The sequence below is a fragment of the Vibrio sp. IB15 genome (genome assembly GCF_016406055.1).
Taxonomy (GTDB): domain Bacteria; phylum Pseudomonadota; class Gammaproteobacteria; order Enterobacterales; family Vibrionaceae; genus Vibrio; species Vibrio chagasii.
In genome coordinates this window covers 1-45,386 of sequence record NZ_JAEFCE010000044.1, presented here as the reverse complement: position 1 = coordinate 45,386, position 45,386 = coordinate 1, and the positions used below count along the sequence as shown (strand labels likewise).

General features: G+C 44.6%; 37 protein-coding genes, 1 rRNA gene and 1 other annotated feature. Of the genes, 19 read left to right on the top strand and 19 right to left on the bottom strand.

Features of this window, described 5'->3' with window-relative positions; genetic code table 11:
- Positions 1-160: 160 nt before the first annotated feature.
- Positions 161-346 carry a hypothetical protein gene (locus JC606_RS16185; protein ID WP_198778970.1) on the bottom strand — a complete coding sequence of 62 codons (186 nt, stop codon included), beginning with the start codon at positions 344-346 and terminating at the stop codon, positions 161-163.
- 84 nt (positions 347-430) lie between these two features.
- A complete protein-coding gene (locus JC606_RS16180; protein WP_061033341.1) occupies positions 431-1,576 on the bottom strand; it encodes a Na/Pi symporter in 1,146 nt (381 codons plus the stop codon).
- A gap of 390 nt (positions 1,577-1,966) precedes the next feature.
- Here JC606_RS16180 and nhaR point away from each other — a divergent pair, with 390 nt between their 5' ends.
- Positions 1,967-2,857 carry a transcriptional activator NhaR gene (gene nhaR / locus JC606_RS16175; RefSeq protein WP_137408510.1) on the top strand — a complete coding sequence of 297 codons (891 nt, stop codon included), beginning with the start codon at positions 1,967-1,969 and terminating at the stop codon, positions 2,855-2,857.
- A gap of 100 nt (positions 2,858-2,957) precedes the next feature.
- Positions 2,958-3,251 (top strand): ArsR/SmtB family transcription factor, encoded by a 294-nt coding sequence (locus JC606_RS16170; protein ID WP_004739532.1) that lies wholly within the window; start codon positions 2,958-2,960, stop codon positions 3,249-3,251.
- Between the two features lie 279 nt (positions 3,252-3,530).
- On the opposite strand, the gene rpsT is transcribed toward JC606_RS16170, so the two are convergent.
- Positions 3,531-3,791, bottom strand: coding sequence for a 30S ribosomal protein S20 (gene rpsT, locus JC606_RS16165; RefSeq protein WP_004739529.1), 261 nt, complete (start codon positions 3,789-3,791; stop codon positions 3,531-3,533).
- 251 nt (positions 3,792-4,042) lie between these two features.
- Here rpsT and murJ point away from each other — a divergent pair, with 251 nt between their 5' ends.
- The 6 genes from murJ (at position 4,043) to ispH (ending at position 11,840) form a co-directional block, all read left to right on the top strand.
- Positions 4,043-5,605 carry a murein biosynthesis integral membrane protein MurJ gene (gene murJ / locus JC606_RS16160; RefSeq protein WP_137408511.1) on the top strand — a complete coding sequence of 521 codons (1,563 nt, stop codon included), beginning with the start codon at positions 4,043-4,045 and terminating at the stop codon, positions 5,603-5,605.
- 70 nt (positions 5,606-5,675) lie between these two features.
- Positions 5,676-6,611: a bifunctional riboflavin kinase/FAD synthetase gene (ribF, locus tag JC606_RS16155; RefSeq protein WP_137408512.1), complete on the top strand. Its 936-nt coding sequence runs from the start codon at positions 5,676-5,678 to the stop codon at positions 6,609-6,611.
- 63 nt (positions 6,612-6,674) lie between these two features.
- Positions 6,675-9,515 carry an isoleucine--tRNA ligase gene (ileS, locus tag JC606_RS16150; RefSeq protein WP_137408513.1) on the top strand — a complete coding sequence of 947 codons (2,841 nt, stop codon included), beginning with the start codon at positions 6,675-6,677 and terminating at the stop codon, positions 9,513-9,515.
- Positions 9,516-9,675: 160 nt separating this feature from the next.
- Positions 9,676-10,176: a signal peptidase II gene (gene lspA / locus JC606_RS16145; RefSeq protein WP_004739521.1), complete on the top strand. Its 501-nt coding sequence runs from the start codon at positions 9,676-9,678 to the stop codon at positions 10,174-10,176.
- Positions 10,177-10,335: 159 nt separating this feature from the next.
- Entirely contained in the window at positions 10,336-10,767 is a 432-nt protein-coding gene (gene fkpB / locus JC606_RS16140; RefSeq protein WP_004739519.1) for an FKBP-type peptidyl-prolyl cis-trans isomerase, read from the top strand.
- Between the two features lie 116 nt (positions 10,768-10,883).
- Entirely contained in the window at positions 10,884-11,840 is a 957-nt protein-coding gene (gene ispH / locus JC606_RS16135) for a 4-hydroxy-3-methylbut-2-enyl diphosphate reductase (protein ID WP_081090359.1), read from the top strand.
- 104 nt (positions 11,841-11,944) lie between these two features.
- Here the strand turns inward: ispH and btsR are convergent, their stop codons facing one another.
- The 3 genes from btsR to JC606_RS16120 all read right to left on the bottom strand — a co-directional run bounded on the left by btsR (position 11,945) and on the right by JC606_RS16120 (position 16,201).
- Positions 11,945-12,676, bottom strand: coding sequence for a two-component system response regulator BtsR (gene btsR / locus JC606_RS16130; RefSeq protein ID WP_116870034.1), 732 nt, complete (start codon positions 12,674-12,676; stop codon positions 11,945-11,947).
- A gap of 102 nt (positions 12,677-12,778) precedes the next feature.
- Positions 12,779-14,449, bottom strand: a complete 1,671-nt coding sequence (locus JC606_RS16125; RefSeq protein ID WP_198778968.1) for a sensor histidine kinase — start codon at positions 14,447-14,449, stop codon at positions 12,779-12,781.
- A 264-nt stretch (positions 14,450-14,713) separates the two neighbouring features.
- Positions 14,714-16,201: a carbon starvation CstA family protein gene (locus JC606_RS16120; protein ID WP_198778967.1), complete on the bottom strand. Its 1,488-nt coding sequence runs from the start codon at positions 16,199-16,201 to the stop codon at positions 14,714-14,716.
- 333 nt (positions 16,202-16,534) lie between these two features.
- Here JC606_RS16120 and JC606_RS16115 point away from each other — a divergent pair, with 333 nt between their 5' ends.
- Positions 16,535-16,885: a DUF2799 domain-containing protein gene (locus tag JC606_RS16115; RefSeq protein ID WP_102424021.1), complete on the top strand. Its 351-nt coding sequence runs from the start codon at positions 16,535-16,537 to the stop codon at positions 16,883-16,885.
- 114 nt (positions 16,886-16,999) lie between these two features.
- Here JC606_RS16115 and murQ read toward each other — a convergent pair whose 3' ends face one another.
- From murQ to JC606_RS16095, 4 genes are read right to left on the bottom strand one after another with little or no spacing between them, the layout of a single operon-like run.
- On the bottom strand, positions 17,000-17,932 hold the full coding sequence (murQ, locus tag JC606_RS16110) for an N-acetylmuramic acid 6-phosphate etherase (RefSeq protein WP_198778966.1): 933 nt from the start codon (positions 17,930-17,932) through the stop codon (positions 17,000-17,002).
- Positions 17,933-17,963: 31 nt separating this feature from the next.
- The gene (locus tag JC606_RS16105; protein WP_198778965.1) at positions 17,964-19,076 is read right to left on the bottom strand and encodes an anhydro-N-acetylmuramic acid kinase; all 1,113 of its coding nucleotides are present in this window, start codon (positions 19,074-19,076) and stop codon (positions 17,964-17,966) included.
- Positions 19,077-19,086: 10 nt separating this feature from the next.
- A complete protein-coding gene (locus tag JC606_RS16100) occupies positions 19,087-19,956 on the bottom strand; it encodes a BadF/BadG/BcrA/BcrD ATPase family protein (RefSeq protein ID WP_198778964.1) in 870 nt (289 codons plus the stop codon).
- A complete protein-coding gene (locus JC606_RS16095; protein ID WP_198778963.1) occupies positions 19,953-21,551 on the bottom strand; it encodes a sodium:solute symporter in 1,599 nt (532 codons plus the stop codon). The genes JC606_RS16100 and JC606_RS16095 overlap by 4 nt, the downstream gene beginning before the upstream one ends.
- A 238-nt stretch (positions 21,552-21,789) precedes the next feature.
- Between JC606_RS16095 and JC606_RS16090 the strand changes: the two genes are divergently transcribed.
- The 4 genes from JC606_RS16090 to tyrA all read left to right on the top strand — a co-directional run bounded on the left by JC606_RS16090 (position 21,790) and on the right by tyrA (position 26,188).
- Entirely contained in the window at positions 21,790-22,638 is an 849-nt protein-coding gene (locus JC606_RS16090) for a MurR/RpiR family transcriptional regulator (RefSeq protein WP_061033331.1), read from the top strand.
- Positions 22,639-22,649: 11 nt separating this feature from the next.
- Entirely contained in the window at positions 22,650-23,639 is a 990-nt protein-coding gene (gene nagZ, locus JC606_RS16085; protein ID WP_198778962.1) for a beta-N-acetylhexosaminidase, read from the top strand.
- 246 nt (positions 23,640-23,885) lie between these two features.
- A complete protein-coding gene (locus tag JC606_RS16080) occupies positions 23,886-24,959 on the top strand; it encodes a 3-deoxy-7-phosphoheptulonate synthase (protein WP_198778961.1) in 1,074 nt (357 codons plus the stop codon).
- Between the two features lie 101 nt (positions 24,960-25,060).
- Entirely contained in the window at positions 25,061-26,188 is a 1,128-nt protein-coding gene (tyrA, locus tag JC606_RS16075; RefSeq protein ID WP_137408519.1) for a bifunctional chorismate mutase/prephenate dehydrogenase, read from the top strand.
- Between the two features lie 129 nt (positions 26,189-26,317).
- On the opposite strand, the gene JC606_RS16070 is transcribed toward tyrA, so the two are convergent.
- The 3 genes from JC606_RS16070 to ettA all read right to left on the bottom strand — a co-directional run bounded on the left by JC606_RS16070 (position 26,318) and on the right by ettA (position 29,525).
- A complete protein-coding gene (locus tag JC606_RS16070) occupies positions 26,318-27,349 on the bottom strand; it encodes a M23 family metallopeptidase (protein WP_061033327.1) in 1,032 nt (343 codons plus the stop codon).
- 49 nt (positions 27,350-27,398) lie between these two features.
- Complete coding sequence (locus tag JC606_RS16065; RefSeq protein ID WP_137408521.1) at positions 27,399-27,767, bottom strand: PilZ domain-containing protein; 369 nt, start codon at positions 27,765-27,767, stop codon at positions 27,399-27,401.
- Positions 27,768-27,857: 90 nt separating this feature from the next.
- Positions 27,858-29,525 carry an energy-dependent translational throttle protein EttA gene (gene ettA / locus JC606_RS16060; RefSeq protein WP_004739497.1) on the bottom strand — a complete coding sequence of 556 codons (1,668 nt, stop codon included), beginning with the start codon at positions 29,523-29,525 and terminating at the stop codon, positions 27,858-27,860.
- Between the two features lie 263 nt (positions 29,526-29,788).
- Here ettA and sltY point away from each other — a divergent pair, with 263 nt between their 5' ends.
- The gene (gene sltY, locus JC606_RS16055) at positions 29,789-31,738 is read left to right on the top strand and encodes a murein transglycosylase (protein WP_198778960.1); all 1,950 of its coding nucleotides are present in this window, start codon (positions 29,789-29,791) and stop codon (positions 31,736-31,738) included.
- Between the two features lie 170 nt (positions 31,739-31,908).
- Positions 31,909-32,202: a trp operon repressor gene (trpR, locus tag JC606_RS16050; protein ID WP_008221633.1), complete on the top strand. Its 294-nt coding sequence runs from the start codon at positions 31,909-31,911 to the stop codon at positions 32,200-32,202.
- Positions 32,203-32,329: 127 nt separating this feature from the next.
- Here trpR and yjjX read toward each other — a convergent pair whose 3' ends face one another.
- The 6 genes from yjjX to JC606_RS16020 all read right to left on the bottom strand — a co-directional run bounded on the left by yjjX (position 32,330) and on the right by JC606_RS16020 (position 40,028).
- Positions 32,330-32,851 (bottom strand): inosine/xanthosine triphosphatase, encoded by a 522-nt coding sequence (gene yjjX, locus JC606_RS16045; protein WP_137408523.1) that lies wholly within the window; start codon positions 32,849-32,851, stop codon positions 32,330-32,332.
- 40 nt (positions 32,852-32,891) lie between these two features.
- Positions 32,892-35,228, bottom strand: a complete 2,337-nt coding sequence (locus JC606_RS16040) for a putative bifunctional diguanylate cyclase/phosphodiesterase (RefSeq protein WP_198778959.1) — start codon at positions 35,226-35,228, stop codon at positions 32,892-32,894.
- 331 nt (positions 35,229-35,559) lie between these two features.
- Positions 35,560-36,735: a prephenate dehydratase gene (gene pheA / locus JC606_RS16035; protein WP_004739491.1), complete on the bottom strand. Its 1,176-nt coding sequence runs from the start codon at positions 36,733-36,735 to the stop codon at positions 35,560-35,562.
- 12 nt (positions 36,736-36,747) lie between these two features.
- Positions 36,748-36,869 (bottom strand) — a sequence feature (Phe leader region).
- Positions 36,870-36,978: 109 nt separating this feature from the next.
- Complete coding sequence (gene hpf / locus JC606_RS16030) at positions 36,979-37,314, bottom strand: ribosome hibernation-promoting factor, HPF/YfiA family (protein WP_004739490.1); 336 nt, start codon at positions 37,312-37,314, stop codon at positions 36,979-36,981.
- Positions 37,315-37,736: 422 nt separating this feature from the next.
- Entirely contained in the window at positions 37,737-39,161 is a 1,425-nt protein-coding gene (locus tag JC606_RS16025; RefSeq protein ID WP_332873239.1) for a lytic transglycosylase F, read from the bottom strand.
- A gap of 138 nt (positions 39,162-39,299) precedes the next feature.
- A complete protein-coding gene (locus JC606_RS16020; RefSeq protein WP_008221648.1) occupies positions 39,300-40,028 on the bottom strand; it encodes an outer membrane protein assembly factor BamD in 729 nt (242 codons plus the stop codon).
- 137 nt (positions 40,029-40,165) lie between these two features.
- On the opposite strand from JC606_RS16020, the gene rluD reads away from it, so the two are divergent.
- The 4 genes from rluD to JC606_RS16000 all read left to right on the top strand — a co-directional run.
- On the top strand, positions 40,166-41,140 hold the full coding sequence (gene rluD, locus JC606_RS16015) for a 23S rRNA pseudouridine(1911/1915/1917) synthase RluD (RefSeq protein WP_004739484.1): 975 nt from the start codon (positions 40,166-40,168) through the stop codon (positions 41,138-41,140).
- A gap of 2 nt (positions 41,141-41,142) precedes the next feature.
- On the top strand, positions 41,143-41,883 hold the full coding sequence (gene pgeF / locus JC606_RS16010; RefSeq protein WP_198778958.1) for a peptidoglycan editing factor PgeF: 741 nt from the start codon (positions 41,143-41,145) through the stop codon (positions 41,881-41,883).
- Positions 41,884-42,025: 142 nt separating this feature from the next.
- On the top strand, positions 42,026-44,599 hold the full coding sequence (clpB, locus tag JC606_RS16005; RefSeq protein ID WP_198778957.1) for an ATP-dependent chaperone ClpB: 2,574 nt from the start codon (positions 42,026-42,028) through the stop codon (positions 44,597-44,599).
- Between the two features lie 539 nt (positions 44,600-45,138).
- Positions 45,139-45,386: ribosomal RNA gene (locus JC606_RS16000) — 16S ribosomal RNA — on the top strand; the annotation flags it as partial.

Below are 45,386 nucleotides of genomic sequence, written 5' to 3'. Positions count from 1 at the left end.
AGGGTATGAACTCGCCAAGTCTCTTGATTAACCAGACTTGTGATCAAGAGACAGGCCACTGTGCAGCCTTTTTTATTTAAGGGGCAGTGATGAGTAACCGGGTCTCGATATGCGAAGATCAGGAGCAGATACGAGTAAACGAGACTAGGGATACGAAGAGCTAAGAGTAGAAACGAGTAAATGAGATTAGGAATACGAAAAGCATACCTAGGTTTGAGTCGGCGATATACCAATTACGGCTATCACAGTTCGTGTTTTTCGTTACTTGCTTACCCGTATCTCTAATCTGCTTCTGGTTCTTCGCTCGCCACTCGCATTTGTTTTTATCTCTTCGCCACTCGTTCACTCGAATCTCACATCTGCTCTTAAAAAAAGAAAAAGCCCGCAACCTAGGTTGCGGGCTTTGATATAAGCGATGTGTATTTTGCTACTAAGCAGTCAGAGACAAGATTGTGCCTGGCAGTACAAGGAATACCGCAACAAGGTAACCGGCAACAACAGCTTTGTTCTTCACAGCCATGTCTGAAATCATGTCTGCCGCTTTAACTGGTAGCTCACGTAGGAACGGGATACCGAAGATGAATACCGTTGCCATGATGTTGAACACCAAGTGTACTAGAGCAATCTGTAGTGCGAATACTGCGAACTCACCAGATACTGCTGTTGCTGCTAGCAGAGCGGTAATACATGTACCGATGTTTGCGCCTAGAGTGAATGGGTAAACATCACGTACTTTAAGAACACCTGAGCCTACTAGTGGAACCATCAAGCTTGTCGTCGTTGAAGAAGACTGAACAAGGATAGTAACGATAGAGCCAGAAGCGATACCGTGGATTGGACCACGACCGATTGCGTTCTTCAGAATCTCACGAGCACGACCAACCATTAGGCTCTTCATCAGCTTACCCATAACTGTGATAGCTACGAAGATAGTTGCGATACCTAGAGCGATAAGCATGATGCCGCCAACCGTGTCGCCAAATGTTGATAGAGGCTCTTTAATTGCGCTCACTACTGGTTTAGTGATTGGTTTGATGAAGTTAAGACCCTTCATGCTCATATCACCTGTTGCTAGCATCGGAGATACCAACCAGTGAGAAATCTTCTCTAGAATACCAAACGCCATCTCTAGCGGTAGGAAGATAGCTACAGCCAATAGGTTAAAGAAGTCGTGAATCGTCGCACTTGCGAATGCGCGTTTGAACTCTTCTTTACAACGAACGTGACCAAGGCTAACTAGCGTATTGGTTACTGTCGTACCAATGTTTGCACCCATGATCATAGGGATTGCTAGCTCAACAGGTAAACCACCTGCCACAAGGCCAACGATAATTGAAGTAACTGTACTTGATGATTGAATAAGTGCGGTTGCAACTAAACCAATCATTAAGCCTGCAACTGGGTGTGAAGCAAATTCAAAAAGAACTTTTGCTTGTTCGCCTGTTGCCCATTTGAAGCCTGTACCAACCATTGAAACTGAAAGTAATAGTAGGTAAAGCATGAATGCCAAGTTAGCCCAGCGTAGCCAACGAGTTGTGCTCGAAATAGGCGCTGCTGCAGTAGTAGCTTGGTTCATAATGTTTTCTCCATAGGACCGTTTAAGTCTGTGTTTGGTCTGTTTGTTTAATCTGAGCGTGATGTTAGAGGTGAAATATTTCAGTAATATTACATTTTGATTGAGGCGAGACTTTTTTGTGATGATTTACTGTTTAAATATTCTGGCAGTAAATGTGGTTATTTTAAGTTATTGTTTTTGAATGTTTTTATTGCTGGTTTTGATGGGTGATATAGATCTTAAAAGTTAGAAAAAAATTGAGAAAATTCGTCCTAATATTACATTATGAAACCAAAAACTTCGAAAAAATTAGTGGTTAAATGGTTTTGTGATTGGTTTTTCCGAGTTTGTTGAGCGGAGGTGTCATATTTGATATAAAAAGGAATCGACTCTCTTATTTACGGCACACCTATGTCGCACCTCAACTATAACCATCTTTATTACTTCTGGATGGTCTGTAAGCAAGGCTCTGTTACTAAAGCAGCAGAAGCTCTATTTCTCACACCTCAAACGGTAACTGGCCAGATAAAAGCATTAGAAGAGCGAATGGACGGCAAGCTGACTAAGCGCAACGGTCGTAGTGTTGAGCCAACAGAGCTTGGGCAGTTGGTGTTCAAATACGCGGATCGTATGTTTGGTTTGAGCTACGAAATGCTCGACATCGTGAACTACAGTCAGCACTCAAATATTCTGTTTGATGTCGGTGTTGCGGATGCACTGTCAAAAAGGCTCGTTAGCAAGATCCTGATGTCGACAATTCCAGAAGACAACAGTATCCACCTTCGCTGTTTTGAATCGACTCACGAAATGCTGCTTGAACAGCTCTCTCAACATAAGCTCGATATGATCTTGTCTGACTGCCCCGTGGACTCTAGCCAGAGCCCTGGCTTATTCAGTAAGAAGTTGGGTGAGAGCGGTATGAGCTTTTTCAGCTCAGGTGAAGTGAAAGGGGGTAATTTCCCTGCTGTACTAGAACAAAGGAAGTTGCTGATCCCGGGCAGTCGAACCTCAATGGGGCGCAAGATACTGCAATGGTTTGACCGCCAAGGTCTTAAACCAGATATTTTGGGAGAGTTTGATGACGCGGCATTGATGAAAGCGTTCGCTCGCTATCACCATGACGCGATTTTCTTAGCGCCAACGCTTTATATGTCAGAAGTAGAACAAGACACTTCATTGCAGCTCTTAGGTGGTATTGAAGAGTTAAAAGAGGAGTACTACGTCATTTTTGCTGAGAGGATGATCCAGCATCCAGCAGTAAAAAATGTATGTGACGCAGATTTTAGCAAATTGTTCGAATGAGGTAGTTTGTTAATGAATTGATATCGACTATGATAACTCCGCAATATGCCGTAAATACTGATAGCCCGTAGTTGGCGTAAAGGTTGTAGGGAGCCAAACTATGAACTTAAAAGAGATGGAGAAGAACTCAGCACAAGCTGTGATTCTACTCAAAGCCATGGCCAACGAACGTCGCTTACAGATTTTGTGCCTTTTACATGGTACTGAGCTGTCGGTTGGGGAGTTGTGTGGCAAGTTGGAACTGAGTCAATCGGCTTTATCTCAACATCTTGCTTGGTTGAGAAGAGATGGTTTGGTCGATACTCGCAAAGAAGCTCAAACCGTGTATTACACATTGAGCAGTGAAGAAGTAAAAGCAATGATTAATCTACTGCATGGTCTATATTGCAAGTAGTTTTTTGTTGGTAAGAAAAGTAGTTTCTTATCAGGAATAAGGTCGACACAAGGAAGTGTCAGTATTTCACGTCGAACGTTTATCGCTGTCTATTCACTATCTATTTATCTACAACCTATCTATTTAACTCCTATCTGTTTTATTTCCTATTCGTAACTTGGTTTGTTAGTCACCTTTAACTACTGCCTGTCAGTCGTTTAATTGGGCTGCTCAAAATTTAGATATAAAAAAACCGGCCTAAGCCGGTTTTTTTCGTTTTGCGTTGTAATCAAATTTCTATTAAAGAGCTTTGATTGCAGCAGCGAAACGAGACTTATGACGTGCAGCTTTATTCTTATGAATAAGGCCTTTAGTCGCCATACGGTCAAGAAGTGGTGTAACTTCTACAAGAGCAGCAGTTGCAGCTTCTTTATCACCAGCTGCGATAGCTGCGATAGTCTTTTTCATGTAAGTGCGCATCATAGAACGACGGCTAGCGTTGTGCTGGCGACGTTTCTCAGCTTGGATAGCGCGCTTCTTAGCAGATTTACTGTTTGCCAAGGGTCTAACTCCCAAAAACTTAGTTCGGTGACAATTTAAGGGCGAGGACTATCCCTCATTAGCGCTTAATTGTCAAATGATTTGTGCAAAAACCAATCGTAGCCAAACAAACTTTGGTATGGAAAGGTCATCGCGGTTAAGATGGCGGGGATTCTAACAGCATTTTTAGACCAATGCTAATAAATATGCTTCTTAGGACAGGATAGTATTTATCCTCCCTTGAAAGTAATCAACCAGTGTCAGAGGTTTCTGTGAGTAAACGACTATTAAAGTCAGGCCTGATTGTCAGTGCAATGACTTTTGTTTCCCGTGTATTGGGGCTAGTACGTGATGTAGTAGTAGCAAATTTGATGGGAGCAGGAGCGAGTGCCGACGTATTTTTCTTCGCTAATAAAATCCCGAATTTCTTACGTCGACTGTTTGCAGAAGGTGCCTTTTCTCAAGCGTTTGTTCCAGTATTAACGGAATATCACGCGGCTGGTGATAAAGAGAAAACCCGAGATTTAATCGCTAAGGTGTCAGGTACGCTCGGGGTATTAGTGTCTATTGTTACCGTTATCGGTGTGCTGGGCTCTGGAGCAATTACCGCGCTGTTTGGTGCGGGTTGGTTTATCGACTGGCTAAATGATGGCCCAGCGGCGCCTAAGTTCGAACTCGCGAGCTTTATGCTCAAGATTACCTTCCCTTATTTATGGTTCATCACTTTTGTCGCGTTATCTGGTGCCATTCTCAATACACTGGGTAAGTTTGCGGTCTCCTCTTTTACCCCTGTGTTTTTGAATGTCATGATCATCGGTGCAGCGTGGTTTATCTCTCCGAACTTAGAACAGCCAGAAATCGGCTTGGCGATCGGTGTGTTTCTTGGTGGCTTAGTTCAGTTCCTTTTCCAGATGCCTTTCCTAATTAAAGCAGGTGTGTTGGTTAAGCCGAAGTGGGGCTGGAGAGATCCGGGCGTCGTTAAGATTCGCACATTAATGATTCCAGCTCTGTTTGGTGTGTCAGTTAGCCAAATCAACCTACTGTTTGATACCTTCATTGCCAGCTTCCTAGCGACAGGCTCTATTAGTTGGTTGTACTACTCAGATCGATTGCTTGAATTCCCACTGGGTCTATTTGGTATTGCGATTGCGACTGTGATTCTTCCTGCTTTGTCTCGTAAGCACGTTGATGCTCAAGGAGAAGGGTTTGCACACACCATGGACTGGGGCGTGCGTATGGTGCTACTGCTTGGCATTCCTGCGATGTTGGGCCTTATTGTTTTAGCGAAACCAATGCTAATGGTGCTATTCATGCGTGGTGAGTTCTCTCCACACGACGTGCAACAAGCATCAATGTCTTTAGTAGCGTACGCCTCTGGCTTGCTTAACTTCATGCTGATTAAAGTGTTAGCTCCGGGTTATTACTCTCGTCAAGACACTAAAACCCCAGTGAAGTACGGCATTATCGCGATGGTCACGAACATGGTATTTAACGCTATCTTTGCTTATTTCTATGGCTATATAGGTTTGGCAATTGCAACCGCTCTGTCAGCCTTTGTAAATATGGCCTTGTTATATCGCGGTTTACACCTTGCTGGTGTCTATAAGCTGACAAAGACCACTTTGCTGTTCTGCGCGAAGTTAATTGTCTCTGGTGGCGTGATGGTCGCGGCAATTCTGTGGCAGTTAGATAATATGCAACAATGGCTTGAATGGAGCTTTAGTCAGAGAGCGCTGATGCTAACAGGCTTGATTGGACTTGGTGGCTTTGTTTATATTGTTTCGGTACTGGTTTTCGGTATCCGAGTAAAACATTTAAAAGCAGCGACAGATTAATACTGATTAGTATATAATCCGTCGGTTTCACACAATGAATGATGCAAATAACAGGTTTTAGCTGATCATAATGGAACTGATCCGAGGTATACACAATATTAAAGCGCAGCATCACGGCTGTGTATTGACCATAGGTAACTTCGATGGTGTTCATCTAGGACATCAAGAGGTTCTTAGTCAGGTTTCTGAACAAGCGGCAGCATTAGGTTTACCTTCTGTTGTTATGACGTTTGAACCGCAGCCTATGGAGCTGTTTGCCCGAGATAAAGCGCCGGCACGTTTAACTCGCTTACGCGATAAGTACGTACAACTGAGCAAGCTAGATATCAGTCGTTTATTGTGTGTCAATTTTAATCAGTACTTTGCAAGTTTATCGGCGGAAGCATTCATTAAAGATCTTTTGGTTGATAAGCTTGGCGTGAAGTTTTTGGTGGTTGGTGATGATTTTTGTTTTGGCAAAGGCCGCACTGGCAATTTCGCTATGCTTAAAGAAGCGGGTGAAAAGTATGGCTTTGAGGTGGTAAGCACCCAAAGTTATTGCTTAAACCAATTACGAGTGAGCAGTACTGAGATACGAAATGCATTAGCGGTCGATGACTTGGCTGCAAGTGCTACCATGTTAGGACGTGATTACAGCATTAGTGGTCGTGTGTCCCATGGTCGAAAACTGGGGAGAACCATAGGTTTCCCTACCGCTAACATTCCATTAAAGCGTTGTGTGTCTCCTGTGTCGGGAGTGTACGTTGTTGAAGCATTGGATATCGACGGGGTTCCTGTCGGTGGCGTTGCTAATATTGGACAACGACCAACGGTGAATGGTGTAAGGCAGCAATTAGAAGTGCACTTTTTTGACTTTAAAGCCAATTTGTATGGTAAACAGTTAGAAGTACGACTTTTGCACAAACTGCGCGACGAGATAAAATTTGAATCGTTCGACGCATTAAAGAATCAAATAGAATTGGATGCTGAAGCCGCAAGGGTGTGGCTGCTTCAGCTAAAGAATTAATCGGATTATTCCACCGATTAACATAATGTCTAACTTCGCCCAATATAACGGAATTAAGAATCGATGAGTGATTATAAAGATACCCTGAACTTACCAGAAACAGGGTTCCCAATGCGCGGCAATCTGGCAAATCGTGAGCCAGAAATGCTTAAGCGTTGGTACAAAGAAGATCTTTACGGCGAAATCCGTAAGGCAAAGAAAGGTAAAAAATCTTTCGTACTGCATGATGGCCCTCCATACGCGAACGGCGACATTCACATTGGCCACGCGCTGAATAAGATTCTTAAAGACATTATTATTAAATCTAAGACCCTTTCTGGTTTTGATGCACCGTACATCCCTGGTTGGGACTGTCACGGTCTTCCAATCGAACTAATGGTTGAGAAGAAGAAAGGTAAGCCAGGTCAGAAGATTTCGGCTGCTGAATTCCGCGAAGAGTGTCGTAAGTACGCTGCGGGCCAAGTTGAAGGTCAAAAAGAGAGCTTCAAACGTCTTGGCATCATGGGCGAGTGGGGCAAACCTTACCGCACTATGGATTTCGGTACAGAAGCGAACATCATTCGTTCTCTAGGTAAAATCGCAGACAAAGGTCACCTACTGAAAGGTTTCAAACCTGTTCACTGGTGTACTGACTGTGGTTCTGCTCTGGCTGAAGCTGAAGTTGAATACAAAGATAAAGTATCTCCATCTATCGATGTGAAATTTACTGCAGCTGACGAAGCGGCGCTTCTAGATAAATTCTCTCTAGCTGACGGCCACGCTGGTCAAGGCGAAATCTCTATCGTTATCTGGACAACAACACCATGGACTCTGCCAGCTAACCGCGCAGTATGTCTACGTGATGATCTTGAATACGTACTTATCCAAGTTGAAGCGAATGGCGACCAGCCAGCTCAACGTATCGTTGTTGCTTCTGAACTAGCAAAAGACGTAATGGATCGTGCGGGTATCGAGCACTTCCATAACCTAGGTTTTGCAACTGGTGCTGATCTTGAGCTTTCTCAGTTCAACCACCCGTTCTACGACTTCACAGTTCCTGCGATCTTAGGTGATCACGTTACGACTGATTCAGGTACTGGTGTGGTTCACACTGCTCCTGGTCACGGTCAAGAGGATTTCGTGGTTGGTAAGAAATACAACCTAGAAATCGCTAACCCAGTAGGCTCTAACGGCGTTTACCTGCCAGATACCGAGCTATTTGCTGGTCAGCACGTATTCAAAGCGAACGACTCTGTTTTAGAAGTTCTAAAAGAGAAAGGTGCACTTCTGCATCACCACGCTTACGAGCACAGCTACCCACACTGTTGGAGACACAAAACTCCAATCATCTTCCGTGCAACGCCACAGTGGTTCATCTCTATGGATCAAGCTGGCCTACGTGCAAAAGCACTAGAGTCAACGAAGAATGTTGAGTGGATGCCTGAGTGGGGTCAAAGCCGTATCGAAGGTATGATCGAAGGTCGTCCTGAGTGGTGTATCTCTCGTCAACGTACTTGGGGTGTGCCAATTGCTCTGTTCGTTCATAAAGAAACGTCAGAACTTCACCCAGATAGCTCTGAGCTAATCGAAAAAGTAGCGAAGCTAGTTGAAGAGAAAGGCATTCAAGCTTGGTGGGATGTAGACGCAGCAGACCTAATGGGCGCTGAAGACGCAGACAAGTACGAAAAAGTGTTAGATACACTAGACGTATGGTTCGATTCAGGTGTTACGCACTTCTCTGTTGTTGATTCTCGTGAAGAGTACAACGGCAACAGTGCTGACCTTTACCTTGAAGGTTCTGACCAACACCGTGGTTGGTTCCAGTCTTCTCTAATTTCATCTATCGCGATGAAGGACGAAGCACCATACAAGCAAGTGCTAACGCACGGTTTCGTAGTAGATGGTAACGGCCGTAAGATGTCTAAATCTATCGGTAACGTTGTTGCTCCTAAAGATGTAACTAACAAACTAGGCGCAGATATCCTACGTCTATGGGTTGCTTCTACAGACTACACTGGTGAAGTTGCGGTTTCTGATGAAATCCTGAAGCGTTCTGCTGATGCTTACCGTCGTATTCGTAACACTGCTCGTTTCTTCCTAGCGAACCTAAGCGGTTTCAACCCTGAAACTGACCTAGTGCCTGCTGAAGAAATGGTTGCACTTGATCGCTGGGCTGTTGGCCGTGCACAAGCTGCACAAGAAGAGATCGTGAAAGCATACGGTGAGTACAACACTCACGGTGTAACTCAGCGTCTAATGCAGTTCTGTTCTATCGAAATGGGTTCTTTCTACCTAGACGTAATCAAAGACCGTCAGTACACTGCAAAACAGGGCAGCCATGCTCAACGTAGCTGTCAGACTGCGCTTTACTACATTGTAGAAGCTCTAGTTCGTTGGATGGCACCTATCATGTCGTTCACTGCAGATGAAATCTGGAACGAGATGCCTGGCGCTCGTGACAAGTTCGTGTTTACTGGCGAATGGTTCGAAGGCCTATTCGGTCTTGCTGAAGGCGAAGAGCTAAGCAACGAATTCTGGGCTGAAATCCAAACGGTTCGTGGTGCTGTGAACAAGCTTCTTGAAGACGCTCGTAAAGAGAAAACAATCGGTGGTGCACTGCAAGCTGAAGTAACTCTGTACGCTGACGACGCACTGGCGGCTAAGATCAACAAGCTAGAAGATGAGCTACGTTTCGTGCTTATCACTTCTGCTGCGGTTGTTAAGCCACTGAGCGAGAAGTCTGATGCAGCTCAAGCGACAGACGTTGAAGGTCTATTCGTTGAAGTTGCAGCAACAGAAGCTGAGAAGTGTGACCGTTGTTGGCACCACACACCAGACGTAGGCACAATTGAAGGACACGAGAAGATCTGTGGCCGTTGTGTATCAAACGTTGATGGTGAAGGCGAAGTGCGTAAGTTCGCATAACGACTCAGAGAAAGACTGAACTTTTTGTAAAAATCATAGCCCCAGTATCAACTGGGGTTATTTTTAGTTATAGGAAATGTGTTTAACCAAGCTGATTTTTAATGGCGACTCAAAGCGAGTATGCGAATGAGGAATCGCTTCGTAAATACTAGGAATAGAAATGAGTGAAGTTTCGTTAAAACAATCTGGTGTACGTTGGTTATGGTTAGCTCTGCTGGTTTTTCTTGCAGACATCGGCATCAAACTCTTTGTCATGGACAATATGGGTTATGGCTGGGCAAACCGTATTGAGGTGTTGCCGTTCTTTAACTTTTTGTACGTTCATAACTACGGCGCCGCATTCAGCTTCTTGAGTGATCAAAGTGGTTGGCAGCGTTGGTTATTTACCGGTATTGCCTTTGCTGTAACGGGCATGCTGACGTATTGGATGAGCAAACTACCAGCGACAGAAAAGTGGAACAACATCGCTTATGCCATCATCATTGGTGGTGCGGTAGGTAATGTATTTGACCGTGTCGTACATGGCTTTGTTGTCGATTACTTAGATTTCTACTGGGGCACTTACCACTGGCCAGCATTCAACTTAGCCGATATGGGTATTTGTATTGGTGCCGCGATGATCATCCTAGATGGTTTCCGTAAGAAAGACGAGAGCAAATAGCTTTTCAATAGATGCTCTAAAGTCAGTCTATGACTCACAGAATAGAATAGCCCTAAGCGCTGTCGGTTGATTCCGGTGGCGCTTTTTTTTATGCTTCAGTCAACAAGGAAGCAAAGCAAAATGCATCCTCAAATAATAAAGAAGTCTAAGGAAAGTAACGTGGCAGCAATTAAAAATGATTCAGCAGTAACCCTACATTTTACGATTAAGATGAAGGATGGTTCAGTTGCCGATAGTACCGAAAATATGGGCAAACCTGCGAAGTTCGTGATGGGCGATGGTAGCCTAAGCGAGAACTTTGAAGCGTGCTTACTTGGGCTTGAAGCAGGTACTGAAAAGTCTATCGACCTAAAAGCGGAAGATGCGTTTGGTATGCCTAACCCAGATCATATCCACCATATGGATCGTGCTAAATTTGTTGGTGACTCTGAGGTTGAAGTGGGCACTATCATGGCATTTTCTGGCCCTGACGGTATGGAAATCCCAGGTATTATCACTGAGATCGCTGGCGATTCAGTGACGGTTGATTTTAATCATCCACTTGCAGGCCAAGATGTTACGTTTGACGTCAATATCTTAGCTGTCGACTAACATCACCTTACAGCTGTGATGTCACCCAGAGCTTCACTGTCTAGGCGCTTCACTGTAGAATGCGAGCCTCGCTGACGGCGAACTCTATAGAAACAACCTTAGTACCGCGGTAAATGATGAGCAATGAAATGAAAATAATGTTAGCTAACCCTCGTGGCTTTTGTGCCGGTGTTGATCGTGCGATCAGCATTGTCGAGCGCGCACTCGAAATGTACCAGCCACCGATCTACGTTCGTCATGAAGTGGTACACAACCGCTTTGTTGTTGAGGGGCTAAAACAACGCGGTGCTATTTTTGTCGAAGAACTTAGCGAAGTGCCAGACGATAACATCGTGATCTTCTCTGCTCACGGCGTGTCTCAAGCGGTTCGTAAAGAAGCGAAAGAGCGCGAGCTAACGGTATTCGATGCAACGTGTCCTTTGGTGACTAAAGTCCATATGGAGGTTGCTCGTGCGAGCCGCAAACATATGGAAGTGGTACTGATTGGTCACGCAGGTCACCCTGAAGTTGAAGGTACTATGGGTCAATACGCGAGCCAAACGGGTGGTATGTACTTGGTTGAGAAACCAGAAGACGTGCAAAACCTAGTGGTAAACGATCCAACTAATCTGCATTACGTGAGCCAAACGACGCTATCTGTTGATGAGACAGCTGACGTAATCGAAGAGCTACGTCGTGTATTTCCTGAGATTCAAGGCCCTCGTAAAGATGACATCTGTTACGCGACTCAAAACCGTCAAGACGCTGTGCGTGAGATGGCAAACGACGTTGACGTTGTGATTGTCGTTGGTTCTAAGAACTCATCGAACTCAACACGCTTGAAAGAGCTGGCTGAAAAACTAGGCACACCTGGTTACCTAACGGATTGCCCTGAAGACATTCAAACAGAATGGGTTGAAGGCAAGAAGAAAATCGGTGTAACGGCTGGTGCATCTGCTCCTGAAGAGCTGGTAAATCAAATCTTAGATCGAATTCGCGAGCTTGGTGCTACTGACGTTGAAGAGATTCAAGGTCGTGAAGAGAATATGTTCTTCGAAGTACCAAAAGAGCTACAGATTAAACAAGTCGATTAATCTCTATCGATTTGTGACATTAACGATTCGTCATACCGTCGATTCGCAAGCAGTAAAAAGCCAACGTTGATACGTTGGCTTTTTTGATCGTGCGCTTTGATAAGCTATTGGATACCGAGTTGTTCTTTTAGTGTCTTGAGATAGCGACGACTCACAGGCACTTCAAAGCCGGTAAGCGTGACGATCTCCGCTAATCCATTTTCTAGCAACTTGATCTCTTGGATCGATTTTATGTTGATCAAATATTGTCGATGACAGCGGATCAAATCGGTCTTCTCTTCTAAGATCTTTAGCGTCAATTGTGAAGTGGCCGTTTGCGATGAACAGCGAACATGCACGCCGCTGATATCAGAATAGGCACACTCGACACTTTGGCTCGCCATGATCACAATGCGGTTGTGACCAATACAGGGAATCTGTTCTAAGCGTGAAGGAGCAATTGAAGCAACATCTTGCTCTGGTGCTTTTTGGTTCTGCTTGACGACTTTATTCAGTCGAGAAACACTTTTATTGAGTCGGCAGGGTTCAACGGGCTTAAGCAGGTAATCAAAAGCGTTGTCTTCAAAGGCTTGAATCGCGTATTGATCGTAAGCGGTCACAAACACCACGTAAGGCATGGTCTCTGGGTCAAGCATACTCAACAGCTCAATACCTGTAACTTGAGGCATCTGAATATCCAGATACACCACGTCGGGTTTAAGAAGGTTGATCTGCTTAAGTCCTTCGATCGCGTTGCTTGCTTGACCGATGACTTCCACTTCTCCCGTTTCAGTCAGTAACTCAATCAGCTCTTCGCGAGCAAAAAGCTCATCATCGATAACGAGTGCTTTTAACATCCTGCAATCTTCATTTTTGTTCTGTCCCTGCTTATTCCGCCTATCTTTTTTATGTCTGCTTCTAAATGTCGCTAATGAGAAGCGATTACCTACGAAACACCATTATTTTAGTATAGGTATGATAAAGCTCATTCGAGTAAATTGCTGTGGTTGAGATTCTATTTTTAGTGCTGAGTCTTGTCCAAAGAAATTAGTGAGTCGTTTATCAACAATTTCCATCCCTAATCCCACATGATCTTGAGATGGCTTCTGGTAGTTGCCAGCATTGTCTTCGACGATCAGTCTAAATCCACCTTGGAAAGCTTCGCTATAGATCTTCACTTTGCCGCCTTCCAGCATATTTGAAATCCCATGTTTAATGGCATTTTCAACCAGAGGTTGCAGGGTAAAGCTTGGCAGTTGTGACTCAAACAGTTGTGGGTCTATGCCCCATTCAATTTCTAAGCGGTCGGTAAAGCGTGCCTTTTCGATCGTCAGGTACGCATTAACGTGCGCGAGCTCGTCTTTAAGCTTAACGGTATTAATATTCTGTTTAAGGTTGCTTCTGAAGAAGTGAGACAGGTGCTGAATGAGCTCACGTGCTTTATCTGGATCACGACGTGTTACGGCACTGATGGTATTGAGTGCATTAAACAAGAAGTGGGGGTTGACCTGTGCGTGCAGCAGTTTGATTTCAGCTTGAGTGAGCAGGGTTTGCTGTTGCTGATAGTTGCTGAACAGGATTTGACTCGATAACAGCTGAGCAATACCTTCAGCCATCGACATGTTGATGGTTGAAAACAGCTTCAGTTTAGGCTCATACAGTTTAATGGTGCCGACGACTTCGTTACCGGCACGCAGTGGGATAATCAACGCTGACCCCAGCTTACAATCCTGTGAGAGAGAGCATTGGTATGGGTTCTCTTTACCATCGAGGTAGATGATGTCGTTCTGTTCCATCGAAGTCAGTGTGCTTTGCGATGAAATAGGGGTGTTAGGGATATGGTGCTCATCGCCAATGCCAACGAAAGCGAGAATTTTTTCTCGGTCAGTGATTGCCACAGCGCCTACGTTGGTCTCTTCGTAGATAATACGCACGATTTTCTGCGCGTTATCAGACGTGAAACCACCATGAAGAATACCCACCGAACGCTCGGCAATGGTCAGTGCGCGGCGCGAGAAGGTCGCTGAGTATTTCTCAAAGATGGTTTTACGGTCTTGGATGATACTCATGAACAGTGCTGCACCCACGGAGTTGGCAATGATCATCGGTGCTGCAATGTCGGAAACCAGCGCATAAGATTGTTCAAACGGTTTGGCGACCGCAAGCAGAATCAACATCTGAATGATCTCTGCAAATAACGTCACAGAGAACACCACCATCGGATTAAACAACTGGCTGGCTTTGTTTTTTCTGACTAAGTACACATGCAGCAAGCCACCAATCAGGCCCTCTGCGGTGGTTGAAATCGCGCAGGCCAAGTCGGTGAAGCCACCTAATGAGTAGCGATGAATCCCGCCAGTAAAACCCACCGCAAAGCCAACCACAGGGCCACCAAACAGGCCACCCATGACTGCGCCCATCGCACGTGTGTTGGCGATCGCATCATTTATCTGTAGGCCGAAATAGGTGCCCATAATACAGAACAAAGAGAACAGAACGTAACAGCTGATCTTGTGGCTCAAGCGTGAAGAGATGCTCAACAAAGGGAGAATCAGTGGGGTTTTACTTAGCATGTAAGCGATCACTAAGTAGACACAGGTTTGTTGAAGCAGAGAGAGAATGAGTTCCATATTTTCACCTATTGAGACGCTTGTTAAGTGTAAAGCTCATTGTGTGGTAAGGGTAGTTTTGCTTGTGTTTGTAAGGCTTATATCGAGCGATTAGCGCTCACACTGTCTTGTTGCTAACCAGTACAGACAATAAAGCCCATCACAGGGGATGGGCTTTAGTCTTAATATCCATGAATCACTGAGTGATTGCCGGAACAAGCGAAGTTGTGTTTGGCTGTTCTTGTCTTTCTATGAAGACTGGTCTTTTACAAAGAGTTTAAAGAACTAGGCTGTTTTGGTATCGCCTTTTGCTTCTTTTTCTTCATTAGCAAGGTCAGTTTCGCCTTTGCCTTTAGAAATCTTGATTACGTAAGCCGCAACACCCAGCGCACTAATCACACCAACGATAGTTGAGATTTGCATTGGTAGGCCGAAACCAAGTTGGCTGTTGTTCAGGATGAATGTGATACACACAGACGTCATGAAGATAGCTGGAACCGTTGTTACCCAGTGCAGTTTGTTGTGACGTAGCAGGTAAGCAGAAGCCGTCCACAACATCATTACTGCTGTTGATTGGTTAGCGAAACCGAAGTAGCGCCAGATGATACCGAAGTCTACTTGAGTCAGGATGCCACCGATAACGAACAGTGGTAGAGCCATCAGTAGGCGGTTACGCAGTGTCTTCTGTTCCATGTTGAAGTATTCAGCAAGGATTAGACGGCTTGAGCGGAATGCAGTGTCACCAGATGTGATTGGTAGGATAACCACGCCTAGGAAAGCAAGGATACCGCCGAATACACCTAGTAGGCCAAATGAAGCGCTGTATACCACGTTACCTGGACCGCCGTTTGCTACCGCTTCAGATAGAGACTCAACTGAACCGAAGAACGACAGTGCAAGTGCACACCAGATAAGAGCGATGATGCCTTCACCAATCATTGCACCGTAGAATACGAAGCGACCGTTCTTCTCGTTTTCCATACAACGCGCCATCAGAGGTGACTGAGTTGCGTGGAAGCCAGAGATTGCACCACAAGCGATAGTGATGAATAGAGCAGGCCATAGTGGTAGGTCGTTCGGGTTCATGTTGGTGAACATGTCGCTGATTTCAAAACCACCCATGATTTGGTGTTCATCAGAGAAGCCAATTGCGGTGATTAGACCTACAGACATGAAGATAAGTAGAGCACCGAACAGTGGGTAGAAGCGACCAATGATTTTATCGACAGGGACAATCGTTGCGATGATGTAGTAAGCAAAGATAACAACAACCATAGTTGTTGCAGACATCGTGAAATCAGTTTGGTCATTCACTAGGTTAGTGATCATGCCTGCTGGAGCAGAAACGAATACCACACCAACTAGAAGCAGTAGAACAATGGCAAAGATATTCATAAAGTGTTTTGCGCCATTGCCTAGGTAACGTCCAGTGATGGTAGGAACCGAAGCACCGCCATTACGGATAGATAACATACCTGAGAAGTAGTCGTGTACTGCACCTGCGAAGATACAACCTAGTACGATCCATAGCATTGCTGCTGGGCCGTATAGGGCACCCATTATAGGGCCGAAGATTGGACCTACACCTGCAATGTTTAGCAGTTGAACTAGGTATACCTTTGGAGTCGACATTGGAACGTAGTCCACGCCGTCTTGCTTAGTGTGAGCAGGTGTTTGACGCTTTTCATTGATACCAAAAATCTTCTCGATAAAGGTACCGTAAATAAAGTAGCCACCAATGAGTGCTGCGACACAGGTAAGAAACCACATCATAATTTGTTATCCCTGAATGTATTAATTAAGTCAGGGTGTATATTAGAGGAGTGTATGGAAAGAAACTTCCGCTACTGGAGTGAGTGGTCGAATAGCTAATTAAGTGGTGTTATAACCGGTTTAGTGGTTTGTGACCTTTGTTGAGTGGTGGGGTAGAAGTGTTGAGAAGTATCGTGCTTCTGTTAAGTGGTCGATGGTGAGCGTTAAACGGCGCGTAATAGAGAGCAACGGTAGATAACAGAGATGAGTGGACATCAGCTCCCGTTCAGCGGAGAATCACCAACAGAGGCAAAGCTTCATTTAGAAGTGGCTAGGGAAATATAAAGGATTGAAATGAAAAAGATAATAGCACTATTCGCCGTAGCATTTAGCCTTGCAGGATGCAGCGCCAATGTTCAAGATTTAGCGGCAGAAGGCAACTGGCAAGAGATTGGCTACCGCGATGGTATTAAAGGCAACACTCAACGTTCGTATTCAGAGATGGCAGAATTGGGCGCGGTTGACCAAGCAAGTTACAACGAAGGTTACCAAATTGGTGTGACTGAATATTGTAACCCTAACCACGCATACCAGATTGGCCTATCTGGTCAGGTGTATGAAGGTGTTTGTTCTGGTACCGAAGATGCCCAGCGTTTCCGTATGGAGTGGCAACGTGGCTGGGATGAGTTTTCAAACGACCACTAACTTCGCTCGTGATTAATCACACCTCTTAAGCGGAATCATTAAGCTTAAATTGAAAAAAAACCAGTACATTATGTGTACTGGTTTTTTGTATCACGCTTTCGTCAGTATTGAAGATTAATCCGACATTGACTGATTATTCTCGACCGCTTTTCTTAAAAAGCCGTTCTGCTGGTCAAGCTGAGCCTTCGCCGCCTGCAAATCAAGCCCGGTCAGAATCATTAAAATCGCTAGCTTAACGTCGTAGTCAGTGGTTTTAAGTGTCGACACTGCCAACGCTTTATCACATTCGGTTGCTTGAATAACGATACGAGCGGCGCGGGCTACTAGCTTTTCGTTGGTCGCTTTTACGTCGACCATCAGGTTCTGGTAGCTCTTACCAATACGAATCATGCTCGCTGTGGTCAGCATATTAAGAACCAGTTTTTGCGCTGTACCGGATTTCAGCCTTGTTGACCCCGTTAGTGCCTCTGGGCCAACCACTGGGCTTATCGCGATCTGAGCAATATCAGCAATTGGCGAATCTGGATTACAAGACAGAGCAACCGTCACTGCACCGGTTTGATTGGCGTAGTTGAGTGCGCCAATCACGTAAGGCGTACGCCCGCTTGCCGCAATGCCAACCACAACATCCTTTTCTGAAAATTGAATCGCCTTCAGATCATCGATGCCTAACGTCAGCGAATCTTCAGCTCCTTCTTTTGCTTTCAAAATGGCTTCTGGTCCGCCGGCGATAAGGCCGATAACCATTTTGTCTGAAACGCCAAATGTAGGCGGGCACTCTGAGGCATCTAATACGCCCAATCGACCACTGGTGCCAGCGCCCATGTAAATCAGCCGTCCACCGTTTTGAAAGGCGTCAGCGATTTTATCAACGGCTTTAGCAATTTGTGGCAGTTCAGCTTCGATCGCTAGTGGGACTTGTTTGTCTTGTTGGTTAATCTTTTCAACCACTTCAAGAGAAGTGAGTAGATCAATATCCATAGTGTCAGGGTTTCTCCCCTCCGAAACGAGGTGCGAGAGCGCTGATATGAGAGCGTCGTTACTCATAATGATCCTTAAATGATGATTCTAAAATGGTTTAGTTAGCACTGTATAGAACGCCTAGAGAGGCAGATCTACTTGCACCAGTCACTTCTGGTAAATTACTCGGTAGTTGATGGACATGACGTTGAGCAAGCCAAGCAAAAGCCATCGCTTCCATATAGTCAGCGTCTACACCTTTGCTGGTGGTTGAGGCAACCTCCCAGCTTGGTAGAAGCTCAGAAAGCCTCTTCATCAATAATGGGTTTCTAACCCCACCACCACATACATACAATGCTGGGGCGTTACCTAAGCGGTAAGCCTCGACTTCATTGGCTATCGTCAAAGCCGTGTATTCGCAAAGCGTGCGTTGGACATCTTGTGCTGAGATGTCATTAAATTCTGTTAATTGTTGCTCCAACCAAGGCAGGTTGAATAGCTCTCTACCGGTACTTTTCGGTGGTGTTAGAGATAAATAAGACGCTTCCAGCAGTTGTTTTAATAAGGCTTGATTGACTTGACCTTGAAATGCGAACTGAGCGTCGCGGTCAAATTTTTCACCCGTGTGTTTATCTACCCAAGCGTCCATTAACATATTGCCTGGGCCTGTATCATAACCAAGTGTTGGTTGATTCGGGCGCAGTACTGAAATATTCGATATGCCACCAATGTTCAGCACAACAACTGAGCTTTCTTGCGGTTGAAAAATAGTATGGTGAAAAGCGGGGACCAGTGGTGCACCTTGTCCACCAAGCGCCATGTCTTTACGTCTAAAATCTGCGACGGTTTGAATCTCGGTTTTAGCAGCAATAATGTTGGCATCGCCTAACTGCATGGTAAAGGGAGAGTCGCCTGTTGGTTGGTGGAATACCGTTTGACCATGATTGCCAATTGCAGTGACAGCGGATGCTGGAGTCTCTGACTTGGCGAGAAGCTGCAGAACAGCATCAGCAAACAGGTGGCCAAGCTGGTGGTCGAGCTCACCAATGGCAATCAAGTCAGTTTGCTGACCGATACATACATTAAGCAAGCGTGTTTTGAGTTGCTTTGGCATTGGAAACTCATCATGAGCAAGCAGTGTGATCCGGTTGTCTTCTATCGACACCAGTGCCGTATCAACGCCGTCCATGCTCGTGCCTGACATCACGCCAATGTATAACTCTGACTTCATGGTCATTTCCTTAATTAAGCGGGCGAAGCTTTTGATGTGCGATGATTTCTGCGCCATCTAAAGCATTACCTTGAACCTCTAAGCTGCGATCTTGTAGCGCTTGTGGCAGTTTGTCACGATAGAAAGCGCCTAAGCTGCCTAAGAACATGATCGGTAGTGAGTTGTTGTCTGAGCATGTTCGTGCAAGCCGCTCAATTTCTTGAATACCTTGCTCAACGATGTTTTTTGCCGTCGGACAACATGGTTCTAATTCGACAAGCTCTTTTGCAAGTTGAGCATAATCGGTTGCGTTGGCTGAGCGAGTCCATTTTAGAATCGCACTGCGGACATTGCCTGTTTTCTTCATGACCAGTTGACTCGTTAACGAGCAACGTTGAGTGTCAAACTCGACAAGTGTTTGCTGAACTGCTTTAAAACCAAGCCAAGCGCCACCACCCTGATCGCCAATGGGGAAACCCCAACCGCCAAATTGATGGGTCACGTATTGGTTGTCTAATTGAATCGCAACCGAACCAGTGCCAATGGCAATACAGTTTACGCCTTCCCCTCTATTTGCACCAACGACCGAGGCTTCAGCATCGCTCGTCACATACAGGTTTGGGAAATGGGACAGTGCCAGTTGTAATTTCGCTTTTAGTTGAGCATTACCTGCGCCAGCAACACCGACCACAATATAACACTGTTTCGGACTTATCTGATTCACACTCAGCATTTCTTCAATGTAATGAGTGAGTTGAGTGATGGCTGTTTCACCGTATAAGGTCAATGACGTTGCGGCCAAAGTACGCTCTTTAATTACGCTCGGTGTCGGCGAAATTCGCTTGAGTCTCATTGCGGTTTTTGTGCCGCCACCATCGACGGCTAGAGTATGAGTAATCATTGGCTAACTGTTTGTAGTTTGTTTGCTTCTTGAGGCTGCTTCTTGCCTGATAGACAGACGATCAATGATACAAAGGTACCTACACACAGTTGATACGGGAAGGCCAATCGAACACCCACCCAATCCGTATTAATCATACCCATTACGTTATCCCAAACATAAGCTTGCATCAGTAACGTAGTTAAGAAGCCGGCCACAAGCGCCAACGCTACTGATGTTTCATTGCCGCGCTCGGTGAAAATCGCCGTGAAGTAGACCCCCAATAATCCTGTGTAAGCAAACACCATCACACTCAAAGCGAACGACAATAATGGCATGTCGGTATATTGCTGCCAGTAGTAACATAAGATACCCATGCTACCTAAGGCTAGCGCAGCTGCGGCCATACCGAAGCGACCCGCTTTTACATAGTGGAAGTCATCTCGTTCGCCTTTACGAGCTTCTAACCATGGTTTGTAGATATCTTGAATCGCAACAGAAGACATTGAATTCAAACCTGAGTTTAGTGTTGAAAGCGCTGCTGCAACCACACCAACGGTCACTAAGCCTCGAAGGCCTGCTGGCATTTCATTGAGCACGTAGTACATGAAAATTGTTACGTTCTCACCATTAAAGCTCTGCACGACATCTTTTCCTTCGACACCCATCAGGTCCGGTCTTTGATAGAAAACATACAGAAGCAGGCCAATCGACATGAAGACCAACACAACAGGGATAGAGAAGATGATTGAGTTGATCATCGCCTTAGAGCCTTGCTTGGCATCTTTACAGGTTAGAACTCGCTGGGTCATGTCTTGATCAAGACCAAACGCACCAATGTTCAGTAGTACAAAACCAGTAATACATGCCCAGAAGCTGAAAGTACCAGCAGGTGTTAAATCCAGAGTGAAATCGAGTAAGGTCAGCTTAGAAGATTGACCTTCGCCAGGGGTTGCAAGCACTTGTGCGATTTGACTGAAATCTGCCGGGATCTGGCCTAATAAGTAGATAATGACCGCAATGGCTGCACCGACGTACACCACGAGTTGGATAAGATCACTCCAGATAACCGAGCGGATACCGCCCATGTAGGTGTAAGCGAGGCCAACGGTGACCAGAATCACCACGGAAGTGATAACGCTGCTAGGGTCAATATTAGTAAACAGAATCATGGATACTGCGATAGCCGCCATATACAGACGAGCACCAGAAGCAAACACACGACCCACCAAATACATTACACCGGCACGCTGCTTGGTCTTCTCGCCAAAGCGTACTTTCAGTAACTCATATACTGTAGACACTTTGTTTTGATAGAAGCGAGGGATCAGAACAAGTGCGACAAAAATGGCACCCAGAATACCGCCAATATTGGTGGCTAGGTAAGTGAGGTCTCCACGGTAGCTCGATTCTGGTCCACCTAAAAACGTTGCTGCTGATTGTGATGTCGCCAGCACTGAAATAGCGACCACCCACATTGGCATTGAGTTACCACCTAAAAAGTAGTCCTTGGTACTCGTGATTTTGGTTCGGCTGAAATGCCAACCGGTGAAGGCGATAACAGCGAAATAAATCGCAAATACCGCCCAATCCAGCGAAGTAAACAGTGAATTCATAGCAGCTCCGTAGCGTGAATAGATAAGAGGGTGTTTATTATTATTTTTCCAGAATGACTGTTTGAATAATGAGTTTCAAAATCTATTCCTTGGTGGAATAGTGACCAGTGGTTTTCTTTGACGATGCTCCCAGAAGGTTGTGTTAGCTATTCCAAATCAGGAAATGGAAAGGAATAATTATTCCAATAGAAAGGCAAAACTCGTTATGATGACAGGCTGAAAGAGGGAGATAGATCGAGTGAAAGGCATTGCGAAAGTAAAAGCGTTATTACCCAAGCTTTCTCCATCGGATTCGCTGGTGGCACGATATGTATTGGATCACCCGCAGCAGGTTAAGCAACTCTCTTCCCCTGAATTAGCGAAAGCGGTAGGGGTGAGTCAGTCGACGATCGTCAAGTTTAGTCAGAAGATCGGTTATAAAGGCTTTTCTGAAATGAAGGTGAAACTCTATCAGAGTGATATGAGTTATCAGCCTGTTTCTCAACGAGGCATACACGGCACCATCACCAGAAAAGATTCGCCAGATACCGTGATGGACAAACTTCTTGCAAGTAAAACACAATCGCTTGAACGTACCGTGTTATTAAATGAGGGCGAACAGCTGAGTAATGCCGCTGACCTACTGCACCTTGCCAATAAAATTCAAATTTCAGGTGTTGGAGCATCGTCGCTAGTCGCGAAAGATTTCGCTTATAAGCTGATGAAGATTGGTCATGCGGTTCATGCGGAACCTGATGCTCATATTCAGATTGCCAACGCGGCATCGCTTACTGAAAATGATGTGTTGGTAGCGATTTCCTATTCAGGAAAAACCAGAGAAGTTGTAAAAGTGGCTCAGTTAGCGAGATCGAAAAAGGCCAAGGTCATTGTGATTAGCCAGTTATCTCCTTCGGCTCTGGACAAGTATGCTGATATCAAACTCATTTCGGCGGCTGACGAGAACCATATTCGTAGTTCCTCTATCACAGCGCGTGATAGCCAACTTTATATTACTGACTTGTTGTTCATTGCGTTAACTCAGCAAGAAGAGCAAGCTGACCAATTAATCGAACAAAGTAAATCTGCGGTAGCGGAATTTAAGCAATAGAGGGACATATTATGGGACCGTTGTGGGTTGATGTTGCAGGCTACGAACTGACTGCGGAAGACAAAGAAATTTTAGAGCACCCAACTGTTGGTGGTCTCATTTTATTTGCTAGAAACTACCACGATAGCAAGCAGCTATCGGCTTTAAATAAAGAGATTCGAAAAGCGGCTAAGCGTCCTATTTTAATTGGTGTTGACCAAGAAGGTGGACGAGTACAGCGTTTCCGCGATGGTTTTTCTATTATCCCAGCTGCTCAAGAGTTCGCGACTCAAAAGAATGGTGAACAATTAGCTGAACAAGCTGGTTGGTTGATGGCAGCGGAGCTGATTGCTCATGATATCGATCTAAGTTTTGCACCAGTATTAGATAAAGGTCATCAATGCAAAGCGATTGGCAACCGAGCGTTTGGTGAAGATATTGATACCATTGTTCGTCATAGCAGTGCATTCATCAAAGGCATGAAGTCCGTTGGTATGGCGACAACTGGAAAGCACTTCCCTGGCCATGGTGGTGTGATAGCTGATTCGCATCTAGAAACGCCTTACGACCCTCGAGACGATATCTTTGAAACCGATATGGCGATTTTTAAGGCGCAAATTGAAGCGGGAATATTAGATGCGATGATGCCTGCACACGTGGTTTTCTCTCATTACGATGACCAACCAGCAAGTGGCTCTCAATATTGGTTACAGAAAGTATTGAGACAAAAGCTGGGCTTTAAAGGCTTGATCTTCTCTGATGATTTAACGATGGAAGGTGCTGCGATCATGGGCGGACCAGCCGACAGAGCAAAAGCAGCCTTGAGTGCGGGCTGTGACATGGTGTTGATGTGTAATAAACGAGATGCACAAATTGAGGCTCTTGATCACTTAGCGATTCAAGAGGTGCCTTTAGCCAACTCATTGCTTAAAAAACACAGCTTTGATTTGCCGACTCTTCACTCTGATACCCGATGGAAAGAGGCTTCAGAGCAGATTAAGCGAATGCTAAACGATGCGTGATAAATAAACACTCTACAAATTTAAAGAAGGCGATATGAGAAATATCGCCTTTTTGTTTGTATTGACTGTGGTTTAAGCTGGCAATCTAATTAAAACGACTTAAAATCTGCGGTGTAAATTTAAATTTACACCTGATGTTTTTTATTGTTTACGCTTGCAATCGTTTTTGTAGCTGTTATTGTGTTTTTAAAGATTGTTAACCCAAATGGAAATGTTGGGTGTAAAAATAAATATACAGGTTGAGTTATGCAGAAAAGTGAATTAAGCAATGTCAATATTATCGACGAACAGGTACTGATTACTCCTGAGGAGTTAAAAGCAAAACTGCCTTTGAGTGATAATGCTCGTCGTTTCATTCAAGAGTCTCGTCAAACTATCGCAAACATCATCCATAAGAAAGATCACCGCATGCTAGTTGTATGTGGCCCGTGTTCTATCCATGATGTTGAAGCGGCAAAAGAGTACGCGAAACGCCTAAAAGCTTTATCTGAGCAACTTAGCGATCAACTGTATATTGTTATGCGTGTTTACTTTGAAAAGCCTCGTACTACGGTGGGCTGGAAAGGTTTAATCAACGACCCTCATCTAGATGGTACTTTCGATATTGAGCATGGTTTGCATGTAGGTCGTGAATTACTGGTTGAACTTGCTGAGATGGAAATTCCACTGGCAACAGAAGCACTAGACCCAATCAGCCCGCAATACCTAGCAGATACATTCAGCTGGGCGGCGATCGGCGCACGTACAACGGAATCACAAACGCACCGTGAAATGGCAAGTGGTCTTTCAATGCCTATTGGTTTCAAAAACGGTACAGATGGCAACCTAGGCACAGCAATCAATGCGATGCAGGCAGCTTCTTCTAGTCACCGTTTCATGGGTATCAGCCGTGAAGGTCAAGTTGCACTATTAACTACTCAAGGTAACCCAAACGGTCATGTTATTTTACGTGGCGGTAAGCAAACGAACTACGATTCAGTATCCGTACACGAATGTGAGCAAGAGCTTGGTAAGTCAGGTTTAGAAGCAGCACTGATGGTTGACTGTAGCCACGCTAACTCTCGCAAAGACTTCCGTCGCCAGCCTCTGGTTGCCGAAGATGTGATTCATCAAGTTCGTGAAGGTAACAAGTCGATCATCGGCCTTATGATTGAAAGCCATATCAACGAAGGAAACCAATCTTCTGATATACCTCTCAATGAGATGAAATACGGCGTTTCAATTACCGACGCGTGTATCAATTGGGACACAACTGAGGCACTATTGAAACATGCACATACGGAACTAGTCCCGTTCTTAGAGAACCGTTTGAAAGGTTAGTCAGAGTTTAAAAGTTAAGTGCCTCATCTAATGGGGCATTTTAAGATCTGTTACTAACGAAATCGGCGTTGGTACGGGCTTATAGATTAGTAAGGAATAAAATGGCCGTTGAACTGAACGAATTACGCGACCAAATTGATGCTGTCGATAAACAGATGCTGGATTTACTGGCTCAGCGACTTGCTCTTGTTGAGAAAGTTGGTGAAGTGAAAAGTGAACATGGATTACCTATTTATGTGCCGGAGCGTGAAGCGGCAATGTTGGCGTCTCGTCGTCAAGAAGCAGAAAAAATAGGGGTTCCACCACAGCTCATCGAAGATATTTTGCGTCGAACTATGCGTGAATCTTATGCCAGCGAAAAAGACTCTGGTTTTAAGTGTCTTAACCCAGAATTACGTTCAGTGGTTATCGTTGGTGGTAATGGTCAGCTGGGTGGCTTATTTGGTCGTATGTTTAAGCTTTCTGGCTACGAAGTGAAAGTCCTTGGTAGTCAAGATTGGGATAAAGCCGATGAAATCCTAGATAACGCTGGTCTTGTGGTTGTTACCGTTCCAATTCACTTAACGGAAGGTGTGATTGCGAAACTTGGTAACCTGCCAAGCGATTGTATTCTTTGTGATTTAACATCGATTAAATCAAAGCCGCTGCAAGCAATGATGAATATGCACCAAGGCCCTGTTGTTGGTCTTCACCCTATGTTTGGCCCTGATGTACCAAGCCTAGCGAAACAGGTGATTGTTTACAGTGATGGGCGTGGTTCTGAAAGTTACCAATGGCTACTGGAGCAATTTAGTATCTGGGGTGCGAGCCTATGTCAGATGGATGCTGCTGAGCACGATCACGGCATGACTCTGATTCAAGCGCTTCGCCACTTTACCTCTTTTGCTTACGGTCTACACCTAAGCAAAGAGAACCCGAACATCGACCAACTTCTGAAGCTTAGCTCCCCAATCTACCGTCTAGAGATTGCGATGGTTGGTCGTCTATTTGCTCAAGACCCGAACTTGTACGGTGACATCATCCTATCTTCAGATGAGAACATTGAGATGATTCGACGCTTCCACCGTTGTTTTGGTGAAGCACTCGAGATCTTAGACGGAAAAGACAAAGCCAAGTTCGTTGAGAGTTTTGACCAGGTGAGTGATTGGTTTGGTGACTACTCACAGCAATTCTTGCAAGAGAGTCAAAGCCTGTTAAAACAAGCACATGACTCGATTCATCGCGGTTAATAGTGTGGTTTGAAAAATAAAAAAGAGCGACCGTTTGGTCGCTCTTTTTGTTTGTGTTGAATGCCGATATTGCATTTGGCCTATAGTAGGCGAAATGCATTTGGATCATCATGGGCCAAACGAACAAACCTAGTTAGTCACGATAGGCTCTTTGTTATTCTCGTTCGATACTCGGTTATCATCGCTGGATACTGTGTCGATAGTTGAACTGATGTAAGGCACGTTAGTTAGGTTGATCTGCAAGCGAACCACGTTATCAATCAGCTGAACGAGTGGGCCCCATTTCACCTTTTTTTCTTTCTCAAACACGTAATTGAAGTTTTCTGGTGTCCAATCCATCAAGTATTGAGGGTTCAATGAGCGACCAAGGAAGCGTACTTCATAATGCAGATGTGGGCCAGTTGAGTTACCTGAGTTACCACAGCTCGCAATCACATCACCTTTACTAACAAACTGACCGCTGCGAACTTTGAATTTTTGCAGATGCGCGTAAGAGCTCATGAAGCCAAACGAATGGCGCATGGTGATAAAGTTACCAAAGCCTTTCTTACTTGGGCGTACGGTTTCAATCACACCATCTGCTGGTGCTAAGATATCTTCACCACGCTTACAAGTAAGGTCGATACCAGTATGGTTGTGGCGTTTGCCTGTAATTGGGTTAGTACGGCGACCGTATGAAGACGAGATGCGTTGATAAGCCATCGGACTATCATTAGGAATTAAGCGGAACATGGTAGCTCTTACCGCGGAATCGACAGCTGCAGCATCAATGCGGTCTTCTAGTGAAACCTCATCGGTGTGTAACTCTTCATCAGCCAGGCCTAGAACGGATTCCACATCGAATACACGCTTACCGAGTAACTGAATCGTCCCTTCTTTCTCAGTTAAGGCTTGAGAAAGGTTATGGTTGGTTTCAACTTGTTCCGCGTATAAGAACTCGGTCTGCTCTTTTTCAACAATCAGAGTTTCAATTAACTGTTGTGCATCACCGGCTTGTGCAGCTAGCTTGTTTTTACTCTCAAGGTGCATGTAGGTTGCACCACCAATCAGCATCGGTACTGAGAGCAGGGAGGTCATGCATAAGAGTACGGCTTTTCGACCGAAGTAAAACGTCTGTTCCCCCTGACTAGAGGGAATAGTAATGGACACTTTTTTAGACATGGTTCTGTATTAACTAAATGCTTCTAATAGAAAAAGGGTAATGGAGATATTATTCCTTGCCTAAGTCGGTAAGGTGTTCAATCTCTCTATAAAGCAGGTCATCGTCACCAACATTAAGCTCAACAAGGCGCTTAAGGTGGCTGATACTATCAATATCTAAATGCTCTATGCGTAAACGCATTGAGGTATTGATGGTAGAGACTATCGTTGCTTCTAACTGAATGTTGATATCGCTGTTGGTCAGCTTAAAGCTAACGTGAACAGGGTTCTCCTGGTTAAGTTGCTGTAACTCTTCGCACTGAATGAGTAAACCATGAAGAGATAAGTCTTGCACTGAGCCTGATACATTTACTTGTCCTTGTGAGATTTCAGTCGGAACTTGATAAATAACTCGTGAAAATTGACGTCTTTCAATCATAAGTATTCTCTCTATATCGGTGCGGAATGCGTAAGCCAGATATATCAAAGGCCGCTATTATCGCGGCCTTTGTTCAAAATACAAGCTTATTTACTTAGCAATACGTTTGTACTTGATGCGGTGTGGTTCTGCCGCTTGAGCGCCCAGAGTCTTCTTCAGCCACTCAGTGTACTCAGTATAGTTACCTTCGTAGAAGTTAACTTGACCTTCATCACGGTAGTCTAAGATATGGGTCGCAATACGGTCTAGGAACCAACGGTCGTGCGAGATAACCATTGCACAGCCAGGGAACTCAAGTAGCGCTTCCTCAAGAGCACGTAGTGTTTCAACGTCTAGGTCGTTGGTCGGCTCATCGAGTAGCAGTACGTTACCGCCCGCTTTTAGTAGCTTAGCTAAGTGAACACGGTTACGTTCACCACCAGAAAGCTCACCGATGATCTTCTGTTGGTCGTTGCCTTTGAAGTTGAAACGAGAGCAGTATGCACGTGCTGGGATTTCGAAGTTGTTGATCTTGATGATATCAGCGCCTTCAGAGATCTCTTGGAATACTGTCTTAGTGTCGTCCATGCTGTCACGGAACTGATCAACAGAAGCAAGCTTAACTGTTTCGCCCAGTTCAACCGTACCTGAGTCTGGTTGTTCTGCGCCGCTTAGCATCTTGAATAGTGTTGATTTACCCGCACCGTTGGCACCTACGATACCCACGATTGCACCCTTAGGCATGCTGAACGATAGGTCATCGATAAGAACGCGGTCACCATATGACTTAGTTAGGTTCTTAACTTCAAGAACTTTGTCACCTAGGCGCTCACCTGGCGGGATGAATAGTTCGTTGGTTTCGTTACGCTTCTGGTATTGGCCAGTCGTCAGTTCTTCAAAACGAGCCATACGAGCTTTAGATTTAGCTTGACGACCTTTAGGGTTTTGACGAACCCACTCAAGTTCTTTCTCGATAGTCTTTTGACGTGCGCTTTCACCAGCTTTCTCTTGCTTTAGACGCTCATCTTTTTGCTCTAGCCAAGACGTGTAGTTACCTTGCCATGGGATACCTTCACCACGGTCAAGTTCTAGAATCCAACCAGCAGCGTTATCTAGGAAGTAACGGTCGTGGGTAATCGCCACAACAGTACCGCTGTAGTCCACTAGGAAGTGCTCAAGCCATGCAACCGATTCTGCATCTAGGTGGTTCGTTGGTTCGTCAAGAAGCAGCATGTCTGGCTTCTCAAGAAGTAGACGACAGATAGCAACACGACGACGCTCACCACCAGAAAGGTGTTCAATCTTAGCGTCCCACTCAGGAAGACGAAGTGCGTCTGCAGCGCGCTCTAGAGCTGCTTCTAGGTTGTGACCATCTTTTGCTTGGATAAGCGCTTCTAGTTCGCCTTGCTCTTTTGCTAGTGCATCGAAATCTGCATCTGGTTCAGCATAAGCCGCGTAAACTGCGTCGATACGTTTAAGTGCATCAGCAACATCAGAAACCGCTTCTTCTACGATTTCACGAACCGTTTTTGATTCGTCTAGTACTGGTTCTTGAGGTAGGTAACCTACGTTAAGACCTTGTTGTGCACGAGCTTCGCCATCGATATCAGTATCAATACCAGCCATGATACGTAGTAGGGTAGATTTACCTGAACCATTTAGACCCAAAACACCGATTTTAGCGCCAGGAAAAAAGCTAAGAGAAATGTCTTTAAGAATTTGACGCTTAGGTGGAACAGTTTTGCTCACCCGAGACATGGTATATACGTATTCAGCCATTGCCGATCGATCCTAATTATTGTTCAAAATTGTTAGCTATTTTATACCAATATCCCTAAAGATGTTACTCCTAGGAAAGAAAAGCCATTCTTGAACGAATCCTTACTTACTATTGTCACATTGGTTATTAAAACTATATTTAATATGCTTCTTAGATGAAGTGTTAAATATTAATAATATTTACACTCAATTCCTTTACATTTTATGTGATGTCGGGCGTAAATAGATTTCACGTATTCATACACGCACTAAGGAAAGAGCGAATGTTTTTCCGAATTGGTAATACGAAGGTTGCTGTGGCTGCATCGGCAATCTTGTCTTCAGTTTCACTGGCTCCAATGGCTATGGCTAGCAATGCCTCAGAGTTAGAAATGCAGCGTGATGTTTATGATAGAGCGCAAGAGGTTTTAGACAGCCGTGATCTAAAAGCTTATTTAGCACTGCGCAGCAAAATTCAAACATACCCTCTCACGCCTTACACCGATTATCGTGCTTTTCTTATTGGCTTAGGTGATCGCACTCCGGCGGAAGTGGATGCGTTTATTGAAGAGAACAAAGCACTGCCATTTTCTAATCGTATGCGAGCACCATATTTAGATATGCTGGCGTCTAGAAAACAGTGGCAAACCATCCTCGAGTTTCAGACCAAAGAGCCAGTGGGCGAAAAGTACCAATGCATTTATTACCGAGCGAACTATGAGCAAGGTAATCAAGAACTGGCTTTTAAAGGAGCGAAGCAGCTTTGGTTGAGCGGCGATGGTGTTGATGACGCTTGCGACCCGTTGTTTAAGAGTTGGGATCAAGCTGGCTTGAGAACCGATGAGCTAATTTTAGAGCGTATGCTGTTAGCGTTTGAAGGGCGTAACGGTAAGCTGATGACCTATCTGATCAAGCAATTGGATCATAATGAGTCAATTGCTCAAGCTAAGCAGATGAAGGCGTTATACAACAAGCCTGAAAATGTGCTCACATTCGCTAAGAAGCATCCAGCCAATGAGTTTTATCAAGCTCAAACGGAGTTTGCTTTTAAGAAGCTAGCAAGAAAATCGGCTAGTAGTGCCCAAGAAGTATTCGATGAGGTCATCAAGGCTCAGAAGTTTTCTGAAGAGAAATCTCAAGAGCTCGCTGATTACCTGACTTTCCGTTTAATCAATACCGATTCTGAAGAGTTGATGGAGTGGCGAGATGAGATGTTGGCGAGTTCGTCGAAACAAGTCTTACTCGAACGTCGTGCCCGTTTGGCTATTCAGCATGCCGATTGGGCTGGATTGAAAGAGTGGATTGCCCGCTTAGACGACAAGCACCAAGCGTCATTGCGCTGGCAATATTGGTTAGGCAGGGCTGAAATAGCAACAGGTGATACTGAAAAGGGTAACCAACGTCTGTCTGATATTTTAGGTCAGCGTAATTTTTACAGTGTTGCAGCAGCAAAGCAGTTAGGTAAACCGATTCAATATCCAACCTCTAAGTTGAAATACAACCCAGAAACAGTGAAGCCTTTTAGTACTTCGCTGACTCGTATCGATGAACTGATCACTCGCGATAAAATTGCCGCAGCCAAAAGTGAATGGCGCTGGCTACTGACCAATGCAGATAAAGAGCAAAAAGAGATGCTGGCCGCTTACGCTGCGACACAGCGTTGGAATCACTTTACTGTCATTGCCAGTATTTCAGCGAAAATGTGGGATAACATTGCGCTGCGTTTTCCGGTTGCTCATAAGTGGTGGTTTAACTTCTATGCGGAGAAGCATGATATTGATCCAATCACCTTGATGTCTCTAGCAAGACAAGAGAGCGCGATGGATTCAGAAGCTCGTTCTCCAGTTGGTGCACGTGGTGTCATGCAAATTATGCCAAAGACAGCGCAATACACAGCGAACAAGCACAAGATTAAGTACAAGGGTAGCGATGATCTTTACGATGTCGGCAAGAATATCGAAATTGGCAGCCACTACTTAGATGGCTTGCTCTCTCAATATGACAACAACCGTATCTTTGCTTTTGCTGCCTACAATGCAGGTCCAAGCCGTGTTAAGCAGTGGCGTTCTCGCAGTGACGAAAAGCTTGATGCCTTCGCTTTTATTGAGATGATTCCATTCAAAGAGACACGCGGTTACGTTCAGAACATCTTAATGTTTGAGACTTACTATCGAGACATCTTGGGTGAGCAGGGCGAGTTTTTGGCTCCCCATGAGGTGAAAACTAAATACTAGTGGTCGATAAGTCCTGAAACTGAGTGACAATTGAAGGCAGTGAGTGCGAACCATTTCCGCTTACTGCCTTTTTACATTGGATCACATCCAGTATTTCGGTATAAAGTGGTAGACGCTTTCAATCGATAAGCGACTCTTTAAAGTCTGAATTTAAAAGTAAGTGTAGATATATGGCATCACAACCTGAATATGATAACTGGCAACAACTCATGGATTTAGTTAAGACAGCGGTTGAGAAAGATCAGCATGAACTGTTGTTGACCATGATGATGACGCCCGATGAGCGAGATGCTCTGGTTGCTCGAATTAATATTTTTTGTGAGCTAATGAAAGGTGAAATGTCTCAAAGACAAGTAAGCCAAATGCTGGGAGTCGGTGTGGCAACCATCACCAGAGGCTCGAATGAGCTCAAGGCAAAATCAGAACAAGAGAAAGCGATTATTGCCGATCTGCTGCTTAAGTAATGATGGCTTAAGCTATCACTGAATAGCGAGAGTGCGAATTGAAAAAAAACGCTAACTGAGGGTTAGCGTTTTTTAGTTTCTAGAGCTTGCAATCGAGCTGCTAGAAAGCTTGAGAAGCATTCATTGGTCAAGCCGAGAAATGCTCAGGGTTCACAAATGGGATCAGCGCTAAGATTAACGCTTGGTGATAGACCGAGCTACGTGAAAGCTGGTTATGTGTCAGTAAACCAATCGCTCCACCTTTTTGTTTGATATTGTCAGTACCAAATACTTCATCCATCACATCCCCGAGTTCGTTAGCGTGTTCTAGCTTCTCAAGAACGGCTGGTGGCAACATCAGGCTTGCCGAGCGAGATTCTCCACGTTGGCCATTTGATTCAATCACCATCCAAGCAAAGGTAACCCCGCCTTCGATTCCCGCTTCTAACCCAACATAGAAATCCGCATTAGGTTGCTGTTGTGTCGCATTGTGAACACGGTTTACAGCACCTTGATAGGTTTCATCATTACTCATCGGCTGATCGGCAACACCACTTGGCACACTTACCCCCGTGAACTCAAACCCGGTGTTGGGAAACGCAGAGACAAAAGCACTTTTGACAGCATTGATCTTAGCGGGATTTAGCGAGGCGATGATGACAGATTTCATGTGTTCGATTCTTCTAGTCGGTTGATTCAGTTGGCGCGTGTTAATCGTTCTGCTGGTGCTTAAATCGCTGTTGGTGTTCTTGATACCAGTCGCTTAGCTCATTGAGAGGCATAGGCTTACCAAAGTAGAAGCCTTGCAGCATGTCGCAATGCGCGTCTTGTAGCCATTGGTGCATCTCTTTGGTTTCGATACCTTCAGCAGTCACGGTTTTACCTTGCGCGTGACACAGTCCGATCACGGGTTTAACTATGTTCTGATTATCTGTTTCGATCAAGGCTTCTAAAAAACCTTTGTCTAATTTAATTTTTTGCGTTGGGTACTCAACCAATTGAGTGATGGATGTGTAGCCCGAACCAAAATCATCGATAGCTAATCGGTAGCCCATTCGAGCGAGTTCGTTGAGTAGCGGAAAACCGTGTGAATTTGAATAGAAAGTCTCGGTGATCTCAAAATCAATTAAGCTTGGTGGAATGCCATTAATCTTTGCGTGTTGTTCAATGAAATCCGCTAGGTGCGTAGTCTCTATCCCTGCGGAAGATAGGTTGATGGACAGCTGAATCGAGTGATCAAATTGACCCTGAAGCTGATGGAAAGAAGCGAAAGCATTCTTGATAACCCAGCGGTCGACAAGCTCAAATAGCCCAGTTTGCTCGGCAATAGGAATAAATTCATTGGGTGCAACCGTACCAAGTTGTTCGGACTCCCAACGCAATAGAACCTCAACCCCAATCACGTGGTTCCCTGCGGCATCCATGTAAGGCATATAAACGAGTTTAAACTCTTCATCGAAGTTTTTATCTCTTAGGGCACGCTCAATATTGGCTTGACGCTGAATAGTTTTATCCAAATCTAACGAGTAATCCGCGAACTGATTCTTGCCAGCATGTTTTGCCTGATACATCGCAGTATCAGCGTTTGAGAGTAGTTTCTCTATGGTATGCCCATCACTTGGGTAGGTCGCGATCCCAATGCTCACGGTAATCGGAAAGCTTCCTGAGTCGGTGATAAAGCCTTTTTGTAGCGGGGTCAGTAATTTTTCTGAAAACTGATGCGCAATATTATCGGCATTCGCTGGGGCATTGATATAGATAACAAACTCATCGCCCGACAAGCGTGCAGGCATGCAGTGAGCGCTGTCGCTCTGTTGAAAAAAGTCACATAAAGCGGTGATGCGCTCTGCAAAAGAAACCAGTATTGAATCCCCAATCTGGTGTCCGTATTTGTCGTTCACAAACTTAAAGTTGTCTAAATCGAGATAGAGTACCCAGGTATTGTTTTTCGAGTCAGGGGCTGGCAGAGACTGTTGCACAAACGACTGAAATTGAAGTCGATTGGGGATTTGCGTTAGCTGGTCATTCTCTGCCAACACTTTGGTCTGTTGGTAGGTATTATCGAGCTCTTGGTACATGTCATAAAAACGTTGTGACAAGCGGCCTAATTCATCATTAGTGCCTAAGCGCTCAATGTTCTTTCTTTGCTTTTTTTCGACCTGTTGCAGCTGCTTATCCAAGCGCGTGATTGGATTAATCACACATCGGGATAAAAGCATGAGCAATAAGCCCATACTGACAAAAGCAGAAAGAGCAAACGACACGCTGAGCTCATTCCAGATGGATTTGAGTTTGTTGTCCAACAAAAAATGAGCGGGGTCGAGTGTTGCGTAAAACTCAGGCCCTAGCTTTACTGACTGAGTTAAGCCATTTCCTAGGGATATCGGCTCATCGGTAAAGAAAAGGCTAGTTTGATAGTCAAACTCTATCTGTTTTCGTAGTGAATTAAACTTATCGAGAGAAACAGATACGACGAGAAAAAACACATCGTTGAGTTGTTCGCTTATCGGAGCGGAAACGCTCTTTTTGTCGAGTACTTCATAGTGAACAAGCACACCTTCACCTTGTGAGTTTTGGATGTAGTCAGTACCCGAAGCTGTGCGTTTTTCTTGGTATTGATGCTCAACGAACTCTAATACTTTAGGGTCCATCTCTGCATAGGGATCTCGGCTATTTTCGGCGTAATAGCTGACAGTGCGATCACTGTCTAGCAGAGCTAGTCCGGTAAAGCTGTCGTCGCCATCTTGCAATAACTTAACGGTTTCGTGCAGGTCATCGATGAGTGCGAGCTCTTGGCTGGGGTTCTCTTCAGCCAAGAAGAAGCGTTTAATCATGTCACTTTTAGTGAGTGCATAAGAATAGCTATTAAGAAAAGAGCGTGACTGGCGAAAGTGTCCGGCCAGTTTTTCCATACTTAATTGCAGAGCGTTATCTTCGCGTTTGATGAAACTGTTTTTTTGAGTTGAGTAGATGATATAGCTGGAAGTCGCAGTACTTATCAGTATTACGGGTGCAATCAGAAGTAATATTTTCGTACTTAGCTTCATGGCTACTCACAACATGGTTTATAAATTTGAGCGCGTAAGTCTATGTTACTTGGAGTGAGCTCGCTATTAATTACACGTTGTACGGTGCTTTCCTGTGAAGGCGGTAAGGTTTTGTCTTTATTGATAAAAAAGCTACTAATGAGTTTTCTGTTAGAAAAGCGTAGGGCTACTTAGAGGGGAGGTGGTGTAGAACGATAAATCAATGATTAGAGGCTAGGAAATGCCAAAGAGAGCGTTGTTTCTAAATGATATGTGTAGTCATGGTGATTTAAGTATTTGGCCTACCATAGGCCAAATACTTATGTTAGCTGAAAGCGTTATTCGTTCTCGGCTACGACAGCTTAACCTGAGTCGCTTTGATGTTTTCGCTTGGGTAACAGCCTAGCACTTTGAGGTGGCGAGTAATGGCCGTTAACTCTGTGATCGCTTGCTGCATATTATCTGAGTCTAGGTGTGCTTCTAAGTCTACATAGAACATCTCTTCCCAAGGGTTACCCATAATCGGACGAGACTCTAGCTTAGTCATGTTGATACCTAAGCGTTGCAGAATCAGTAGTGTCTCTACTAATGAACCAGCTTCTTGTGAAGTCGACATAATGAGTGTCGTCTTCGCTGGGATTTGCGTTGATACTTCAACTGGCTTGCGTGCTACCACGATGAAACGCGTGTGGTTTTCTGTTTGATTTGCAATGTTACCTTGGATTGGCTGAAGCCCGTAAAGCTTGCCGCTCGATGCGTTACCAATCGCTGCGACATCATCACCGTCCAGATCTTTCACCTTTTTCATAGCGTCAGCTGTGCTGGCACAAGACTCAAGGGTGACATCTTTAAGACGGCTCAAAAACTCGCTGCATTGCTGATGAGGTTGTGGGTGCGAATAGAGGGTTTTGATGTCTTCTAAACGGATATCATTCTTAGCAACTAGGCAGTGCTCAATGGGTTGAGATAGCTCACCTACGATATAAAGCGTTGTGTGTTGAAGCAGGTCGTACACTTCGTTGATTGAACCTGAGCTGGTGTTCTCAATCGGCAATACGCCGTAATCTGCATGTCCCGATTCTACTGTTGAGGCAACCTCTTTGAAATGGCTACAGTTTAGCTCAATCAACTCCATATTCTTGCGGCTGAAATACTCGCGGCTTGCAAGGTGCGAGTAAGAGCCTTTAGAACCCAAGAATGCCACGCGAGCCAAAGGCTTACGGCTTTGTGGATTTGCGAGGTTTTGTAAGTATGACTGTTGCAGTAGAACTGAATCTTCAATGATGGTGTGAAACAGCTTAGTAATGTACTGAGCATCCAATTCGTATTTGTCTTTACCGTTGTTAATCAGCTTAACCAACAGTTGTTGTTCTCTTACTGCATCACGAACTGGCTTTGATGTCTCTACCTTGCTTTTAGCAACTTCGATGCTTAGCTTGCGACGTTCTGAAAGTAGTTTCAGTAGTTCGTCATCTAAATCATTAAGACGAAGGCGGATATCATCCAGTGAAATTGAGCGGTCAGTCATAAATGTGTCCTTATAAAAAAGCCTCCCTAGTTTGGGAGGCTTCTTGTTCGTTTTTGACTTGTTTTTCTAAAACGACTTAGCCTCCGATTTACGGAAGAAAAAAGAAGTCAAAAATAAACAAAGATTGGGTTTGCATAAAAAGTGATTGTTTTATGAATGTTTAAACACAATAAGCAAGCGAGCTACGAGCGTCAAGCAAAAAAATAGCGCCCTGAGGCCTATTTTTTAATCTGTTATCTTTCCTTATTCTACTTCAGCTTCTAGCTCTTCGATTTCAGGCTTTTCAGCGCGGCGCGCTTCTGGTTTATGGCGTAGCTTGTTGAGTTGACGCTCTAGTTTTTGTTCTACTTCGTTGATAGCAACGTAGAGGTCGTCATGGATTGATGAAGCTACAAGTTGTCCTTTTGGTACAGTGATTACCGCTTCAAATTTCTTCTTCTTGTTTGGTTCTTCACTAAAGCTCGCTTGGCAACCAATGATGTCTACTTGCCATTTATCCAGCTTTTTAAATTTGCTTTCTATGTGATCACGGATTGCAGAGGTAATGTCGATGTTTTTACCAGTGATGTTCATTTTCATAGAAGTTTTCCTCTGTTGTATCCCTCATGGGTTAACTTCAGATTACGACTTTTGGGAATTGATAATGTGATCTGGATCTTGTTTTGGTTGGGTGGAATGAGCATTAAAATCAAATGTGATCTTACGCAAGTCTTGATATCTTTTTGGTGAAAAATGCTTGTTATCCTTATGGAAAACGATAAGTTGGAGGCAAGGCTTCGCTAAAAATTAAATCAGTTTTTAGGGGCGTCTTACAGCTTACAGAAAGTGCTTGATGGATATTTATCCAAAAGTATTTTGTGATCTAGAGCACGTGACACATATCGCTAGGTAAGCTTCCTCAGAATTAGACAAACAAAAGCCGCATAACTTTGCTTATGCGGCTTTTGTGTTTTTGTCTTTACTCAATGTCTCTTCTTGTCTGGCTCAAGTTTATAGTCGCTCTAATCATTCGTTTTGAGCAATCTCGCCGTGCCGTTCTCTCTAATCGCATTGATTGCCTCTAGCTGTTTATAGATGACGAAGTAGCGATTGATATTGGCAACGTAGGTGACAGGCTCTTTACTGACGTATTTACGAGTAATTATCTCTACGTTTTTAAACCAGATGTTCGGGTTGTAGCCTTTCTTCTTCGCAAGGTTCCTCATCTTTCTGATCTTAGCTGGACCTGCGTTATAGGAGGCGAGAGTAAAGTAAATCTGGTTATCTGGAGTAATGGCTGGGTCATCAAAATATCTATCTTTAATGAAGCGCATGTATTTCACACCAGCATGGATGTTGTTATCGACGATGTGGATATTCTTGATGTTGACGTTTTTGTCTCTCGCAGTGCTAGGTAGAACCTGCATTACTCCAATAGCACCTCGGTGGGAGACTCTGCTTTGATCAAGGCCCGACTCTTGGAAGCCTTGCGCAGACATCATCAAAGGATCGAATTCATACTTATTCGAATACTTTTCAAATACATCAGCCAGTTTAGCAACGCGGTCAACTTTGTTCGGGTTGAGTGCCCGACCTAACCAACGAGTATTATCTATGTATTTCTTATAGATAACGTTTCCAAGCAGGGTACCTGTTCGAGCTGTCTTAACGTATTTGTTTATCTCTTTCTTTAGTTGAGGGCTGTCTTTTCTTAATGCCCAGGCTATTTGACCATTTTCGCGTAAAGGTAAGTCGTGATGGACTTGAATGTTTTCCATCACATCGATCCACAGTTTCGCTTTGTGGCTGTCTAGAATCGTACCTTGTATATAGCCTTGGTTAACGAGCTCGATCAGTTCGTAGTCTTGCAGTGACTCTTCGATGAAGTGGACATGCAGTGGCGGTAAACCCAGTTCGTTGAGTTCCTTATTGACCCTTTGCACGCTTTCGAAGTAACTGGAGCTGGCCCGAATCCATACTTCCTTACCACTAAGCTGCTTGATCTCGGTGATCGCTTCTGAATTCTTGCCAGTGATAATGAGCTCTTTACCGTCTTTAATCATAGGGGCTGAAAAATCGATCACCTTTAATCGCTTATCGGTGACGGTCAGGTTTGCAACAGCAACATCGCCATAGCCTGACTGTAGAGAGGGGAGCAGGTCATCCCGCTGCACAGGAATAATTTGAACGTTCAGGTAAGGGTGCTTCTTGCGAAGACTTTTTTCGAAATGGTAAAGCATCTCGGCAACGATGCCTTTGGGCTTGCCATCTTCTATATAGTAGAAGCCAAGATCAGCAGAGACCAGCACTCTCACTGTACCTTTGGTTTTGAGTACGTCGAGGTCCCCCATGTAAGGCTTATTGCTTAATGGCGAGAGTTCTAATGCGTGGGGAAATTGGCTAAATAGCACGATCCCAATAAATAATAACAACCTACTCACATCCACACTCCATGTTGATGTTTTGTCAAAAGTTATTTATTGAAGATACCGTGTATTGTGCGATTCATCAAGTTCGTGGAATAGGTTTAAAAAAAGCGCGCTAGTAAATTAGCGCGCTTTTTTAGTCAGGAACAGAATGGTTGGCTAAGGTAGTGGATTCAGCTCAATCAAGGCTTCTGTTCTTTGAATCGCGTCCTCAAGGCCAAGCTGTTTGTAGGCCTCTAGCTGAATTTTTAGAGACTTACGCGCTGCGATGGTATCTGGGTAAGTCTTTTGCAGTTCTTGCGTTCTATTGATTGCTGCGATCCAAGCTTCACGACGTAGATAGAAATCTGCCGTTGCTAGGTCGTAATCCGCCAAACGGTTTTTAAGTGCGAACATGCGTTTTTGTGCATCTTCTGCGTAAGGGCTTGCTGGGAAGCGCTCTAGTAGTCGTTTGAAATCAGCAAAAGCGAGTTTTACTGGCTCAGGATCTCGGTCGCTACGGTCGATATTAAAAATATCGTGCATAAAGTTTCTGTCTTGTGCCATGTGCGTTAGGCCGCGCATGTAAAGAACCCAGTCTTGTTTTTCGTGAGTTGGGTTTAAACGCAAGAAACGTGAAATGGTCGCTAGGCCAAGCGCTAGGTCATCATTTTTGTAGTAAGCGTAAATCAGGTCTAGCTGTACTTGTTCAGAATAGGCGCCGAAAGGGTAACGAGAGTCTAGAGCTTCTAGCTTTTCAATGGCAGAAAGCCAGCTACCACTTTGTAGCGATTCTTGCGCCTCAGAATAGAGAACCGATGGCGGTACATCTGGCACTATCTCTTCGGTACTTGAACAACCAGCCAAGAGTGATACGGCTAATAGACCCGCTAAAGTAAGGTGTTTCATGTCAGGCGTCGATTCCTTGAATTAAATATTTCGTAAGCTTCCGTTACTTTCTAACCAGTAACAGATACAATGATGCAATTATTCTATTTTATCCATACTAATGGGTATTAGTCTCACGGTTTTTAAAAAAGTTCGATATGGCTCAGCAGATCACATTAACAGACACAGTAAAAAGCAGCCAGTTAGGTCAACGTTTAGACCAAGCTGTCGCTGAACTATTTACCGATTTTTCTCGCTCTCGTATTAAAGAGTGGCTTCTTGACGGCAAAGTCCAAGTGGACGGTGAAGTTATTACCAAGCCACGCGTTAAGGTTATGGGCGGAGAAGAGATCATCTTACAAGCTGAACTTGAAGATGAAGAGCGCTGGGAAGCACAAGACATTCCTCTAGACATTGTCTTTGAAGATGAACACCTATTGGTTATTAACAAGCCACGTGATTTTGTTGTTCACCCAGGAGCAGGTACGCCGGATGGAACCGTGCTAAACGCGTTGCTGCACCACTACCCACAAATCGCTGAAGTACCTCGTGCAGGTATTGTTCACCGTCTAGATAAAGACACGACAGGTCTTATGGTTGTTGCTAAAACAGTACCAGCACAGACTCGCCTTGTACGTGCACTGGCTAAGCGTCGTATTACTCGTGAATACGAAGCGATTGCAATCGGCAAAATGACCGCTGGTGGCATGGTAGAAAAAGGCATTAGCCGCCACGCTACCAAGCGTACTTTGATGGCTGTGAATGAAACGGGCAAGCCAGCGGTAACTCACTACCGCGTTGCTGAGCACTTCCGTGAACATACACGTATTCGCCTACGTCTAGAAACGGGTCGTACTCACCAAATCCGTGTACACATGTCTTACCTTCAGCATCCACTGCTAGGTGATATTGCATACGGCGGTCGTGCACGTATTCCAAAGGGCGCATCAGAAGAACTAACGAAGATGATTCGTGCTTTTGATCGTCAAGCACTACACGCGGTTATGCTCAAATTTGTTCACCCAATTACGGGCGAAGAAGTTGAGTTCCACGCACCTGTGCCAAATGACATGGTTGTGATGGCTGAAGCACTACGTGTTGATGCTCGCGATAACCTAGAAGAAGACATTTAATTATGTCGATGATCATCCCTAACTGGAACGCACCAAGTAACGTGAAGGCTTTTGCTTCGACGCGTGTTGGTGGTTTTTCTGCTGATGCATATCAAGGGCTAAACCTCGGTATGCATGTTGGGGATGATGCTTCACTGGTTGAACGTAACCGAATATGGCTTACGCAACACGCTAATATGCCCGCAGCACCCATATGGCTAAACCAAACACACTCGACTGATGTGATTACAGTTTTAGAGCCTACAACCAATGTTCTCGATGCTGATGGAGCTTTCACCACTGCGAGTGGCGTAGTGTGTTCAGCTATGACTGCAGATTGTTTACCAGTGATTCTTACTGATACTAAAGGTACTCAAGTTGCTGCGGTTCATGCCGGATGGCGTGGTCTTGCTGGTGGTATTCTTGAAAATGCAGTCGCAAAGTTTACCAATCTCAGCTCTGATAACCAGATCATAGCTTGGCTAGGCCCTGCGATTGGCAAACAAGCCTTTGAGGTTGGTGATGATGTGTTGGAAGCTTTCGTTGGTTTTGACCCTCAAGCCAAGCTTGCATTCAAAGCGAAAACTGAACCGGGCAAATGGTTAGCGAATATGTCTCAACTTGCAACACAGCGACTTACTAAAGTGGGTGTTTCGCAAGTGACGGGTTCGAACCTTTGTACTTTTGCCGATTTTGATGCTTTCTATTCTTATCGTCGAGATGGCGTTACTGGACGTCAGGCTACCTTTATTTGGCTAGAGTAACGTTTAGTAAGTGTCCGCTTTTATCCAGCACAATGATATTTTTATATAAACTCTATTCTTCATTCCTATCCCTTGAAAATCCGCGTTACCGTATCCATCTTCTAACCATAAGATAAACATATCTAAGAGTAGGAAGGTTGGCATGCGTCTCGATCGATTCACTAGTAAATTTCAAATTGCGATATCTGATGCTCAGTCGCTCGCATTAGGTCGTGATCACCAATATATAGAGCCTGTACACCTAATGGTGTCGCTATTAAATCAAGATGGTAGTGCGATTCGTCCATTGCTTACTATGTTGAATATTGATGTGGTTCAGTTGCGTTCAAAGTTAAGCGAAATATTAGACCGTGTACCGAAAGTAAGTGGTATCGGTGGTGATGTTCAGCTTTCGAATGCAATGGGTACTCTGTTCAATCTATGTGACAAGGTCGCACAAAAGCGCCAAGACACATACATTTCTTCGGAAGTCTTCCTACTTGCTGCAATTGAAGATAAAGGTCCTTTAGGTAACCAGCTTAAAGAGCTAGGTCTTACTGAGCAAAAATTATCTCAAGCTATCGAGCAGGTTCGCGGTGGTCAAAAAGTTGATGACCCAAATGCCGAAGACCGACGTCAAGCATTAGAGAAGTTCACCATCGATCTGACTGAAAGAGCTGAGCAAGGCAAGCTCGATCCTGTTATCGGTCGAGATGACGAAATCCGCCGTACTATCCAAGTACTTCAGCGTCGTACTAAGAACAACCCAGTCATTATCGGTGAACCTGGCGTTGGTAAGACAGCTATCGTTGAAGGTTTGGCTCAGCGCATTATTAACAATGAAGTGCCTGAAGGTTTAAGAGGCCGACGCGTACTTTCATTAGACATGGGCGCTTTGGTGGCCGGTGCTAAATACCGTGGTGAGTTTGAAGAGCGCTTGAAATCAGTCCTCAATGAATTGTCTAAAGAAGAGGGCAATATCATTCTCTTCATCGATGAAATTCATACCATGGTCGGCGCTGGTAAAGGTGAAGGCTCTATGGATGCGGGTAACATGCTGAAACCAGCATTAGCTCGTGGTGAGCTTCATTGCGTTGGCGCGACGACTCTTGATGAATACCGTCAATATATAGAGAAAGATCCAGCGTTAGAGCGCCGCTTCCAAAAAGTACTTGTCGATGAACCAACGGTTGAAGACACGGTGGCGATTCTTCGTGGTTTGAAAGAGCGTTATGAACTTCACCATCATGTAGAAATTACCGACCCAGCGATCGTCGCTGCAGCAACACTATCTCACCGATATGTTTCTGATCGTCAACTGCCAGATAAAGCAATTGACCTGATTGATGAAGCAGCATCGAGTATCCGTATGCAGATTGATTCAAAACCTGAATCTCTGGATAAACTCGAGCGTAAGATCATTCAGCTTAAGATCGAGCAGCAAGCGCTGACTAATGAAAACGATGAAGCCAGTGAAAAGCGTCTTCGCACCTTACAAGCGGAGCTTTCAGATAAAGAACGTGACTTTGCTGAACTTGAAGAAGTGTGGAACGCTGAGAAAGCAGCACTGTCTGGCACGCAACATATCAAATCAGAGCTAGAACAAGCTCGTATGGATATGGATTTTGCAAGACGTGCAGGTGATCTAAATCGAATGTCTGAACTGCAATATGGTCGTATCCCAGAGTTGGAGAAGCAACTAGACCTTGCGACTCAAGCTGAAATGCAAGAGATGACCTTACTACGTAATAAGGTTACTGATGCAGAAATTGCCGATGTCCTGTCTAAGCAAACGGGCATTCCGGTTTCCAAAATGTTAGAAGCAGAAAAAGAGAAGCTTCTAAAGATGGAAGGTGTTCTGCATAAGCGTGTTATCGGCCAAGGCGAAGCGGTAGAAGTGGTATCGAATGCGATTCGTCGTAGCCGTGCTGGTTTATCGGATCCGAATAAGCCAATTGGTTCTTTCCTATTCCTTGGTCCTACAGGGGTAGGTAAAACGGAGCTTTGTAAAACGCTCGCTAACTTCATGTTTGATAGTGACGATGCAATGGTACGTATCGACATGTCTGAATTTATGGAGAAGCACTCTGTTGCTCGTTTAGTTGGCGCACCTCCGGGTTATGTTGGTTACGAAGAAGGTGGTTACTTAACTGAAGCAGTGCGTCGTAAACCATATTCAGTAATCTTGTTAGATGAAATTGAGAAAGCGCACCCAGATGTTTTTAACATTTTACTTCAGGTACTTGATGATGGGCGTCTAACCGACGGGCAAGGTCGTACGGTCGACTTCAGAAATACGGTAGTGATCATGACATCGAACTTGGGCTCTTCAAGAATTCAAGAAAACTTCAATACGCTCGATTACCAAGGAATAAAGAATGAGGTGATGGAAGTGGCAGGTAAACATTTCCGTCCTGAGTTTTTGAACCGAGTGGATGAAAGCGTTGTGTTCCACCCATTAGGGCAAGAGCACATTCAATCTATTGCTTCTATTCAGCTTGAGCACCTAAAAAAGCGTATGGAAGATAATGGTTATGAACTTGAGGTGTCAGAAAAAGCGCTGAAGCTAATTTCTCAAGTTGGCTTCGACCCTGTATATGGGGCACGACCGTTGAAAAGAGCAATTCAACAGAGTGTAGAGAACCCATTGGCGAAAGCGATACTTGCTGGAAAAATCAACCCAGATGAAAAAGTACAGCTATTAGTTAATAACGACAGAATTATTGCTCACCAGTAATTGGGGCAGAAACAATAGGTACGATTCGCTAAATTTAGTCTAAATCGTACCTATTTCGAACGCTTTGTATAAATACTATTCGAACAGTCGCCAGTGGCGGCTTTTTTTCGTTTTTGGCCTTGTGCGCAAGATTATTATCTCTATAATGCGCCTCCGTTGTCAGGGATAACCAAGCGGTTTGAACTAAGCAGCGAAACGGCAAATAAGCATTTAAGATGCTTCAAAAAATTAGCAGGAAAAAGTGTTTGACACTGAATCCCAGTTCGCTAGAATGGCCGTCCACTTCGAGAGGCTCCTTACTAAAAGGAACGCTTAAGAAGTTAAGCTCTTTAACAATTTAAACCTATCAATCTGTGTGGGCACTCGTTAATGAATATCACTAAGTTTGTTTTCGCTTTTTAAAAGCAAAGGCAAATGTGAAACTTCGGTTTCAACTTGATTTCAATGAACTGAGTGACCAATTCGAATCGTAAGATTCGGCACAGTCAATTCAACATTACTATGTAATGTAATCAGTATTCGTTGAGTCACAAAATCTTAAATTGAAGAGTTTGATCATGGCTCAGATTGAACGCTGGCGGCAGGCCTAACACATGCAAGTCGAGCGGAAACGAGTTATCTGAACCTTCGGGGAACGATAACGGCGTCGAGCGGCGGACGGGTGAGTAATGCCTAGGAAATTGCCTTGATGTGGGGGATAACCATTGGAAACGATGGCTAATACCGCATAACGCCTACGGGCCAAAGAGGGGGACCTTCGGGCCTCTCGCGTCAAGATATGCCTAGG

Coding starts and splice junctions, on each gene's coding strand:
- JC606_RS16180 (WP_061033341.1), bottom strand. CDS start 1,576: ATGAACCAAGCTACTACTGCAGCAGCGCCTATTTCGAGCACAACTCGT.
- nhaR (WP_137408510.1), top strand. CDS start 1,967: ATGTCGCACCTCAACTATAACCATCTTTATTACTTCTGGATGGTCTGT.
- JC606_RS16170 (WP_004739532.1), top strand. CDS start 2,958: ATGAACTTAAAAGAGATGGAGAAGAACTCAGCACAAGCTGTGATTCTA.
- ribF (WP_137408512.1), top strand. CDS start 5,676: ATGGAACTGATCCGAGGTATACACAATATTAAAGCGCAGCATCACGGC.
- ileS (WP_137408513.1), top strand. CDS start 6,675: ATGAGTGATTATAAAGATACCCTGAACTTACCAGAAACAGGGTTCCCA.
- lspA (WP_004739521.1), top strand. CDS start 9,676: ATGAGTGAAGTTTCGTTAAAACAATCTGGTGTACGTTGGTTATGGTTA.
- ispH (WP_081090359.1), top strand. CDS start 10,884: ATGAGCAATGAAATGAAAATAATGTTAGCTAACCCTCGTGGCTTTTGT.
- btsR (WP_116870034.1), bottom strand. CDS start 12,676: ATGTTAAAAGCACTCGTTATCGATGATGAGCTTTTTGCTCGCGAAGAG.
- JC606_RS16125 (WP_198778968.1), bottom strand. CDS start 14,449: ATGGAACTCATTCTCTCTCTGCTTCAACAAACCTGTGTCTACTTAGTG.
- JC606_RS16120 (WP_198778967.1), bottom strand. CDS start 16,201: ATGATGTGGTTTCTTACCTGTGTCGCAGCACTCATTGGTGGCTACTTT.
- JC606_RS16115 (WP_102424021.1), top strand. CDS start 16,535: ATGAAAAAGATAATAGCACTATTCGCCGTAGCATTTAGCCTTGCAGGA.
- murQ (WP_198778966.1), bottom strand. CDS start 17,932: ATGAGTAACGACGCTCTCATATCAGCGCTCTCGCACCTCGTTTCGGAG.
- JC606_RS16105 (WP_198778965.1), bottom strand. CDS start 19,076: ATGAAGTCAGAGTTATACATTGGCGTGATGTCAGGCACGAGCATGGAC.
- JC606_RS16100 (WP_198778964.1), bottom strand. CDS start 19,956: ATGATTACTCATACTCTAGCCGTCGATGGTGGCGGCACAAAAACCGCA.
- JC606_RS16095 (WP_198778963.1), bottom strand. CDS start 21,551: ATGAATTCACTGTTTACTTCGCTGGATTGGGCGGTATTTGCGATTTAT.
- nagZ (WP_198778962.1), top strand. CDS start 22,650: ATGGGACCGTTGTGGGTTGATGTTGCAGGCTACGAACTGACTGCGGAA.
- JC606_RS16080 (WP_198778961.1), top strand. CDS start 23,886: ATGCAGAAAAGTGAATTAAGCAATGTCAATATTATCGACGAACAGGTA.
- tyrA (WP_137408519.1), top strand. CDS start 25,061: ATGGCCGTTGAACTGAACGAATTACGCGACCAAATTGATGCTGTCGAT.
- JC606_RS16070 (WP_061033327.1), bottom strand. CDS start 27,349: ATGTCTAAAAAAGTGTCCATTACTATTCCCTCTAGTCAGGGGGAACAG.
- JC606_RS16065 (WP_137408521.1), bottom strand. CDS start 27,767: ATGATTGAAAGACGTCAATTTTCACGAGTTATTTATCAAGTTCCGACT.
- ettA (WP_004739497.1), bottom strand. CDS start 29,525: ATGGCTGAATACGTATATACCATGTCTCGGGTGAGCAAAACTGTTCCA.
- sltY (WP_198778960.1), top strand. CDS start 29,789: ATGTTTTTCCGAATTGGTAATACGAAGGTTGCTGTGGCTGCATCGGCA.
- trpR (WP_008221633.1), top strand. CDS start 31,909: ATGGCATCACAACCTGAATATGATAACTGGCAACAACTCATGGATTTA.
- yjjX (WP_137408523.1), bottom strand. CDS start 32,851: ATGAAATCTGTCATCATCGCCTCGCTAAATCCCGCTAAGATCAATGCT.
- JC606_RS16040 (WP_198778959.1), bottom strand. CDS start 35,228: ATGAAGCTAAGTACGAAAATATTACTTCTGATTGCACCCGTAATACTG.
- pheA (WP_004739491.1), bottom strand. CDS start 36,735: ATGACTGACCGCTCAATTTCACTGGATGATATCCGCCTTCGTCTTAAT.
- hpf (WP_004739490.1), bottom strand. CDS start 37,314: ATGAAAATGAACATCACTGGTAAAAACATCGACATTACCTCTGCAATC.
- JC606_RS16020 (WP_008221648.1), bottom strand. CDS start 40,028: ATGAAACACCTTACTTTAGCGGGTCTATTAGCCGTATCACTCTTGGCT.
- rluD (WP_004739484.1), top strand. CDS start 40,166: ATGGCTCAGCAGATCACATTAACAGACACAGTAAAAAGCAGCCAGTTA.
- pgeF (WP_198778958.1), top strand. CDS start 41,143: ATGTCGATGATCATCCCTAACTGGAACGCACCAAGTAACGTGAAGGCT.
- clpB (WP_198778957.1), top strand. CDS start 42,026: ATGCGTCTCGATCGATTCACTAGTAAATTTCAAATTGCGATATCTGAT.